At 44.3% G+C, this 57,671-nt stretch carries 51 protein-coding genes and 1 tRNA gene (1 of these 52 running past the window's edge); 27 read left to right on the top strand and 25 right to left on the bottom strand.

Annotated features, from left to right (window positions below; all coding sequences use genetic code 11):
• From FY557_RS15215 to FY557_RS15200, 4 genes are all read left to right on the top strand, one after another.
• Positions 1-516: the 3' portion of a DUF2911 domain-containing protein gene (locus FY557_RS15215; RefSeq protein ID WP_149248093.1), read on the top strand. Its footprint begins 90 nt before the window's first position; the window shows 516 of its 606 coding nt (coding positions 91-606); the start codon falls outside the window, past its left edge; it ends in the stop codon at positions 514-516.
• Positions 517-519: 3 nt separating this feature from the next.
• Positions 520-1,035, top strand: a complete 516-nt coding sequence (locus tag FY557_RS15210; RefSeq protein ID WP_149248092.1) for a GNAT family N-acetyltransferase — start codon at positions 520-522, stop codon at positions 1,033-1,035.
• A 5-nt stretch (positions 1,036-1,040) separates the two neighbouring features.
• Positions 1,041-1,412 (top strand): cupin domain-containing protein, encoded by a 372-nt coding sequence (locus tag FY557_RS15205; protein WP_149248091.1) that lies wholly within the window; start codon positions 1,041-1,043, stop codon positions 1,410-1,412.
• Between the two features lie 222 nt (positions 1,413-1,634).
• Entirely contained in the window at positions 1,635-2,012 is a 378-nt protein-coding gene (locus FY557_RS15200; RefSeq protein ID WP_149248090.1) for a PEGA domain-containing protein, read from the top strand.
• A 98-nt stretch (positions 2,013-2,110) separates the two neighbouring features.
• Here FY557_RS15200 and FY557_RS15195 read toward each other — a convergent pair whose 3' ends face one another.
• Positions 2,111-2,854, bottom strand: coding sequence for a dienelactone hydrolase family protein (locus FY557_RS15195; RefSeq protein WP_149248089.1), 744 nt, complete (start codon positions 2,852-2,854; stop codon positions 2,111-2,113).
• Between the two features lie 270 nt (positions 2,855-3,124).
• Positions 3,125-3,553, bottom strand: a complete 429-nt coding sequence (locus FY557_RS15190; protein WP_149248088.1) for a type I restriction enzyme HsdR N-terminal domain-containing protein — start codon at positions 3,551-3,553, stop codon at positions 3,125-3,127.
• 7 nt (positions 3,554-3,560) lie between these two features.
• Between FY557_RS15190 and holA the strand changes: the two genes are divergently transcribed.
• The 4 genes from holA to FY557_RS15170 all read left to right on the top strand — a co-directional run bounded on the left by holA (position 3,561) and on the right by FY557_RS15170 (position 7,129).
• Positions 3,561-4,598 carry a DNA polymerase III subunit delta gene (gene holA, locus FY557_RS15185; RefSeq protein ID WP_149248087.1) on the top strand — a complete coding sequence of 346 codons (1,038 nt, stop codon included), beginning with the start codon at positions 3,561-3,563 and terminating at the stop codon, positions 4,596-4,598.
• Between the two features lie 381 nt (positions 4,599-4,979).
• Entirely contained in the window at positions 4,980-5,921 is a 942-nt protein-coding gene (gene trxB, locus FY557_RS15180) for a thioredoxin-disulfide reductase (RefSeq protein ID WP_149248086.1), read from the top strand.
• Positions 5,922-6,140: 219 nt separating this feature from the next.
• Positions 6,141-6,228: transfer RNA gene (locus FY557_RS15175), tRNA-Ser, on the top strand.
• Positions 6,229-6,463: 235 nt separating this feature from the next.
• Positions 6,464-7,129: a suppressor of fused domain protein gene (locus FY557_RS15170; RefSeq protein WP_149248085.1), complete on the top strand. Its 666-nt coding sequence runs from the start codon at positions 6,464-6,466 to the stop codon at positions 7,127-7,129.
• Positions 7,130-7,481: 352 nt separating this feature from the next.
• Here FY557_RS15170 and FY557_RS15165 read toward each other — a convergent pair whose 3' ends face one another.
• Entirely contained in the window at positions 7,482-7,799 is a 318-nt protein-coding gene (locus FY557_RS15165; protein WP_149248084.1) for a nuclear transport factor 2 family protein, read from the bottom strand.
• Positions 7,800-8,145: 346 nt separating this feature from the next.
• Positions 8,146-8,940, bottom strand: a complete 795-nt coding sequence (locus FY557_RS15160; protein WP_149248083.1) for an SDR family oxidoreductase — start codon at positions 8,938-8,940, stop codon at positions 8,146-8,148.
• Between the two features lie 123 nt (positions 8,941-9,063).
• Between FY557_RS15160 and FY557_RS15155 the strand changes: the two genes are divergently transcribed.
• Positions 9,064-9,429, top strand: a complete 366-nt coding sequence (locus tag FY557_RS15155; protein ID WP_149248082.1) for a winged helix-turn-helix transcriptional regulator — start codon at positions 9,064-9,066, stop codon at positions 9,427-9,429.
• Positions 9,430-9,729: 300 nt separating this feature from the next.
• On the opposite strand, the gene FY557_RS15150 is transcribed toward FY557_RS15155, so the two are convergent.
• On the bottom strand, positions 9,730-10,674 hold the full coding sequence (locus tag FY557_RS15150) for a YihY/virulence factor BrkB family protein (RefSeq protein WP_228451804.1): 945 nt from the start codon (positions 10,672-10,674) through the stop codon (positions 9,730-9,732).
• A 339-nt stretch (positions 10,675-11,013) separates the two neighbouring features.
• Here FY557_RS15150 and FY557_RS15145 point away from each other — a divergent pair, with 339 nt between their 5' ends.
• The 3 genes from FY557_RS15145 (at position 11,014) to FY557_RS15135 (ending at position 13,647) form a co-directional block, all read left to right on the top strand.
• The gene (locus FY557_RS15145; RefSeq protein ID WP_149248080.1) at positions 11,014-11,919 is read left to right on the top strand and encodes an NAD(P)H-binding protein; all 906 of its coding nucleotides are present in this window, start codon (positions 11,014-11,016) and stop codon (positions 11,917-11,919) included.
• An 11-nt stretch (positions 11,920-11,930) separates the two neighbouring features.
• Positions 11,931-12,668 (top strand): SDR family oxidoreductase, encoded by a 738-nt coding sequence (locus FY557_RS15140; RefSeq protein ID WP_149248079.1) that lies wholly within the window; start codon positions 11,931-11,933, stop codon positions 12,666-12,668.
• A 67-nt stretch (positions 12,669-12,735) separates the two neighbouring features.
• Entirely contained in the window at positions 12,736-13,647 is a 912-nt protein-coding gene (locus FY557_RS15135; RefSeq protein WP_149248078.1) for a helix-turn-helix domain-containing protein, read from the top strand.
• Between the two features lie 251 nt (positions 13,648-13,898).
• Here FY557_RS15135 and FY557_RS15130 read toward each other — a convergent pair whose 3' ends face one another.
• Positions 13,899-16,481, bottom strand: a complete 2,583-nt coding sequence (locus FY557_RS15130) for a TonB-dependent receptor (RefSeq protein WP_185151740.1) — start codon at positions 16,479-16,481, stop codon at positions 13,899-13,901.
• Between the two features lie 283 nt (positions 16,482-16,764).
• On the opposite strand from FY557_RS15130, the gene FY557_RS15125 reads away from it, so the two are divergent.
• The 4 genes from FY557_RS15125 (at position 16,765) to FY557_RS15110 (ending at position 20,677) form a co-directional block, all read left to right on the top strand.
• Positions 16,765-17,895, top strand: coding sequence for an alpha/beta hydrolase-fold protein (locus FY557_RS15125; protein ID WP_149248077.1), 1,131 nt, complete (start codon positions 16,765-16,767; stop codon positions 17,893-17,895).
• 418 nt (positions 17,896-18,313) lie between these two features.
• Complete coding sequence (locus FY557_RS15120) at positions 18,314-19,153, top strand: SDR family oxidoreductase (protein WP_149248076.1); 840 nt, start codon at positions 18,314-18,316, stop codon at positions 19,151-19,153.
• A 74-nt stretch (positions 19,154-19,227) separates the two neighbouring features.
• A complete protein-coding gene (locus FY557_RS15115; RefSeq protein WP_149248075.1) occupies positions 19,228-20,130 on the top strand; it encodes a helix-turn-helix domain-containing protein in 903 nt (300 codons plus the stop codon).
• 118 nt (positions 20,131-20,248) lie between these two features.
• On the top strand, positions 20,249-20,677 hold the full coding sequence (locus tag FY557_RS15110; RefSeq protein WP_149248074.1) for a hypothetical protein: 429 nt from the start codon (positions 20,249-20,251) through the stop codon (positions 20,675-20,677).
• A gap of 179 nt (positions 20,678-20,856) precedes the next feature.
• On the opposite strand, the gene FY557_RS15105 is transcribed toward FY557_RS15110, so the two are convergent.
• The 5 genes from FY557_RS15105 to FY557_RS15085 all read right to left on the bottom strand — a co-directional run bounded on the left by FY557_RS15105 (position 20,857) and on the right by FY557_RS15085 (position 23,321).
• Entirely contained in the window at positions 20,857-21,225 is a 369-nt protein-coding gene (locus tag FY557_RS15105) for a rhodanese-like domain-containing protein (RefSeq protein WP_149248073.1), read from the bottom strand.
• Positions 21,222-21,524 carry a DUF3817 domain-containing protein gene (locus FY557_RS15100; protein ID WP_149248072.1) on the bottom strand — a complete coding sequence of 101 codons (303 nt, stop codon included), beginning with the start codon at positions 21,522-21,524 and terminating at the stop codon, positions 21,222-21,224. Before FY557_RS15100 ends, FY557_RS15105 begins: the two co-directional genes overlap by 4 nt.
• A 1-nt stretch (position 21,525) precedes the next feature.
• Positions 21,526-21,987 (bottom strand): hypothetical protein, encoded by a 462-nt coding sequence (locus FY557_RS15095; RefSeq protein ID WP_228451803.1) that lies wholly within the window; start codon positions 21,985-21,987, stop codon positions 21,526-21,528.
• Between the two features lie 65 nt (positions 21,988-22,052).
• The gene (locus FY557_RS15090; protein ID WP_149248071.1) at positions 22,053-22,643 is read right to left on the bottom strand and encodes a TetR/AcrR family transcriptional regulator; all 591 of its coding nucleotides are present in this window, start codon (positions 22,641-22,643) and stop codon (positions 22,053-22,055) included.
• 240 nt (positions 22,644-22,883) lie between these two features.
• Positions 22,884-23,321, bottom strand: coding sequence for a hypothetical protein (locus FY557_RS15085; protein ID WP_149248070.1), 438 nt, complete (start codon positions 23,319-23,321; stop codon positions 22,884-22,886).
• A gap of 294 nt (positions 23,322-23,615) precedes the next feature.
• Between FY557_RS15085 and FY557_RS15080 the strand changes: the two genes are divergently transcribed.
• From FY557_RS15080 to pelA, 5 genes are all read left to right on the top strand, one after another.
• Positions 23,616-25,757 (top strand): catalase, encoded by a 2,142-nt coding sequence (locus FY557_RS15080; protein ID WP_149248069.1) that lies wholly within the window; start codon positions 23,616-23,618, stop codon positions 25,755-25,757.
• Positions 25,758-26,718: 961 nt separating this feature from the next.
• Positions 26,719-27,297, top strand: coding sequence for a Crp/Fnr family transcriptional regulator (locus FY557_RS15075; protein WP_149248068.1), 579 nt, complete (start codon positions 26,719-26,721; stop codon positions 27,295-27,297).
• A gap of 101 nt (positions 27,298-27,398) precedes the next feature.
• The gene (locus tag FY557_RS15070; RefSeq protein WP_149248067.1) at positions 27,399-28,466 is read left to right on the top strand and encodes an SDR family oxidoreductase; all 1,068 of its coding nucleotides are present in this window, start codon (positions 27,399-27,401) and stop codon (positions 28,464-28,466) included.
• A 311-nt stretch (positions 28,467-28,777) separates the two neighbouring features.
• Positions 28,778-29,956: a DUF4861 family protein gene (locus FY557_RS15065; RefSeq protein ID WP_149248066.1), complete on the top strand. Its 1,179-nt coding sequence runs from the start codon at positions 28,778-28,780 to the stop codon at positions 29,954-29,956.
• Positions 29,957-29,963: 7 nt separating this feature from the next.
• Complete coding sequence (gene pelA, locus FY557_RS15060) at positions 29,964-30,986, top strand: pectate lyase (protein ID WP_149248065.1); 1,023 nt, start codon at positions 29,964-29,966, stop codon at positions 30,984-30,986.
• A 236-nt stretch (positions 30,987-31,222) separates the two neighbouring features.
• Here the strand turns inward: pelA and FY557_RS15055 are convergent, their stop codons facing one another.
• The 14 genes from FY557_RS15055 to FY557_RS14990 all read right to left on the bottom strand — a co-directional run bounded on the left by FY557_RS15055 (position 31,223) and on the right by FY557_RS14990 (position 50,452).
• Positions 31,223-32,323, bottom strand: coding sequence for a polysaccharide lyase family 1 protein (locus FY557_RS15055; RefSeq protein WP_149248064.1), 1,101 nt, complete (start codon positions 32,321-32,323; stop codon positions 31,223-31,225).
• Positions 32,324-32,965: 642 nt separating this feature from the next.
• A complete protein-coding gene (locus FY557_RS15050) occupies positions 32,966-33,310 on the bottom strand; it encodes a cupin domain-containing protein (RefSeq protein ID WP_149248063.1) in 345 nt (114 codons plus the stop codon).
• 186 nt (positions 33,311-33,496) lie between these two features.
• The gene (locus tag FY557_RS15045; protein ID WP_149248062.1) at positions 33,497-34,234 is read right to left on the bottom strand and encodes a rhamnogalacturonan acetylesterase; all 738 of its coding nucleotides are present in this window, start codon (positions 34,232-34,234) and stop codon (positions 33,497-33,499) included.
• Positions 34,235-34,336: 102 nt separating this feature from the next.
• Positions 34,337-35,314, bottom strand: a complete 978-nt coding sequence (locus tag FY557_RS15040) for a pectinesterase family protein (RefSeq protein ID WP_149248061.1) — start codon at positions 35,312-35,314, stop codon at positions 34,337-34,339.
• A 72-nt stretch (positions 35,315-35,386) separates the two neighbouring features.
• Positions 35,387-36,295: an alpha/beta hydrolase gene (locus FY557_RS15035; protein WP_149248060.1), complete on the bottom strand. Its 909-nt coding sequence runs from the start codon at positions 36,293-36,295 to the stop codon at positions 35,387-35,389.
• A 14-nt stretch (positions 36,296-36,309) separates the two neighbouring features.
• The gene (locus tag FY557_RS15030; RefSeq protein ID WP_149248059.1) at positions 36,310-37,977 is read right to left on the bottom strand and encodes a glycoside hydrolase family 28 protein; all 1,668 of its coding nucleotides are present in this window, start codon (positions 37,975-37,977) and stop codon (positions 36,310-36,312) included.
• A gap of 1 nt (position 37,978) precedes the next feature.
• Positions 37,979-38,824, bottom strand: coding sequence for a rhamnogalacturonan acetylesterase (locus FY557_RS15025; protein WP_149248058.1), 846 nt, complete (start codon positions 38,822-38,824; stop codon positions 37,979-37,981).
• 24 nt (positions 38,825-38,848) lie between these two features.
• On the bottom strand, positions 38,849-40,462 hold the full coding sequence (locus tag FY557_RS15020) for a glycoside hydrolase 43 family protein (RefSeq protein WP_228451802.1): 1,614 nt from the start codon (positions 40,460-40,462) through the stop codon (positions 38,849-38,851).
• Positions 40,463-40,573: 111 nt separating this feature from the next.
• Entirely contained in the window at positions 40,574-41,833 is a 1,260-nt protein-coding gene (locus tag FY557_RS15015; protein WP_149248056.1) for a glycoside hydrolase family 105 protein, read from the bottom strand.
• Between the two features lie 11 nt (positions 41,834-41,844).
• On the bottom strand, positions 41,845-42,855 hold the full coding sequence (locus tag FY557_RS15010) for a DUF4861 family protein (protein ID WP_228451801.1): 1,011 nt from the start codon (positions 42,853-42,855) through the stop codon (positions 41,845-41,847).
• Between the two features lie 38 nt (positions 42,856-42,893).
• Positions 42,894-44,306 carry a polysaccharide lyase family 1 protein gene (locus FY557_RS15005; protein WP_149248055.1) on the bottom strand — a complete coding sequence of 471 codons (1,413 nt, stop codon included), beginning with the start codon at positions 44,304-44,306 and terminating at the stop codon, positions 42,894-42,896.
• A 198-nt stretch (positions 44,307-44,504) separates the two neighbouring features.
• The gene (locus FY557_RS15000) at positions 44,505-45,527 is read right to left on the bottom strand and encodes a pectinesterase family protein (protein WP_149248054.1); all 1,023 of its coding nucleotides are present in this window, start codon (positions 45,525-45,527) and stop codon (positions 44,505-44,507) included.
• A gap of 76 nt (positions 45,528-45,603) precedes the next feature.
• Positions 45,604-47,427: a RagB/SusD family nutrient uptake outer membrane protein gene (locus FY557_RS14995; protein ID WP_149248053.1), complete on the bottom strand. Its 1,824-nt coding sequence runs from the start codon at positions 47,425-47,427 to the stop codon at positions 45,604-45,606.
• Positions 47,428-47,437: 10 nt separating this feature from the next.
• Positions 47,438-50,452, bottom strand: a complete 3,015-nt coding sequence (locus FY557_RS14990; protein WP_149248052.1) for a SusC/RagA family TonB-linked outer membrane protein — start codon at positions 50,450-50,452, stop codon at positions 47,438-47,440.
• Between the two features lie 869 nt (positions 50,453-51,321).
• On the opposite strand from FY557_RS14990, the gene kduI reads away from it, so the two are divergent.
• The 6 genes from kduI to FY557_RS14960 all read left to right on the top strand — a co-directional run.
• Positions 51,322-52,158, top strand: a complete 837-nt coding sequence (gene kduI, locus FY557_RS14985; RefSeq protein ID WP_149248051.1) for a 5-dehydro-4-deoxy-D-glucuronate isomerase — start codon at positions 51,322-51,324, stop codon at positions 52,156-52,158.
• A gap of 7 nt (positions 52,159-52,165) precedes the next feature.
• Positions 52,166-52,948 (top strand): gluconate 5-dehydrogenase, encoded by a 783-nt coding sequence (locus FY557_RS14980; protein WP_149248050.1) that lies wholly within the window; start codon positions 52,166-52,168, stop codon positions 52,946-52,948.
• A 16-nt stretch (positions 52,949-52,964) separates the two neighbouring features.
• Positions 52,965-54,362 carry a glucuronate isomerase gene (gene uxaC / locus FY557_RS14975; protein ID WP_149248049.1) on the top strand — a complete coding sequence of 466 codons (1,398 nt, stop codon included), beginning with the start codon at positions 52,965-52,967 and terminating at the stop codon, positions 54,360-54,362.
• Positions 54,363-54,702: 340 nt separating this feature from the next.
• Positions 54,703-55,710 carry a sugar kinase gene (locus FY557_RS14970; protein ID WP_149248048.1) on the top strand — a complete coding sequence of 336 codons (1,008 nt, stop codon included), beginning with the start codon at positions 54,703-54,705 and terminating at the stop codon, positions 55,708-55,710.
• Between the two features lie 318 nt (positions 55,711-56,028).
• A complete protein-coding gene (locus tag FY557_RS14965) occupies positions 56,029-56,688 on the top strand; it encodes a bifunctional 4-hydroxy-2-oxoglutarate aldolase/2-dehydro-3-deoxy-phosphogluconate aldolase (RefSeq protein ID WP_149248047.1) in 660 nt (219 codons plus the stop codon).
• A gap of 238 nt (positions 56,689-56,926) precedes the next feature.
• Positions 56,927-57,671, top strand: a 745-nt coding sequence (locus tag FY557_RS14960) for an MFS transporter (protein WP_149248046.1), incomplete at its 3' end; no start/stop codon positions are given.

The raw sequence follows: 57,671 nt of genomic DNA, 5'->3' as shown, positions 1-57,671 counted from the left end.
ACCGTGGAGCAGCAGTTTTCCATGTCTAAAATTACCGTAGACTACGGAAGACCCGGAGTGAAAGGAAGAAAAATATTTGGCGAACTGGTCCCTTACGGACAGGTTTGGAGAGCGGGCGCCAACTCCTCTACAAAAATTACCTTCGGACAGTCGGTGAACTTTGGCGGAAAGATCGTCCAGGCCGGAACTTACGGTTTATTCATTGTTCCTACGGAAAAAGAATGGAAGGTCATTTTAAACAAAGATTTCCAGCAGTGGGGGGCATATACCTACGACCCGAAGCAGGATGTCGTAGATGTTACCGTTCCGGTAAACAAGCTGGCCGACAAGCAGGAGTGGTTTGAAATCACTTTGAACCCGACCGACGAAAACTCGGCCAACCTGGTTCTGAAATGGGATTATGCACAGGCGGAAGTACCTTTGAAGCCATCAAAACCTGAAGCGGTAACGAAGATCGCAGAAAAACTCAGAGAGATCAAAAAGATTGAATCCGACGCAGCAAAAACAAAAAGCTAAACAATGAACTTTTCTGTTCAGGCGGTTTTAGAAAACGAACAATATCAGTTAATCCCCTTACAAAAAGGGGATTTTGAGTCTTTGTACCAGGTGGCTGCCGATCCGGAAGTATGGAAGCAGCATCCCAATAAAGACCGCTACAGAAGAGAAGTCTTCGAAAACTTTTTTCAGGGAGCCATCGAAAGCAGAGGGGCCTTTAAAATTGTAGAAAAAGCGACCGGGGATATTCTGGGCAGCACCCGTTTTTATGATTTTGATGACGACCAAAACAGCATTTTTATCGGCTATACCTTTTACGGCACCAAATCCTGGGGAAAAAAAGTCAATCCGCAGATCAAGAAGCTGATGCTGGATTACATCTTTCAGTTTGTCGATACCGTTTATTTCCATGTCGGGAAAGACAACATAAGGTCGCGGACTGCCATGGAAAGGCTGGGCGCGGAAAACCTCGGCGAGCACGAGGTGGCTTATTATGGAGAACCTTCAAGAACCAATATTTTATACCAAATCCAAAAATAAAATTTATGAAAAAATTTAAAATCCAACACAACCCGTTTATTGTCCCGACGACCGACGGAAAACTGATCGAAGAACATTGGGGAAATTCCACCGGAACCTCAGACGTTTCCATTGCCCACATGATTGCCCCTGCGGGATGGAGCGAACCGCACCAGACCCCTGAATTCGATGAATTCACCTACATAATTTCCGGGAAAAAACAATTTGAAATCGACGGTGAAACCGTAGTACTGGAAAAAGGCCAGAGCATCATGATCGAAAAAGGCGCGAGAATCCGTTACAGCAACCCGTTTCCGGAAGAATGCGAATACCTGTCGGTCTGCCTTCCCGCATTCTCCGTAGAATCGGTACACCGCGAAGTAGAAGGCGTAGACTGATACTGTAATTTATCAATTTAATAAATGTAACAGTGTAACAATTGACTTCTCCGGCTAGTTGCTGCACTGTTTTTTATTTCAATAAACGTTTCAATATTGATATATTGCTACGCTCTTATATTGTTACATTGTTATACTGATACATTGTTCCATTGTTTATTGTTCCATTGTCTTAAATTCCGTAAGTTCGCGGAAATTTTTAAGATCAGAAAAACTTAAACTATGAGAAACAAATTTTCAGCAGCCCTTTTATTGGGCGTTACCCTGTCCATGACTTCATGCGCGACCATCCTTACCGGAACAAAAGATAAAATCACATTTAATTCCACTCCGGAAGGAGCGAAAGTTTTCCATAAAGGAATCGAAAAATGCACCACGCCATGCACGGCTGAAATCCCAAGATCCCTGAGTAAACAGATGGTGACTTTCGAAAAAGAAGGTTTCAGCAACAAAGAAGTAAAGCTTACAAAAACATTCAATCCGGTAACATTGGTTAATATTCTGCTGGGCGGAGCTATCGGTGTAGGAATCGATGCCGCTACCGGTTCCCTTACCAAATATTCTCCACAAGCTTACAAAATAGAATTGGAAGCAAAATAATAGAAAAATATAACAATCTAATTAATGTAACAGTGTAACCATGAATCCATACCGATGATTCATCCATTGGTACACTGTTACATTTCCAAATCGGTACATTATTTAAGGATTTCCTTCAGAAACATCAGTGTATGGTTCCAGGCTCTTTTGGCCATCACGGGATTGTAATCCGGTGACTTAGGATCCGTAAACGTATGTTTGGAATGTGCATAGGTGATAATCTGCCAGTCGGCGTTGCCGTCATTCATTTCTTTGATCAGGTTGTTGTAATCTTCCGGCGTTACGCTTTGGTCGTCCGCAGGATTTTCTACCAGGATTTTTGTCGAAATAGGTCCGTTGGGTCTCGCCTGGTCCTTCCCGATACTCCCGTGGATGGAAACCACGCCTGCTACCGGCATTTTTCCCCTTGCCGATTCAAGGGCGCCGGTTCCTCCGAAGCAGTAACCGATCACGGCAATCCGGTCCGGAATCGCCCCGTTTTTCTTCAGCTGCTCCAAGGCAAGCATAATTCTTTTCTGGTAAGCTTCATAATTTTTCTTGTAGTAGCCTGCAGTTTTTGCTGCAGCGTTATTATCAGCAGGAATATTCCCTTCTCCGTAAATATCGGCTACAAAAGCGATATATCCCTGTTTCTCCAGGTCTGCCGCGGCGGTCTTCGCCTCGTCGTCGATTCCTTTCCAGGCCGGAAGAATCAGAACCCCGGGAAGTTTTTTTCCGGCGTTGGATGTTACGAGTCCGTTCAGTTTCTGGGTTCCGTCCTGATAGGTAACAGGTTTTAATTGTTGGCTGAATAGGGTAGCCGAGGCCAGCAAAGCCGCACCCACTAAGATAGATTTTGTCATACGTTTAATTTTTTAGGAGCTGTTTCCCGCTTTCCGCTGCAATCTTTTTTTTCAAAAAAGGATTTCCGCTGCAATCGGGGCTAGGGCAGTGGTCATCAGTACAAAAACCGTGCTCCGATACGCATTTCCGGAATATAAATTTCATAATGACGATCTGTCAATTTTGCCTCCTGAATTCAGACAGAAATTTCAGACACCTGCAAAATCAGACATACATTAAGCCCCAAAGGGGGCGAATCAAATCAGCATCGGATGTAAAGCTACGACTTATCATGGTTTGTAAAACAAATACTCGCCATTCTCAAAATACGCGTGAATATGCTGCAGCCCATTCGTTAAAACAATCTCTTTGGCACCGATAATCGAATTATAACGGGCGGTCTGCTCAAAGGTTTTTTCCGTTAATTTGATCTGCGGGGCTTTGCATTCGATTAAAATTTTAGGCCGGGTCTTTTCGGTAATCAGAAGATCGATCCTTTTCGTTAAACCGTTCAGGACAATCTTTTTTTCAGTAACCAGGGCAGAAACGGAGTAGGATTTTACCGTAAGATAATAATGGACCCAATGCTGCCGTACCCATTCCTCAGGCGTGAGCAAAAGATAGGTTTTGCGGATGGGATCATAAATAAAAAACTTATCTTTGTCTTTCCTGAATTTAAAATCAAAAGTTTCCTGAAAGTTCAGTTTTGGAAGTTCCATTTATAAGATGAAAGAATTAGATGTAATCCTCAAAAATATTAAAAATAAAGAAGTTTTACCGATTTATTTTTTCCACGGAGAAGAATCCTACTTTATCGATCTTGCAGTAAAAGCCCTTGAACACGACTTTTTAACGGAGGACGAAAAAGCCTTCAACCAAACCGTCGTTTACGGCAAAGATAGCTCGTATCACGAAATCCTTTCGCTGGCCCGGCAGTTTCCAATGATGGGGGATAAGCAGGTTATCATTATCAAGGAAGCCCAGGACCTGAGAATGGCCGAAAGTGAAAGCAATGCCCTGGAAACCTACGTTCAGAATCCGGTACTGTCCACCGTTCTGGTCTTTGCTCACAAGCACAAAAAACTGGACAGCCGGAAAAAGGTCACCAAATCCTTGGAGAAAGCCGGTATGCTGTTTTTAAGCGAATCCATCAGGGAAGCCCATCTCCCGAAATGGATCGCCGACGAATGCATCAGGTTAAGCATCAAAACGGCTCCGAATATTTCCCAGCTTCTGGCAGAATACTTAGGAAATGATCTTTCCCGGATCGCCAATGAGCTGAACAAGCTTAAAATTATTCTCAAGCCCGGCGAAGTGCTCGACGGGAAAATCGTGGAAGAGCATATCGGGATCAGCAAAGAGTACAATGTCTTTGAACTTCAGAAAGCATTGGGAACCAAAAATGCCAACGCAGCCTTTAAAATCGCGCATTTTATGGGCAAAAATCCTAAAAACAATCCGTTTGTGATGATGTTGTCGAGCCTGTACAATTACTTTTCCAATGTTATCATTTACCATACGATGGCAGGCCAGTCTCCGCAGTCGATTGCCTCCCAGATGGGGGTGAACCCTTATTTCATCAAGGATTACGCAGAATCGGCCAGATTATATCCTCTGAAACATGCCACCAGGGTCATCTCCATTCTCCGGGAGTTCGACATGAAAGGAAAAGGCCTTGGCGCTGTCAACATGAGCGAAGCGGAACTGATCAAAGAACTGGTGTACAAAATCATCAATGTCGATAAAATCAAGATGAAAGTGTAAGAAGGTGAATGGTGGAAGTAAATGGTGAATGGTCAATCAGCTTTGCTTGTCAATTTGGAAGGATTAAAATTCGCGGTTACTGACAAATCTTAATCGGAAATTCCCCTCCTCTGGAGGGGTGGTGAAAATTCCGAAAGAATTTTTGACGGGGTGGTTTTAGCAGTGAATGGTCAATGGTCAATCCGCTTCGCTTGCCAATTTTGGAAGTGTGAAAATTCACCATTCACTATTGACAATCTACCTTTAACTCATTTACTTATACGTTTCATCGACATTTAACATATCAGATATTGACAAGTATCATTAAAATAACTTTAAATACCTGTTAAAAATTACGAACTTAGCGGACGTAAATTTTAAAATCTTTTTGAAAAGCAGATTATGGAGCAAAACATTTTAGATTGTGTGATCGTTGGATCCGGACCTTCCGGCTTTACAGCAGCTATTTATGCGGCAAGAGCAGATTTGAAACCTGAATTGTATACAGGTTTGGAGCCGGGCGGGCAATTAACCACAACGACGGAAGTAGACAACTTCCCCGGATACCCGACGGGAATTACAGGTCCTGAAATGATGATGGATCTGCAAAAACAGGCGGAACGCTTCGAAACCAAGGTACATTACGAAATGATCACCAAAGTCGAATTTTCTACGGAAGTAGGAGGGATCCATAAATTATACGCCGGAAATAAGGAGATCTTCGCCAGAACCGTGATTATTTCTACCGGAGCTACTGCGAAATACCTGGGTCTGGATGACGAGAAAAAATACAACGGCGGAGGGGTTTCTGCCTGCGCAACCTGTGACGGATTTTTCTACAGAGGAAAAGATGTAGTGGTGGTAGGAGCCGGAGATACGGCAGCAGAAGAGGCAACTTACCTGGCCAAACTGGTGAACAAAGTAACCATGCTGGTAAGAAAGGATGAGTTCAGGGCTTCCAAAGCAATGATCCACCGCGTAAACAATACCCCGAATATCGAAGTGAAGTTTCACCATGAGCTGATCGGGATTGAAGGGGAGAACAACCTGGTTGAAAGGGCAGTGGTGATCAACAACCAGACACAGGAAACCTCAACAATCGATGTGCACGGGATTTTCATCGCCATCGGCCACAAGCCGAACACGGAAATTTTCGTTGGGCAGATCGACCTGGATGAAAACGGTTACATTGCCACTGAAAAAGGGACGGCAAAAACAAACCTTCCGGGCGTTTTCGCAGCAGGAGACGTGCAGGACCACATCTACAGACAGGCGATTACTGCAGCAGGAAGCGGCTGTATGGCGGCCATGGATGCAGAAAAATACCTGGCCGAACTGCGTTAAGCTGTAAAATAAAATGATATCATATCAGCGTGCTCCCTTATCGGAGCACGTTTTTTATTTTAATTTCCGGACAACTCCTGTCTTAAAAGAGAAAAATAATCAGGCTGATTTTTAGCCGATTATTACGATTTGTTAAAATTTATATTAAAATTGTTTTGCCAAAATAGAAAAACGTTTTATATTTGCACCACTGAAAACGACGGTATAACCGGAGTTCAAGGAGAGTTGGCAGAGTGGTCGATTGCGGCAGTCTTGAAAACTGTTGACTGTAACAGGTCCGGGGGTTCGAATCCCTCACTCTCCGCCAAAGCCTAAAAAGCCTGCAATTTAAAATTGCAGGCTTTTCTTTTTGATTATTGCTTACTATTTTTCTTGCCTCAATTCTAAGGCTTATTAGGGATCACGCACAAAAGTTGGGACTAAGAAAAATTTTAGTGAATCGAATAGAAACACGATTTGTCTTTTATCTTATCTACCCTACAATTGGAACGACTATTGCAGCTTTGGGAGAAAGCTATATTTTAATCACTTAAGCGATTCCAATGATGGATTTTTACGATAAATTCAGACACAGACATACTTTTGATGAACATGCGGAGGCGATTTCCATGCATTTGGATCAGCGGTTTTCATCCGATGAAATTACCGTTTACCACGAAATGTTTTCCCCTGATTTTCATCTTGATGTCTATTTTATACAATCCGAAAAATACAATTTCAATATTTTACTCACTGCCGGTATGAGTACGCTTGAAATGACGGTTCCTTCTAGCATAGAAAACGCGCAGGATTATAAGTTTGCAGAGCTCATGCTGCTGCTTCCGAAATCCGCGACTTTCGGTGAGGTAACCGGCGATAATCCCAATGACTGGCTCATCGATATGCTAAAAGAAAATGCCCGGTTTCCCCATCATTACGATACCTGGTTAACCATCGGCCATACATTACAGGCTACTGCAGATATGGAGCCGTATGAGGAAAATACGGATTACACGGGAGTCGTTATTCTGCCGTCTGTAAATTTTGATGAAGATTTTACTGTAGTACAGGCCGGAGAAAACCGGATCAATATCTATTCTGTTTTTCCACTATACGCTGATGAAATGAATTATAAAATAGAGAACGGATACAATGCGCTTCTGGATCGGCTGATTGAGAAAAATGCGAAGGAGGTTTTTGATGAGAGCAGAGAAAGCCTATTGAATTAAATCATCTGTTGATCATGCGATCCATGTAATCCAGCCGCATCAGATACCAAATAAACCGCTAACACAATCAACCCTGGTTCAAACAAAAAAAGCTGAGGGGTAAACCTCAGCTTTATTTAACGTGAACTCAACCGTATTCAGTTTATATTCAGTCGTTTATTTAATGGCGAAATAAAAATTAAGCTGTTTACTTGGGATTTTAAGTAGAATTTTATTTGATAGAATAACAAAAAGATATTGTTTAATCATAATACCTCTGACCCTATTTTTGACCATAGAAACATCCAGCTTCAAGCTTTTCTTTTCCAGCCTGCCAACCTGATTTCTGCTTCGGGTTCAGGGCATTTAAATATCAGCCGCTTATTTTCAGCGACTCAATAACCCCGTCACCCAATTGAAAATGGTATTTCAATACGATGGGGCTGCCCGGGAAGTTTCCTGAAGTTTTGGCAGACAGGATGTTTTCTTTTTCGTCATAATCTATGGGTTCCATGGTGGCCTGGTATTCTTTATTGGCTTTGTGGATCCAGTTTTCAATTTCGGTTTTGCCGTCGTGGGTTTTGCCTTCATCGAAGACCTGTGCATTTTCAGCAAAACAGTTGGCGTATGCGGCACTGTCAAATTCATTCTGGGCTTTTACTAATTCTGAGATGATGTTGGGTAAATTCATTGGATGGTATTTTAAATTAAATTCAGTCTTAGATACAGAAAACTTCATAAGAATAGTGGAAAGTTTTGTCTCCTGACCTGGCATGATGAATGGCTAATGTCAGTTCGAGTGTTTTTTGCAGCGCAGCGGAGAAAAATGTATCAAGAACCTGTGAAGTGCGACCTCTGGTTGATCGTTCAGCAACTTCCCGATACACTTTTTTCAAAATCTACTCGAAGTCAGGGAGTTAAAATATTAAAGATATTTTTGTTAATAGCAATTCTGTTTTAAATCCTGAGCCATTCGGTATTTTTTTAATAATTGATATTCAGTTAAATATAATTAAGTTTGTGTCATTTTAAAATCATTAAATAGTAGGTACGGTACCGCCGTCGATGACAAACTCAGTTCCTGTCAAATAACCGGCTCTCGGTGAAACCAGGAAGCCGACCAGTTCCGCCACTTCTTCGGGTTCGGAAGGCCTGCCGAAAGGGATTCCGCCCAAGGCATCCATTACGCCCTGTTGCGCTTCTGCTACCGTCGTGTTGGCGTTTCTTGCAATTTCTCCCAGCCAGGCTTCCGATGCGGTCGTATTGATCCATCCCGGGGAAACCGTCAGCACGCGGATCCCTTTTGGCGTCACTTCATTTGATAAACTTTTGCTGTAGTTTCTCAATGCTGCTTTGGCAGCGGCATACGGCAAAGTAGAATCGTAAAGGGGCAGCTTACCCTGGATGGAGGCGATGTGAATGATGACCCCGCTTTGCCGTTCGGTCATCTGGGGCAGGAATCCTCTGTCCAGCCGTACCGGAGCCAGAAGGTTGGCCTGCAGGGTAGATTCCCAGTCTTCATCGCTGAGTGCCGCAAACCCGCCTGCAGGTGTAGATGAACTGCCAAGGTTGTTCACCAAAATATCCAGCCTGCCATATGTCGACAGTACTTCACCGATCAGTTTTTGAGTTTCTTCCGCTTTACTTAGATCAGCTGAGATAAAATGCAGGTTGCCGTTTTCTTTTTCAGGGGCATTTCTTGCGGTAATGATCACCGTTGCGCCGGCCTGTACCAATCTTTCTGCTATGGCCTTGCCTGCCCCTTTGGTACCGCCGGTGACCAGGGCAATTTTACCCTGAAGTTCGTTGTTGTAATTGAATATATTTTCCATTGTCGAATTGTTTGATACAAATTTCCGAAGTATCCCTTTCCCGGGCAATAACGGAAAACCGAATCGCATAGGGATAATTTTTTCCCCTATTGTACGATCGGGTACATTGGGCTAAATTTGGGTATGCATGAAAGAAAAATACCTTTGAACTTAAACTGCGGCCTCGACCTGATCGGAGAGGTGCTTTACGGCAAGTGGAAAATCCGCCTGTTATGGTTTATCCATCAGGGGCATCTGCGCCCGAGTGAACTGCAGCGTAAGATTCCCGATGCTTCAAGGCGCGTTTTAAACCTCCAGCTGAAAGAACTTGAACACCATGAGCTGGTAACCAAGAAAATTTATGCCCAGGTTCCGCCGAAAGTCGAATATTATCTTACCGATTTCGGCAAGACCCTCATTCCCGTAATTTCTGCTTTGGGAAACTGGGGTGATCAGCATGAAGACCGGCTCAGGGACGTGATATTAAAGAGAATGGGGGAGAATGCGTAAATGTGGTTACATCATAAAAAGGATTTCACGGAAGGGATTTCATAATACGATAAATAAGAACAAAAAAATTGCGAGTCTGCTCAATCTGCGCGGGTCAATTAAAAAATGAAATTGAAACTGCCCTTAAGATTTAATACGAATCTTTAAAGCCTATAACCAAGTCAGGTACAGAGGCTGATCATAAAATAAAAATGCCATCATAACTGACGGCATTTATTTTTGACGAAAAGAACTTCCGGCATCAGCCTTCTCTCTTTGAGTTTATTACCTTGATTTCTGCTTCGCGTTAAGTTCAATAAACTATTTTTTATCTGAAGGTTCCGCACCGGCGACGACCTCATGCTTATCGTCCTGCGGAATGGTCTGCGGATTCCATTTGGCGTGCTTCGACGGTTTCAGCGTATATCCGTTTACTTTCGTATATACTTTGGTAAACTCTGCTCCGAAAAAGATAAGCTGACAGGTATAATTAATCCAAAGGAGGAGCAGAATGATGGTCCCTGCCGTACCGAAAGACGAACTAGGATTAAATTTATCAAAATAAAAAGTCAGGATGTATTTTCCTAAAGTAAAGAGGACCGCCGTTACTGCTGCACCGACCCAAACGGATTTCCACTGCAATTGGACATCCGGCAGGATTTTGAACATCGCCGCAAAAAGGAAGAGGGCAACCAGGAATCCTATAACAATATTCAGGATGTTTACCAAAACCAAAGTTTCGAGACCGAAGTGACGGACAACCCACTCACTGGCCAGACCGATAAATGAGCTTAAAAGCAGCGTAGCCAGCAAAAGGAAAGCGATGACGATGATTAATCCCAAGGAATTCGCCCGGTCAAGAAGATATTTTTCCCAGGCTTTTTTAGGTGCAGCCACCACATCCCAAAGCTTGTTCAGGGTTTTCTGAAACTGAAAAAATAAGGAAGTGGCTCCAAAAATAAGCGTCAAAATTCCCACAATCTTCATGACCACATTCTTTTTGTCGACCATTCCGCCGATAACCATTTCTTCAAGGCTTTTGCCCACGTCTTTGCCCATCATGCTGCCGACAAATTTGGTAATTTCACCCTGCACCGCTTCTGTGCCGAAGAAGATTCCGGCGATCCAGATAATGATAATCAGTAACCCGGGAATTGAAAAAATGGCACTGTAAGCCAGGCTGGCAGCTTCGGTCCCCAGATCACGGGCACTCCAGTCTTTATAAGTTGCTTTAAGTATTTCCCAAAAGTTGTTTAGTATCTTCATAATTTAATTTTTTTAATGACATAGTCTGCAAGAACTCAATACTGAAACTCTCTGTAAGTGATTTTATGACCTTCAAATTCCGTACCCAGTTAAATAAAAATAAAAAGCTTACTGATTCATTAGGAATTTTTAACCTGAAATACTGAAATAAAAAACTGAAGACTTTTAATTTAATCAGAGGTGGAGTAGATGGGCAAAATAATGTTGAATAAATCTCCTGAATGAAATAAGCCTGCATCTGTAAGCCGTCAGGTTTTCCATTTCGGTTAAATACTTCCCCGATTCTGTTTATTCAGTTACCGGCAGTTGATGCAACTTTGTACTTATAAAATCGAAACAATGAAAATCGTATTAACAGGTTCTTTAGGGAACATCGGAAAACCGCTTACAGAATTATTGGTTGCTGCCGGACATCAGGTCACGGTGATCAGCAGCAAAAGAGAAAGAATTCCTGACATAGAGCGGCTGGGTGCATTTGCAGCTATCGGAAGCATTCAGGATGCAGAATTTTTAACGGAAACATTTACCGGTGCTGATGCCGTCTATCTGATGGAAGCCTGGGAAGGTATCGGAAGCCTTTTCGATCAGGGGATTGATTTTTTATATGAGTTCAGGAAAATTGCCCGTCAGTATGTAAAAGCTGTTCAGGATTCAGGGATCAAAAAAGTCATTCATTTAAGCAGCATCGGGGCGCATTCAGCGGCAGGAACCGGCAGCCTCCTGGTTCACCATCATGTTGAACAGATTTTACAGACGCTTCCGGAAGAGATCTCTATTAAATTTATGCGCCCGGTCGGATTTTTCAGCAATATTTACCGTTGGCTTCCAACGATACAATCGCAGGGTAAAATCATCCAAAGCTACGGAGGCGAACGGAAAGAGCCGTGGGTATCACCTCATGATATCGCATGGACCATTGCAGACGAAATGGAAAAGCCTTTCAGCGGAAGAACGGTTCACTATATCGCCAGCGATGAGGTTTCCCCTGATGAAATTGCCGCCGTATTAGGACAATCCATTGGTCATCAGGATTTGAAATGGGAAGTCATTCCGGGTGAGAAATTATTGGACCAGATGCTTTCTGCCGGCATCAATGAATGGGTTGCCAAAGGGCTGGTGGCTATGCAGCAGGCCCAGGAAGACGGCAGCTTATATGAAGATTTTTATGCAAACCGGCCGGAATTAGGCCGGGTAAAATTAACGGATTTCGCAAAAGAATTCGCACAGGTATTTAACACAAAATAAAATAATTAATTATGAAAACAGCATTGATTACAGGCGCTAATAAGGGCATCGGATTCGAAACGGCCAGACAGCTTTTGAAGAACGGGTATTTTGTCTTCATTGGGAGCCGGAATATTGAAAACGGGGAATCTGCGGTACGGCAGCTTGAAAAAGAGGGGCTCGGAAATACAAAAGCAGTCCTGCTGGATGTAACGGATATTGATTCCGTGAAAAATGCAAGAGCGGAGATCGGAATGCAGACGGATATCCTGGATGTGCTCATCAACAATGCAGGAATCAACGGCGGAATGCCACAGGCTGCCCTGGAAGCACCGGTAGAATCTTTCGATAAAGTAATGGATACCAATTTATACGGTGTCATCAGGGTAACCCAGGCATTTATGGACCTGCTCAGGAAATCAGCGGCACCCAGGATCGTCAATGTGTCCTCCAGCGGTTGTTCCCTGACATTGCATTCTGATCCAAGCTGGATGTATTACAGTCACAAAGCGGCTGTTTATACCGCTTCAAAGGCGGCCATGAACATGTATACCATTAATCTTGCGTATGAACTGAAGGATACCGCATTCAGGGTGAATGCCGTCTGCCCGGGTTTTGTGGCAACGGATTTCAATAACCACCGTGGTACCGGTACGGCAGAGCAGGGGGGAGCTCGAATTGCCAGATATGCGCTGATCGGAGAAGAGGGACCTACCGGAAAATTCATCAGTGAAGAATATAATCCTGAAAATGGGGAGACACCCTGGTAATTAATTCGTTATTTTTGACACACCAACACCCGGATACTATCCGGGTGACGGTTTTAAATTTTAAGAGATGAAAAACAAACCGAATAATCTGCATAAATTCCGTTCATTATCCGAGTTCCATACGATGTTCGGATTACCGAAGCCCGAACATCCGCTGGTGAGTTTTATCCGCCTGGAAGACATGAGCATGCCTGATGTGGTTTTACCGGATTACCTGGTACTGGACTTTTATAAAATCGCCTATAAAGACACCATGGGAAAGGCCAGGTACGGCCAGCACCATTACGATTTCGGTGAAGGCGGATTGGTTTTCACCGCTCCCGGCCAGCTTTTTGAAAAGCCTGCGGCCAATAAAGGAAAGGGATGCCTCATTTTACTCCATCCTGATTTTTTCCTTTCCTATCCGCTGGGAAATAAAATAAAGCATTACGGATTTTTCTCCTACGCGGCAGATGAAGCGCTGCACATTTCGGAAAAGGAAAAAGAAACCTTGTTTTCGGTGTTTGGTATTATTGATGAGGAACTTAAAGGACGGACCGATGATTTTAGTCAGGATGTGGTCATCTCGCAGATCGAACTGCTCCTCAATTACAGCAGCCGCTATTACAGACGGCAGTTTATTACTGATAAGGCAGCCAATGACCACCTGATCGAAAAGTTTGAGAAGGTGCTGGATTTTTATTTCAATTCCGATGAGCCACTGCAGAATGGGTTGCCTTCCGTACAGAAGGTGGCCGAGCAGTTAAATGTTTCTGCCGGTTACCTGAGTGATATGCTGCGATCATTAACAGGGCTCAATACCCAACAGCACATCCACCACCGGTTTATCGAAACGGCAAAGGAAATACTGTCCACCACCGATCTTTCAATTTCTGAAATTGCCTACCGGATGGGGTTTGAATATCCGCAGTCTTTCACCAGATTGTTCAAGAGCAAAACCAGCCAGACGCCACTGGAATTCAGGCAATCCTTTAATTAGATGATATTCAGTATACTCTTTGGAAGCCACGGAAAGTAAATACTTAAAATCTCAAGTGCACCGGTTCAGAGGGCTAGAAGAGGGAAGCTGGAGGCTGGATGTTTTTCTTAGTTAATATTACAGCCGGCGGGCTTAAGCATTGAATTATTTTCTTGATTAATAATTAAAGTTTAAATGAAGATCATCGGGTTTATATCAAAATAAAACACCCTAAGAATTAAGTTTGAGTTTTTTGTTTAAACGCTTGCAGGTTACAGGCTATACGTAAATGTCGTATAATACAGGCCGCCTATACTTGGTCCTCCTAAAAAAGAATAATACGGCCTGTTCAGCAGATTGGTCGCTCCGACCTTTACCGTCAGTTTCTCTCTGAAAAAATCATAATTCACCTGGGCATCGACGGTTCCGTAGGCGGCAACTTCTCCGTTCACTAAAAATGAGCGCCAGTAGAAACCGCTTTGTCTCCTGTAAGTCATATTGAATCCCAGACGGTCAAAAACCTGAGTTCCGCCGAAGGAAAAATTAGCGATCCACTCCGGGGTGTTAAAGCCGTCTTCAAAGCCGTCATTATAATCGGTCCGGCTTAATTTGGCATACGATACGTTTCCGGCTATCTGGTAATGTTGGCCCAGGAAATAGCTGGCCCCGATGCTGCCGCCGAAATTATAAACCACACTCCGGGAATTGGTATACATCCGGTACCGGCTCTGCTGGCTCCTGTTGTTTAAAAAAGCAGGAATCTGCTCCTGCACGGTCGTATTGGGCACATTCATTTCTACCTGCGCTATAAAATCATTGTACCGGTTAAAATAGAAATCGGCATCCAGCTGTAGGGCTTTTTTCAGGAAAAAAGCTTTGTACCCCGCTTCAAAAGAGGTAATGTGTTCCGGTTTGAGATACGTATAATAATTTTTTACAAGCAGTACTTTTTCCTTCTCTATAGCTTCCGCCACGGTCATCCCATTGTTGAAGTCCGCCGTGACGGCCGCCTGGAAACGGTCGATGGAGCTTCGCAGGTAAGCATTTTCAAAAACACCGTCGGACATTATTTTTAAGCCGCCAATCCTTTTGACACCGCCGCTGTTGACATTGGAAAAAGCCTCAAAAATACTCGGGAACCGGGAGCCGCTCTGGAAAGACATCCTCAGACTCTGATTGATGAAGGGCGACAGTACAGCCGTGAGACGGGGATTGTACTTCATCTCAAAATAATCGTTCTTATCGATCCTGATCGTAGCGGAAACCTTTAAAAGTCCGTCAAACAGATCTTTACCGGCCTGCAGAAAGCCCCCTGTTTTGCCATAGCTGAATGTATCAGACGTTCTACCGGAAGCAGGATTGACGAAGTAATTACCGTCCGGCTGAATGATATAGGACTGGTAATCCAATCCGGCAAGCAGATCCACGCCTGTAACCTCTTTGAATCGACTTCCCAACAGCTTCGACAGGTCAGACTGCACTTCAGCGTGCACCAGTTTGTCCCTGACCCGCAGGGCTGCGCCCTGGTCCCAGTTGTTGATATCGGCGAGTTGTTTCAAAACATTTTTAAACTCAGCGGTTCCGGGTTGCAGCCTTCCCATATCGGCCAGGGTACGCGCCTGATTAAGTGCTTTGATTACATCTGATCCGGACGCAGCGAAAGCATTGTTAAAGGCCGTTGTGTAATCGGCATACCATTGGTCATCGCTTTTAAACCTGCGATCCAGATTTTCAGCGGCCGATCTCAGATTGTAGGATTGACCGGTATTTTCAGCCGTGACAAAAGCTTTGAACAGGAGAAAATCATTTTTAAAGTCTACTGCATGCTGCTGCAGAATATAGTCTTTCAGTGCAAAACGGTTGGCCCGTTGGTACACATTGTCCAGATCGGCAAAACGGTAGGTATACGTCATTGTTGTCTGGGGATTAAAACGATAAGATAATCCGAGGTCTGCTTTGAGATTCTGAATGTTATAATCGGTAAGCTCCGATTCATTATACCCGGTCCGGGCTACCACATAGCGTTTCCCGTTAAGGGTCAGTGTGCGTCGGTTGGACGATTCGTTGCCGTATCCGTTTACGGGATCATAAGCAGGATTGTTGATGCCGCCGGCAATGCCCAGGGCCAGGTTTGCGGTGGGGTTAAGGTCATCCATATTATTAGCTTTCCAGTCGGTTCCTTTGGTAAAAGTTCCGTTGAGTTTAAAAGCAAACCGGTCTGAAAGCTTTTTAGCAACCCGGAAACTGTACTCCGTGAACAGGGTGGCCTTACTTCCGGTTTCCCCGACATGATTGACCCCTGTTTTCTGCTGGAATAAAATGCCGGTTGCCGTAAACGGATTTTTTGTAATGAAATTAGCCAGGCCGTTGATGGCATTCAACCCATACAGGGCCGACGAAGTTCCGGGAATGATTTCAACCCGTTCGATATCCAGGTCACCCGGGCCTAAAGCATTGCCGATCGGCGCTCCGATATGCGGTGCCTGATTATCTGAACCATCCACCAGCTGGCTGAATCTTACATTGGTGGTATTGGCAAAGCCGCGGGTATTGATGATTTTAAAGCCTAAGCTTGGCGTCAGCATCTGTACACCTTTAGCGTTTTCCAGTCCGTCGAAAAAGGAGGGTGTGGCGGTATTCCGGAAAAAGGAAGGATTCAGGGACTCTATGGTTACCGGTGTTTTAAGAATACTTTCGGCGGTCCTTGAAGCGGAGACCACCACTTCTTCTACGTAGTGGATCCGTAAGCTGTCACTGATTTTCATTTTCCCGACTGCAGGCCTGTTTTGTGCATTCACGAGCATCGTTGCCGAAGCTGCCGAACAACATAAAAGGAGATATAAAGATTTAGCCATGATTTAAATGAAAAATAAAATACCTGAGTTGTCATGTTCATCCGATCTGAAAGCGTCCGATGATCTTTATGAAAGGGATAGAGGTATTCTGTTTATTTTTAAACAAGATACAAAATAAAATGCCGCTTAAAAAAATAAACCCCGTAGCAGAAAGATTCATCCAGGAAGAATGGCAGGGAAGTCGTTTACAGTGAAGAGATTATTAACTTGCCAATTTTGTTTTTCTTATACTAGCAAAAGAATTCTTAAATTACCCGTTATTTAAGCTTCCAAATTAAAATCAATGCAAAAAATTACCATATTATCAGCTGCTTTTATATTCTGTTCATCGATGATCTTTTCACAAAACTTTGAAACGTCGGTCACTGCAAAAGAAGGAAAGGGGTTTCCGAAAGTGGATGCTGAAAGAAAGGCGGAATTTAAAGTCTGTTTTCCGGATGCAAAATCCGTAATCCTTGAAGGCGGGGACGGGATGCAGAATATAAAATCGACAACCACTAAAGATAAAGAGGGCTTCTGGAAGGTTTCCACTTCACCGCTGGAGATCGGTTTTCACTATTATTGGTTCAACGTGGATGGTAAGCGGACCAATGATCCCAATACGGAACTGTATTTCGGCTATGGCCAGCCCACCAGCGGGATTGAAATAGATTCCGGCGAAGACTTCTTCTTTAAGAAAAAGGTAAACCATGGACGGATCATCAATGACAGTCTTTTTTCGGCTGTTACCAAAGGCCGGCGGAATTTTAAAATCTATCTTCCGCCAGGCTATGGAACCGGGAAATTCCCGGTCTTATATCTCTATCACGGAACCGGTGAGGATATTACCGGCTGGGAAAAGCAGGGACATCTGGCTGCGATCCTCGATAATCTTTTTGCGGAGAAAAAAGCCACGGAGATGATCGTGGTGATGGATTACGGCGTCGCCCTGGACCCGGAAGAGCAAAAACAGCCGGACGATTACCCGAGGACGGTGCGTTCCTCACAAAATATAGACCGGATCATGGTTCGGGAGCTGATTCCCTTTATCGAAAAGAAATATAAAACCAACGGCAAAAGAGCAGTTGCCGGACTTTCAAGAGGAAGCTACCAGGCCATGCTCATCGGTACGCAGCATCCGGAATTATTTTCAGCCGTCGGCGCTTTCAGTCCGGTGATCTACGAAGGAACGGCAACGCAGCCCTTCAAAGAACTTCCGGTAAGTAATCTGCTGAAAGCAGAACGGAAACCGTTTGTATTCATCGGCATCGGAACCAAAGAAAGCCGGCGGTTTCAGGATTTCAACAAGACCCTCACCACTTATCTTAACGAAAACCATTACCCTTATGTTCCTTATGAATCACCCGGAACCTATCACGAATGGCTCACCTGGAGACGCTGCCTGTACCAGTTTGCGCAGAAGATTTTCCGTTAAATTGTAAAACTTGAATTAACGTGAACCTGAAACAGAAATCCAGTAACAGGCGGAAAAAGGGAAGCTGATGCCGGAAGTTCCTTTGCCGATAGTAAGATGAAAGGATTGAATATCAAATGAAATCACTGGTCATTCTATCAACGAGTCATTTTATTTAATCCCACTTAAAAATTTGATTTTTACTTTTTTACCTGACTAACCAACTGAAGTTAGGTAAGTATGGTCGAATTCACGTTAAATTAATTCATGCGATAATACCATTCCACATTCGGTACTGAATTTTTGCAACGACAGGGTTTGCTGGAAGTTTAAAGCAGTCGGATTAAAAAATGTTTGTTTTTTGTAAGCTATTGTTTCTATTTCGTTAGAAGCAGGACCGGGTATCATAGTAGCTTTGTATTCTAATAAATTTAAAAATATGAATACAAAAAAAGTATGGCTGGTAACGGGTGCTTCCAAAGGATTGGGGCTTTCGTTGGTGAAAAAACTCATCGCTAGCGGATATCATGTCGCAGCAACCAGCAGAAAGTCTCAGACTCTGGCAGATGCAGCAGGAATTTTTGATGAAAAGGTGTTCCTGCCTTTAGAAGTTGATTTAACGAGTGAAAAATCCATTAACGAAGCGGTGGGCAAAACGGTTGCCCACTTTGGGAAAATCGATGTCCTGGTAAACAATGCGGGCTATGGAATCGGTGGTGCGGTGGAAGAACTGAGCCAGCAGGAAATAAAAGACAGTTTTGATATTAATGTATTTGCCGTAATCAGAACCATGCAGTCCGTAATGCCTTATTTCAGGGCGCAAAAATCGGGAAACATTATTAATATTTCCTCAATAGCAGGATTTGCTGCGGCCACCGGCTGGGCCATGTATGCATCTACAAAGTATGCGGTGACCGGGCTTTCCGAAGTTATGGCAGAAGATGTAAAAGAGCTGGGAATCAAAGTAACGGTGGTAGCTCCGGGAGCTTTCCGCACTGAGTTCCTGGAAGACAGCTCCCTTGTTTTTGCAGAAAATAAAATCGACGGGTACCAGGCCATCCGTGCCTCGCATGGGAAATATGCAACGATGAACGGAACGCAGCTTGGCAATCCTGAGAAGCTGGCTCAGGTTTTTATCGATCTGGCAGAACATCAGGATCCTCCGGTCCGTCTGTACCTCGGTAGCGATGCCTATTATCGGGCTACGGAAAAAATCAGGGTGCTTTCAGAAGAACTGGAAAGCAATAAAGATATTTCCTTTTCTACTGATTTTAATTAAAATGTAAACAAAAGAAGGTGTTGCCTAATTTAATCCCAACACCTTCTTTTGTTTGATTTTTGTAAATTTACCAGATGGAAAAAATGCAGTCACTGGAAGAATTTTATCAGTCAAAATTTAACCGGGTTCCGGAAAATATCCGGAACGGAGTTGGGCATTTCAATGTTTTTACGGTGGATGAATACATGGGCAAAAAACATCAGCCTGTGGTTTACAGCCGGAAAGATTATTTTAAGATTACCCTGATTATCGGGAGAAACCGGATTCATTATGCAGATAAGGTTATTGAGATCCAAAAGCAGGCATTATTTTTTACCAATCCCCAGATTCCATATAAATTTGAATGGATTGACGATTATAAATCCGGGATTTTCTGTGTATTCACGCCTGCATTTTTTCATCATTTCGGCAATCTCAACGAATATGAAGTATTTCAGCCTGATGTGATCCCTGTTTTTGAACTGACCGATGAACAGCTGGAAGAAGTAACCGCTGTTTTCAGGAAAATGCAGGCTGAAATGGTTTCCGATTATGCGCACAAATATGACCTGCTCCGAAACCTGGTATTCGAACTGCTGCACTATACGCTGAAAATGCATCCGGCTTCAAAAGCCGAAAAACAAAAAGCAAATGCTTCCCAGCGGATTACCTATCTGTTTTTAGAGCTCCTGGAACGCCAGTTTCCGGTTGAGGATGCAGAACAGCGGGTCAACTTCCGTTCGCCTTCGGAATTTGCCGGTCAGCTTTCCGTTCATGTTAACCATCTCAACAGGGCGGTAAAAGAGATTACGGGAAAAACAACTTCCGAAATTATTGCCGGCCGCCTGTTGCAGGAAGCAAAAATTTTACTGAAACATACGGGATGGAACGTTTCAGAAATTGCATATTCACTGCGCTTCAGAGAAGCAACACATTTTAATAATTTCTTCAAAAAAAGGGTACAGCTTACCCCTGTTCAGTTCCGCGAAACGAATTAAATCAGCTCTGAAAAGAAGTTAAACAGAAAAAGTCCACCAGTTAAAAGCCTTTCCAGGGGCATTCTAAAATTATTTCACTATTTTTAGATTTTATATGCAAGTATAATAAATTCATTTTATGAAAAAACCACTTATTCTCATACTGGCAAGTGCACTCGCTGTCCAAAACTGCAAAGACGATTGTTATAAGGCGCCGGAACCCACCGTTTTTGAATTTGTAAACGCTTCGGGTGAAAATCTGATTCAGAACGGCATCCTTAGCAAAACAAAAATCATCGTACAACAGGATAACGGAAACGGAAATTTTGCAGGGATTGATGTAGAAATCCGTGATGATAAAAAAGCTGTATTAAAAAATGCAGGCTTATTTGACGGTACACGGAATTATAATGTTTATTTGAATACGGATCCCGTCAGGACGTTTAATTTTAAAATATCATCCAGTCCATTGACCGGCGATTGCACGGGTTATAAAATTGACAACCTGACTATAGAAAACATAACCTGGTCTTCTGATGAGGGATATTACAAAATAGTTGTTGATTAAAAAATGATACCTAAATCAGATTGATGTTCAGCAACTATATAATTCTGGTTGGTAAGGAATGACGAGACGTAAAGAAATGCCTTTTTAATTCAGCCAGGCTACTGTACAATAAAATATCCCCAGCTTTACGCCGGGGATTCATTTTAAAGTATTAAATAAACCGGTATGGGATTTTGCTTTCAACGCAGTCCATTCAGATCAAGGCTGTTTTGCAGGTCGATCCAGGCACCGCCGTTATAAACATTCTTAAATCCTCTCTCCTTTAAAATATGTTCTGCCTTTACACTTCTCAACCCGTGGGAACATACCGTGATGTAGGTTTTGGATTTGTCAAGTTCGGTATATCTTTCCCTGATGGTACCCAGCGAAATATTTTTTGATCCGGGAATATGGCCGGTTTTATACTCACTTTCGGTTCTGACGTCAAGGATGATCGCTCCGTTTTGAACCAGATGTTCGAGTCCGTCATCCAGCGTTTGGTATTTATAGATTCTGTACGCCATATACACAGCGAGAATAAATCCGAAGAACAGGATCAGGTTTTTCATAGCTTCCGTAGGATTTTGTAGTCAATATAAAAGGTACCGAACGGAATCATACAGGCCAGCAGTACTTTCCAGGTTATTTCTTTAAACTTCCATCCCTGTTCGATACCTACGCTCAGGGTATTGAATAAAAACAGCAGGAATAATGAACCATGTACCGGGCCCATCATTTTTACCAAGGAAGGATCATGGAATGCGTATTTCAACGGGACTGCAATAAAAACCAGAATGAGCAGGGAAATGCCTTCAAGAATGGCTATTATTCTCAGCCTTCCGGTTTTGGTTCTTAATAATTGGATCATATTATCTAAAATAAGGTCGGTTGGCAAGCGGGGAAAACGGCCAGGGAATGGCCAGGAATATAATGACCAGGGCGATGCTGTAATATACCAGCATCATTCTGAACTTTTCCCCGTCATTCTTTTTTCGTTTGGTTATTGAGGATCCGATGGTAATCAGGACAATGGCCGTCAGCATGAGGCCGATATGGATCAATCCGAAAAAGATAAGCTCGAAAGATGCTTTAGCCTGGTTAAAATTTTTCCAGAAATATTTTATCAGCGGACTTTGGGAATATAAGGTAATTCCCAATACCAGCTGGATATGGGCAATGGTTGCGGTCCAGTGCCGCAGGGAATTATCCCTGTCAGAAAATTCCTTACCGGCAGAATAGCCTTTCCATGCACTGAAAATAGAGTAGACAAGGCTGAAAAGGACCAGCCATCGGAAAACGGAATGTAAAAAGGTCAGCGTCTGATACATCATTAAGTTTTAACAATGCAGCAAAGGTAAAATAAAAAACATACTAATCGGTATGTTTTTGTAAAAAATTAGCTGAGGTTGTCAAAATAAGACCTTAGCCCTTTCAGGAAAACCTTGTATACCTCCTTCGAATTTTCCAGTTTTCCCAGGTTCCTGACGCCCCAGTAGCCTGACAATACGAAGACGGCAATTTCTTTAGCCTCTGCTTCGGTTCTGATCAGCCCTTTCTCCCTGCTTTTTTCAATGGCATCGACCATAGCCTGTTCCCAATCTTTCGAGAGTTCGTTCAGTGTTCTGGTGAATTCTATGTTCCAGGGGGCCATTTCCTGGGTAAAGTTGGAGGCCGGACAGCCGTTTTCCACCGTCATAAAGGAATCCTCCATCAAAATTGCATAGAGCAGATTATAAATACTTTCCAGCGCATTTCCCGAACTTTCCAGAGGTTTAATAAAATGAGCGGTAAAGGTAGGTTTCAGCAGTTCATTAAGAATGGCAAGGCCCATTTCATCCTTTGTTTTGAAATGATAATAGAAAGCCCCTTTGGTGACTTTGGTTCCGGCAATGATTTCATCCACACTGGTGGTCTGGTAGCCTTTGCCGTAAATCAGCTGAAAGGCGGTCTGAAGAATATGGAGGCGGGTTTCCTGTGATTTTTTCATAACGTATGATCGGTCTCCTTGCAAAGTAACAAATTATCGGAGAATTCCTGTCTAAAATCGGCTGTTAAGGACAATATTTATCATACAGAAATAAACTGTTTTATTTATGCGGGGTGGGCTGGTTTAAAAAGAATATGGCTCATCATATGATAAAACAAATCCACAACCTGAAGCTGTGGATTTTATTTTTTAAAAAATATTGATGTGAGTGGTAATAAGCAGGACACAATTGATGTGCCATCACTCCACATTCCCCTTATACTTCTCAACCCCATTTACATAAAGAATAGACTTCTCCGGATCATACTTGTATTCGTCGTTTTCATACATCCCTTTGCCATCCTTGTTCAGAATAGCCGTTTCATGATCGTCTTCATCCGGGAGAAATAGCTCCAGTTTTTTCTGGTCATCACTCATCAGAACAAATGCACTGATGACGGCGGCGTTTTTCGGAGGGTTTACGGGATTGAGGCGGAACCCTTCATTAAAAACCTGGATGCAGTTCTGTTTCAGTTCGCTCCAGGTCTGCCCTGCGGAAGCCATGCATCCGTGATCGTCCTTATCGGCTCCTGTTGCTTTTTGTTCAGGGTTGACGGCGTTTCCGGTAGTGGTTGGGCCCGTTTTATTACAGGCCGAAAGCGAAATCATACATACAGCGGTTAAAATCAGTTTTTTCATAGGAATTCAATTAAATATACCAATCAGCTGCAATAGAAATGCCATAAGAAAGCCGGGCAGCATCAACTGATTAATAATTCATGATTTATGCATGAATCCGTGTCGTTTACCGACAAATCAGAGCTGTGTTTTTTAACCGTAAAAACCGTAAATTAACAACAATAAAAACCGTACGCAACCGCATTTTCGCGGGATAATTATTTATAATGGTTATTAATTACAGTGCCGTGCGGTAAAGGGGTATAATTGTTGTTCCATCATCGCCGACCTCTAATCACAACAAATTATTATATTATGGAAAATAAAAATTTTTCAGACGAAAAATTAAATCAGCTTCAGGATCATACTACCGATAATTCCGGAGCGGCACTGACTACGAACCAAGGATTAAAAATCAACAACAACCAGGATTCCCTGAAAGCGGGCGAAAGAGGACCCAGCCTGCTGGAGGATTTTATTCTGAGAGAAAAAATTACCCATTTTGACCACGAAAGAATCCCTGAAAGAATCGTTCACGCGCGGGGCTCAGGTGCACACGGAACTTTTAAGCTGACTAAAAGCTTAGCGAAATATACCAAAGCCAAATTTTTATCCGAAGAAGGAAAGGAAACCCCGGTTTTCGTACGGTTCTCTACCGTAGCAGGAAGCGCGGGCAGTACAGACCTGGCCCGGGACGTCAGAGGATTTGCCGTCAAGTTTTATACCGAAGAAGGCAACTATGACCTCGTAGGAAACAATATTCCGGTATTCTTTATCCAGGATGCCATCAAGTTTCCGGATCTGGTTCATGCCGTAAAGCCCGAGCCGGATAACCAGATTCCGCAGGCGGCTTCTGCACACGATACCTTCTGGGATTTCATTTCCCTGATGCCGGAGAGCATGCACATGATCATGTGGGCGATGAGCGACCGGGCCATCCCGAGAAGTTACCGGATGATGGAGGGATTCGGGGTGCATACCTTTAAATTCGTTAATGATGAAGGAAAGATGCATTTCGTGAAATTCCACTTCAAGCCGAAACTGGGAGTCCATTCGGTTGCCTGGGATGAGGCGACCAAGATCTCCGGTAAAGATTCGGATTTTCACAGGAGGGACCTTTGGGAAGCCATTGAAAACGGAGCATTTCCGGAATGGGACTTCGGCGTACAGATTATTCCCGAAGAAGATGAACATAAATTTGATTTCGATCTGCTCGACCCTACAAAACTGATTCCAGAGGAGGAAGTACCTGTAGAACTGGTGGGAACACTCACCCTTAACCGTAATCCTGATAATTTCTTTGCGGAAACGGAGCAGATCGCGTTCCACCCGGGGCATCTGGTACCGGGCATCGATTTCTCCAACGATCCGCTGTTGCAGGGAAGATTGTTTTCCTATACCGATACCCAATTATCAAGACTGGGATCGCCTAATTTCCACGAAATCCCGATCAACCGGTCCATCAATACCGTTCACAACAACCAGCGGGACGGCCACATGCGTCAGCAGATCGTAAAAGGCAAAGTGAGCTACGAACCGAATTCCATGGGCGGCGGCTGTCCGTTCCAGGCAATGATGAAAGACGGAGGTTTTGCCACCCAGGAAGAACGCATCGACGGGAAAAAGATCCGGGCGAGAAGCAAAAGTTTCGTCGATCATTACTCACAGGCCAAACTGTTCTACAACAGCCAGTCGGTTCCGGAGCAGAAGCATTTGCAGAACGCACTGATCTTTGAACTTTCTAAAGTAACAATCCCTGCCATCCGGGAAAGGGTAGTGGGCCAGCTGGCATTTATCGATAAAGACCTGGCAAATAAAGTAGCTAAAAAAGTCGGGGTTCAGGTAACTAAACTGGAACAGCCGAACGGAAGTATCCCTGCGGATGCAGATCCGAAAACGCTTCAAAGCGAAGAAAGGGAGCCAAATACAAAAAGCTCCGAAGCTTTAAGCATGAAAAATACCGTAAAGGATTCCATTGAAAGCAGGATCATCGGTTTCATCATGGAAGACGGCGTAAATGCCGCTGAGGTGAATGCCTTAAAGTCGAAACTGGAAGGAAAAGGAGCTATGGTCCAGGTGATTGCCGGAAGCCTTTCGCCGGTTACTGCCGATGACGGGACTACTTTCACACCGAAGCACTCGCTGACCAGCACGGCCAGTGTATGTTTTGATGCATTATATATCGCTGCAGGGAAGAAATCGGCTGAGAACCTGTTGGATGAAGAAAACAGGCCGGGAACTCTTCTGTTTGTAAATGAAGCTTACAAGCACTGCAAGGCCATCTGTTTCGGAAGCGGAACCGAGGAAATCCTGAAGCAGAGCAACGTGGGCAGTAAAAAGCATGAAGATCCTGCGATCATCAGTCCGGACCAGCAGAATGCCGACGATGCTTTCATAAAAGCGGTTGCCAACCACAGGGTATGGGAACTGGAAGCGGAACGGAACAATCCTGCATAGAGTTTTCTATCATTCAAACTATCTAATACTTCATAGAAAAAGACCGTTACGACGGTCTTTTTCTATGAAGGACAGGGTGAAAACATAAGATGAAATGGATGGGTCAGTAAACAATTGATGCCTGTCATGATAGAATCGCTTCCGTCTCGTGGATTATTAATTCCCCGATAAACAATTGTTATGCTTACCTCTAAAAACAGCCTTTCGGAATTTATTAAAGCTGAAATAGAAGCGTTTTACAACATTAAGCTGCCGATTAGCAGTATATGGTAGTTGTATATAGTATGTTAATATTTAAATTTATTTTAATCTGTTTGATAAAGTAATATCCGACTGATCAACATTTAGGTCTTTCTTACTAAATAATATTTCTTAAATTCTTCTCAAGCTTATCGCGTGCTTTTGTAGTGAGCACTTCATTTTATCAGAAGTGATAAAGTGTCTAGATTCCTGAACAAATTCAATGAGGACCTAATAAATTTTACTTGAAATCATTGGTGAGTTTTTTATATATACAAATATGAAATTCCTACAGGGTAACAAAAGAGTGTTGGAATTTCTGCGGTTATTCTTTTTCACTTCATGCTTAAGGAACGACAATCCGATGGCTGAGCGGATTTAAAGCCAAACCATCATCTGTGAAAATCTGCGTAACCTGTGGGATCTTTTAATCCCGATTTAGGATTCAGCATCAAAACGTTCCTGCAATTTCGGAAAACGACAACATCTGGTTTTGAATTTGATCATTCCCAATAACTTATAATTCAAAAAAATGGGAGTTATTATTTCGAGTTCCTGATGACATCGTAATATCGTACTGATATAGCAGAATAATCGGTTCAGGATTATGGATCGGATTTCAATTTAACGTAACTTTGCTGTGATTAATGCATAAGTTGGTCGTACGGTAATTGCCGTATAGCAATACTTAAATTCGATTATTGATTATAGATAACACAGTATGTTCAGGATCCTAATAAAACATATCCGGCAGAAAGTAGATCTGAGCGAGCAGGATGCTGCATTGCTGAAAACCTTTTTCGTTTATAAAAAGCTTGAAAAAAAACAGTTTTTGTTACGGGAGGGGGAAGTCTGCAATTACTTCGCCTTTGTGAGCCGCGGTATTCTGAAGTCCTTTATGAGCGACGAAAAAGGGCAGGACCGGATCAGCTTTTTTGCTTTTGAAGGCTGGTGGATCTCGGATTTCAACAGTTTCATCAATCGGGAAAAAGCCCTGCTGAATATTGACGCCATTGAAGATTCCGAGCTGCTTCTGATCAGTTTTGAGAATTATGAACGGTTAATGCTTAAGATCCCTCTGATGGACCGGTACTTCAGGATTTTGTACCAGAACAGCCTGGTGACGAAAGACCGGCGGCTGATGAATTCCAACAAATCGACCGCTGAGGAAAAGTATCTGTCCCTGGTCCAAAGCAATCCTGAGATTGCGAAAAGAATACCGCATACCCTTATCGCCTCGTATTTGGGACTGAGCCCGGAGACGGTGAGCAGGATCCGGAAGAAACTCTTATTTCAGTAGTCCTTACGTCTTTTTAAACTCTTGATCTCCGTCAAGTTTTTTACGGTTATCCGGTGCTTATTTTTGTTATATCAACAGGTTGTTTAACAAAAAACAGTATTATGAAAAATATAGCATTGGTTGTTGGTTCAACCGGAATTACGGGCAGCAATCTCGCGGATGAACTGATTGCGCAGAACTGGATAACATATGGGCTGGCAAGAAACCACCCTGCGTCCGTGGCAGGATTACAGCCGGTAAAGGCGGATCTGCTGGACCCGGAAAGTTTATCGGAAGCCCTGAAAGATATTGCGCCGACCCACGTTTTCTTTACCACGTGGATGCGGAAAGATACCGAAGAAGAAAACATCCGCACGAACAGGGCCATGGTGAGGAACCTTCTACATGCCCTGTCTCCAAAAAAATCGGTTCGGCATGTAGCGTTGGTTACCGGGCTGAAACATTATCTGGGGCCATTTGAAGCGTATGTCAAAGCAGGAATCTTACCCGAAACTCCGGTAAGGGAAGAGCACCCTAGGCTGGAATATCCCAATTTCTACTATGCTCAGGAAGATGAGGTCTACGCAGCAGCGGACAGGGACGGCTTCTCCTGGAGCATCCACCGGCCTCATACTGTGATAGGATATGCCATTGGCAACCTGATGAATATGGGAATCACTCTGGCAGTGTATGCCAGCATTTGTAAGGAAACGGGAGCCAAATTTACCTGGCCGGGTTCTGAAGCCCAATGGAACGGACTGTCGGATGTCACGGATGCAAAAATCCTGGCCAGACAGCTGATCTGGGCGTCTTCCACGGATGAAGCAAAAAACCAGGCGTTTAATGTAACGAATGGTGATGTATTCCGATGGAAATGGCTATGGCAAAGAATAGCCGGCTATTTCGGAATTGAAGCCGACGGTTACAACGGTTCGGCCAGGCCGCTGGAAAAAGAAATGGAAAACAAGCAGGAAATATGGACTGTGATTTCGCAAAAATATAACTTGAAGGAAGAGAACCTGAACCGCCTCAGTTCGGCCTGGCATACGGATCTGGACCTGGGAAGGCCGCTGGAAGTTATGACCGATATGTCGAAAAGCAGAATGTATGGCTTTACGGCTTTTGAGAGCACGGAAAATTCTTTCATCAGTTTATTTGAGAAATTGAAAGCGGAAAAAATCATCCCTTAAAAGGCAGAGACTTGCCGGATTATGCTGGATACCATCCCATATTTTGGTATGATTGATATCCTTACTCATTCAATAGAGGTATTGATACAAAAATTCCTGCAGCATCATACTGCAGGAATTTTTCAGATATATTGGATGATAAGAAATATTATCTGAACAGTCTGAATTTCCCGGCCTCACCAAATATATCTCCGGGAAGGTGATATTCCAATGTATTCTTCGGAAAAAATGCTAAAAAAAAGAAGAACAAATAATAATGCGCGGTTGTTTTATTTTTATTACTTTTGAAGACGAACCCAGCTGATACAATTATGATTACAGTTAAAAATTCTTTTTTGGGCATTACTTGTGCAATCGGTTGCATAAAGTTCATCAGTGCGCAGAAAATGGTCCAGGTAAATAATCCTTTACATTTTTCCAGAAAGGAAGTGGTGGGTATTCCAATTTCTCAGTTGAAATCATTTTTAATGGAGAATAAGGAAGCCGATTTAAGGATGAAGGATATGAAAGGAAATCCTCTCATCATACAGTGGGTAGATAACAATGGCGACGGTAAAAGTGATGAACTGCTTTTCCAGGCAACGGTAGATGCAGGGAAGACAGCTGTTTATAACATTCTTGCAGACCCTAAGACCGGGATTCCGAATTCTGAAGTTTCTGCTTATTCCAGGCTTGTTCCGGAAAGGGCAGATGATTATGCCTGGGAAAATGACCGGGTAGCCTTCCGGGTGTACGGCCCGAAAGGCCAGCAGGAAGCCTTGCAGGGAATAAAAAGCAGCACGCTCTCCAGCGGTGTCGATATATGGCTGAAGAGAACCGAACTGCCGGTCATCAACAAATGGTACAAAGGTTATCTTACGGACCCGATGTATTACCATAGAGACTCAAGAGGCGAGGGGTATGATCCTTACCATGTCGGAAACAGCCGAGGAACAGGCGGTATCGGAATATGGGTAAACAGGAAGCTTCAGGTCTCCCGGAATTTCGTTTCCTCCAAAACCATTGCCGAAGGCCCTTTGCGGACCGTTTTTGAACTGATTTACCAACCGTGGAGTGATTTTGGGGTGAAAGAGACCAAAAGAATTTCATTAGATCTCGGATCAGATTTTTCAAGATTTGAATCGGATTTTGAATCTGACAGGCCGGTCCCGAACTATGCGGTAGGAATTACCCTGCACAAGAACGAGGGCGAAGCTCTGTTAAATGATAAGAACGGATATTATCTCCACTGGGAAAAAATCGATGATGCTTTTGTAGGCGAAGGGCTGGTTATGGATCCAGATATCGTTGAAAAATCAATCGTTTTCAGGTCGGACGTTCCGGACGAAAGCAACCTTCTGGTCATCACCGGACCTCATAAAAAATTAGTGTATTACGCCGGATTTGCCTGGCAGAAAAGCGGCCGGGTCCGGACGAAGCAGGATTGGGAAAACCTACTGAAAAAGCAGGCTGAGATCATCCGCCATCCTCTCATTGTTAAAGTTAAATAATAAACTCATGAAACTGAATATCTCTGCCCTTGTCCTGGGATTGTGGACGATACCTATGTCCGCCCAGGAAAAGAAAGATTCGCTGGCCGAAAAAATCCTGCTGTATCAGCTGCCTAATGGCGGATGGGGCAAACAGCTGGATGATAAATCGGTGGTTAATTACAGCTTACCGGTTGATAAAAGCCTCCTGCGAAAAATAAAATCGACCGGCGATGACCATGCGACCATCGATAACAATGCGACTTCCCGTGAGATCAACGCTCTGATAAAGGCTTATTCCGCAACAGAAAATCCCGATTATCTGAAAGCGGCTGAAAAAGGAATCCGTTACCTTCTGTCCATGCAGTATGATAACGGGGGATTTCCCCAATATTATCCGAATACAAGTCTCTACAGGAAACAGGTGACCTTTAATGACAATGCCATGGTGAATGCTTTAACGGTTCTATACAATGTCGCCGAAGGAAAAAGTGATTTTGCTGCCGTTGATGAGAAATTAAAGCAGAAGTCTAAGAATGCCGTGAAAAAAGGAATTGCATGTATCCTAAAAACACAGGTTCTGCAGAATGGAAAGCCTTCCATCTGGGCAGATCAGTATAACGAAATTACCCTGCAGCCGGAGAAGGCCCGGGCATTTGAACCGGTTTCTCTCGCCACCGCTGAATCTGTGGGGATTGTACGATTCCTGATGATGCAGCCCGTAAATCAGGAAATTGAAAAGTCGGTGAAAGCTGCCGTTCAGTGGTTTCAGGAACATGATATTGAAGGCTACAGCTACGAGATTGCCAAGCAGAATGGAAAAACGGTCAGGATTCTGGCAGAAAACAAAAACTCCGTGATCTGGGCAAGGTTTTACGACATTCACGATAACCGACCGCTGTTCGGAGACCGTGACGGAAGCGTCAAATACAATTACAACGAAGTTTCCGAAGAGCGCAGAAACGGCTACAGCTGGTTCGGCGATTTTGCCCAGAAGCTGATCAGCAAAGAATACCCGAAATGGCTGGAGAAAAATAAAATTTCTGATTAATGTGTTTTTTACGGTAAGAATCTTCCGCGGACTGCACGGATTTTTCACGGATAACAACGTGGCTTCGAGGGTCTCAGCCACCGGATGTACATTCAATAAATCAGACAGTATAAAAAATCAAAGATTTTTAAAAAAAATTTCGTGCTTTCCGTCGCACGGCAGTCAGCTTCTTTATCCGGCATGTATATGTTGATGGACAGAACAAGAAACCGGGAATTCCCGGTTTCTTGTTTATTTTATAATGAAGGGCAGACATTACCGCTCAGGGTAGCCCCGGCATTGGCGGTGACATCCGATTTTACGTCGGCAACGTTCAACTTGCTGATGCTGTAGGGCGGTGTAAATGCCGTTCCGTTTCCCGAAGTATTGCCGGTAACATTCACGAAGCTGTTTCCGGTCTGGGTAACGGCTGTAAGACCAGCTTCCAGGCTGATCGGGTTCTTTACATTTTCAAAAACATTCCTTTCCACCAGGATATCGGCCTTCATCCCGGCAGCGATGCATTTGTTGCTTACGGAACTGTTGAAGTAGCTGTTCAGGACATGGATTTTCCCATAGCGTACCCTCGGCATCCGTTCCCTGCATCCGGGAGCCCACCAGCAGCGTACAAAGGTAACGTTCAGTTTTCCGGCATCGGCAGTGGCACCGTCGCCGGAACCGATGAGGTTGGAGAACCGATGGTCATCTGTTCCGCCGGGACCGCCTGCTTTCGGGGTTTTCAGGTAGTGGAACTTGGTGTAGGAAACCGTGATATAATCCGATTTGTTTTTGATGTCGAAATTACCGTCCACGCCGTCCCTGAATTCGCAATGGTCGATCCAGACGTTCCGGCAGTCATCGAGGATGGCATTGTCCCAGCCGTCGGTATCGTAAGCACCGGGCCCTTCAAAAATAAGATTCCGGATCACGATGTTGTTGCATCTTTTGATGTTGATGATGCCGGATCCGTCTTTGGTCTGATTGGTAGATACCAGCCGGGCACCGCTGGCCCCGTAAATGGTTTTTCCGGTCTGGTCCTGGAAAGATAAGCGTGTGGTAATGCTAATCGTACCAGATACCCTGATGACTTTTACCGAAGTATTTTCGATGGCCGCTTTCAATTGGGCATAGGTGGTTACCGTAGTTTCCGCCGCCGTTCCGCCGCCGGTGGTTCCGCCGTTCCGGGAAGCCCATCCGGGAGCCGTACAATCGCCCAATGCCGCCGTTTCTCTTTTAAAATTCTGTTCACTAAGATCCCCTGATAACCCGGTTTGGATGTCTTCCTGTCCACAGGAGGCCATGAAAAAAGCGGCACTGAGTGCAACTGTTAAGAATGAGACTTTGAAATTTTCCTTCATAATACTATTGTTATTTGATTAGAGTTTAAATTTATTAATTTGACACTTAAAATATTTATTTAATTATATATGGTTATATTTTAATTATAAAATTATTAAATTGGTTAAAATTTATAAGATGATTAAAATGTAAGGTTTTTTTAGCAAGAAAGTCAATCATCTAATAAATTCCGGATGTATTTAATCTGCGTTTTGCACGACTGCAATTTTTAATATAGAGTTTCCGATTTAAAACTTCTTAGAACAAAGCACAAGAGACCTGCCATCTAAATGATCTGATGATACGGTACGATAACTATACGGTCGGTTTCGTGCAGCAATTCATTTGCTTTGCTTCCTAAAATAGGGCATAACCCTATATATCTACGTTGAAATTACTGCTGTATTTTTATCGGAAAAATTCTCTAATTTGTTTTTAAATTTAACAAGGCTGTAATTTTAACGCAAAGCTTAGTATAAATGTTTCCTATGCTAAGGGAGCGAAGAGTGGATCAGCAAGCTGATCTCATGAAAGTGCGGGCTTAAATTCGAGTGGCAACTTGTTGTCCTGAACCCTTAATAGATCTTAGCCAACATATCTGGCGCTGAAATTACTATTGCTTTACGGAAAAAACTTCCAGCCTCCAGCACCTCTCTTCCAGCCTATTTGTCTTTTACAAAATCTTCCCTGAACGGAGCAAACGAGTCGATCAGCTGTCCCGATTCCAGGCATTTTACCCCATGGAAAATGTTGGGTTGTGCGAAAAATCCGTCGCCTTTCCGAAGGATCTTTGTTTCACCGTCAACCGTCACCTCAAATATTCCTTCCGCCACATAGGTAATCTGCGAATGGAAGTGCTGGTGCAGCGCACCGACCGCCTCTTTTTCAAATTTTACAATCACCATCATGATCTGGGAATTGTAGCCGACAAATTGCCGTGAAACACCACCGCCCAGTTCTTCCCAACCGGAATTGCCGTTGAAGAAAGGTTGTTTTTTGAAATTCATATTTTACTAATTAAATGTTTTAAACACATAAGGCCCATCAGATTAATCGGAAGCTTTGAAACATTTTAGGGCATATCAGAAGAAAAATCAAGATTTTCATGGGCATTACACTTAAATGCTGCCCCGACGGCTGAGCGGAGCCGAAGCCACGCCGTCATCTTAAAAACCTGCAGAATCTCTGGGACATTATCTAATGTATTTCTCCAGTCCTGTTTTCATTGTTTTCAGGTTTTTTACCGCCAGTTTGGCTACTGCTTCTGCTCCTGGCTTTGACAGATGCGTATCATCCTCTTTACCTTTTGGGTAGTACGGATTTTCGCCTTCTTTATAATGCAGGTGGAGCTTTTTCGAATTTTCAGGACCATAGGAAATTTCCATCTGTTCGGTCAGCAACTGCATATCCACAAACGGAACTTTCAGGTCATTGGCCACCATTCTTACAACCAAAGGGTATTCTTTGTGGGTGTCGATCAGGACCCCGTTTTCGTTGAAGTTTCTCCTCACAATCGATGTCATCAGAATTGGAATAGCTCCTTTAGCTCTGGTCTCATTCACATATCTTTCCAGATTTGCCCTGTATTGGGTGTACGGATTCGTAAATTTGGTAGAATCTTTCAGTTTCTGGTCGTTGTGTCCGAATTCAATGATCACAAAATCACCTTTTTTCAGTTGCTTCTCTACAGCAGCCCACCGTCCTTCAGTCCTGAAGCTTTTGGAGCTTCTGCCGTTCACGGCATGGTTCCGAATATCGATACCGGCGGTTAAAAACTGAGGCAACACCTGTCCCCAGCCGTGTTCCGGGTTTTTATCCGGGTTTTCTTTATTGGCCATTGTCGAATCGCCGATCAGGAATAACACCGGTTTCTGCTGTGCAAAAGCAAACCAGTAAAGAAAGAGTAGAAGAACACTTAATTGTTTATTCATTGTTTGTATACTTGATGTTCATTAATTTAAATGCGGCCGGTCGTTAACTGCCTGTTTTCTAGCATTATTAAAATACGTTGTAAACGGAGATCATTTTAGCAATTATTTATCATTCAATTCAGGGATCCAACCGTTCAGGACTTTCTTAAGGGTATAGTTTTTCAGTTCTTTTCCCGTGAGCTGATGAGACCAGCTTGCCCTTTTCCTATTGTTTGCGCCTTCGCCTTTGCTTCCGTATTCTGCATAATAGGCGGTTTTTTCTTTATCAGGAAACATTTTGTCGCCTTTCCACGGATTCCAGCCTTCAGGCAGGATGTGTTTTTGCATTTCGGTATTGATAAAGACTGTTTTCGCATACGGTCTCCAGGGTCTTCCCAGATAGACTTTAGTTATACCCTCTTTGGCAATCAGCTGACAGTCGAAAAAGACAAATCCGTAAGGCCGGTCGGATTCCGTTGCCGCAGCGGTAATGTATGAATCGGCCAGGCTTTTAATCGTACAGTTTTTAAAAACAGCAGTCGCCTGTCCGAAAATAAAATCTGTTGTCCCTTCGATGTAGCAGTTTTCAAAGTACTGCCGGCTGTGGTTGGTGGCAGCATATAGAGTATCCTGACAGCCCAGAATTTTTGAATTTTTCATTATGAAGCGATCGCCTTCCACATGCAGGGAAACGGCCTGTCCCTCATTACAAGAAGTATTCCGGACCGTCAGGTTCCGGATCGTAATATCATCGCCCATTACCAGCAGCGTATAGGAATTGAAGGTTGTCATTTTTTCATTAAACGCATCCGGTTTTCCGGAAAAATCATTGTTGGTAATAATGGTCGTTTCTTTATTTTCGCCTTCGAGGGTAATCTTATGTTTTGAAGACGGTATCACGACTTTCTCTTTATAGGTTCCGGATCTGATGAAAACCAATGCTTCTGCAGGACCCAAATCGCGGATGGAATTGACGGCTTTCTGAATGGAAGTGAAATCCCCGCTTCCGTCCTGGGCGACCGTTATTTTTACATAGGGATCATTTCCTGCGAAGAGGAAATTGATGATTGAAACGAAAAATATGACCAATAGTTTTTTCATGAGCTGAGGGGTTGTTTTACCATATTCATCTTATATTTCATGACTAAATCTTTTCATTTAAAAATAAATTAATTATTTTAAAACCTTATTTAAAAAATGTACGGTGATATTCAGAGTTTCCGTAAACCAGGGTTCTGCCGACCAGAATGAATGCGGCGTGTCTTTGATTTCATGAACTTCCGTGTAGGTATTTAAACTTTTCAGCTTTTTCATCATATCGTCCCGGCCGGCATGGAAGCGTGGCAGCGAACTGTTAATGAACAGGGTAGGTGCTGTATTTTTATCTACGTATTCCAGTGGTGATGCTTCGGTCCAGTTTTTTAGATTGACCGTCCGGTCCCCGCCCAGCCAGTAAGCGGCATAGGTACTTTCTTCCGCTTCCGGGTGAATGAAGGAAACAATTCCGTCTACATTCACAATGGCGCGGATCTTATTCCCGGATCTCACCCCGACCAGCGTGGCGATCTGTGCGCCTGCTGATTCTCCCAAAACGGCTATTTTCCTTTTGTTCAGACCATATTTCCGGTGATTTTTCTTCAGCCATTCAATGCCGGTTTCGATATCTTTCACTCCGGCAGGATACGGCGCCACATCTGCCAGCCGGTAACCGACCGCGATGACCACATAGCCTTTTGATGCCAGCTCCATCGCCATGAATTTTTCGTTTTCCTTACTTCCCGAAATCCATCCGCCGCCATGGACCATCGCTATGCCGGGATCTTTTCCGGAACGGCCCTTAGGATAATAGACATCGGCTTTTAAGGAGAGCCCGTTGATACTGGCATATTCCACATCCTGATCGATGCTGATGTTTTGCGGCACCGGCCGGTCGATGGGAGTGACAAAAGGATATTTCTTTTTGAACTTTTCAAACGTGGCTTCGTTGGTATAGGGAGTGGCATTCGGACGTTGTATCTGCCCGAATGCCAGTGTTCCCATAAAAAAAACAGAAATATAAGTAAGTCTTGCGTTAAAAATCATCCGTTCTGGAGTTTTTATTGAACTGCATTTTTAGTAACATCGGTCCCGATCGAAAATGAACTTTTATCAGCAATTACTTCTTTTGGAAGCAATACGGCTGTTGTTTTATTTCCTAAAACTTTAACATACGGTTTGTTGGCGGATTCAAATTTCACGGTGGAAAGATCGATGTTCTTGCTGTTGTAAACCGTAGCTCCTGTTCCTTCGGAATATTTCAGCTTCACATTTTTCAGCCGGATTCCGTCTGCATCCACAATGGTTAAGGCTTTTTTCGTGTCAAACTGCGAATCTTCAATCACTATATTCTTAAGGTTCATTTCCGCCAGTCCGAATAAGGTAATCGCTTCATCGGAATTCACGGCAGTGATGTTTTTAAAGAAGATATTCCTGAATACCGGAGTTTCTGCGGTTACCGGATAAGTCTTTTCGGGCGCTTTATTGCCTTCTTTCTTCTGACCGTCTTCCAGTACCGGGGAAGCGCCTTCGTAAAACATATTGAAGCCGATAACCTGGGTCGGAATGTTGATCATGTCGATATTTTTAATATAAATATTTTCTACAATGCCACCTCTTCCGCGGGTGGTTTTGAATCTTAATCCGATATCCGTCCCGATGAATGTACAGTCGGAAACGTGGATGTTCCGGGCACCTCCGGACATTTCGCTGCCTACGACAAACCCTCCGTGGCCGTGATAGACCACGTTGTTTTTAATAATCACATTTTCCGTAGGCATCCCTCTTTTTCTTCCGTCCTCATCTTTCCCGGATTTAATGCAGATGGCATCGTCGCCCACATCAAAGCTGTTGTCATAGATCAGCACGTTTTTGCAGGATTCAAGATCGACCCCGTCGCCGTTCTGCGAATACCATGGGTTTCTTACCGTCAGATTTCTCAGAATAACATTCGAGCACATCAGCGGGTGGAGGTTCCAGGCCGGTGAGTTTTGAAAGGTAGGGCCGTCGAGCAGGACTTTGTCGCAGCCTACCAGGCTCACCATCACCGGACGGAGGAAATCTTTCACCGTTACCAGCTGGTCTTTGGAAATCTTATCGGGAACATTGAAATTGGAACTGCTTTCCAATCCTTTTTTATAACTTTCAGAAGGATACCAGTTTTTACCATCAGAAGAAAGGATTCCGCCGGATGCGGTGATCTCCTTCCACTGTGATTCCGAGACCTTACTTTTTTTTACGGCCCTCCAGGCATCACCGCTGCCATCGATCACTCCTTTTCCCGTAATGGCAATATTGGTTGCATTTTTCGCAGAAATCGGCGACTGGCAACGGATGGTATTCAGGCCTTCAAAACTTACGTCCACCAAAGGATAATCTTCTTTATCCTTGCTGAATATAATAAAAGCCCCTTCTTCCACATGAAGGTTGATGTTGCTTTTCAGCTCGATCGGCCCCGTGAGCCACATGCCGCGGGGCACCACCAGCTTCCCGCCGCCTTTTTTGCTCAGGGCGTCAATCGCTTTTCTGAAAGCTTCGGTGTTCTTTACAATGCCGCCGGCCACACCGCCGAACTGGATAATGGAGACCCTGTTGGCAGGAAAAGAAGTTTCCGCTACCTTCGACATTTTAAATTCAATATTTTTATAAAGATCTATATTCTGGGCGAATACCTGTGTTGAAAATAGCAGGGCTGTTGCCAATCCTATCACTTTAAAAGACTTCTTCATTTTATTTTTTTTGGGTGCTGAGTATTTTTTTTAATTCACGGTAAACGATAGCTGCGACGGCTTTTGCGCCTTCCGGCTGGAAGTGGGTATTGTCTTTCTGGCCTTCCGGATAGGCTTCGTAAGTATGGGCCGGGAGGTTCATGAAATAATGACTGGTGGTAAAATCCTGTCCTTTTTCAGTAAAGTATTCCATGGAAAGCCTGTTCAGATCAATGCAGGGAACATTCATTTCCACGGCTACTTCGGCAGGTGCCTTCCAGTAGTCGCCGTGTACATTTTCCAGCCTGCCGTCTTTCCACGGGTAATTTCGGGCAACGGGTGTCAGGATCACGGGATTTCCTCCTTTCTGCCGTGTCTGGCTGACGAACAGGCGCAAAAATTCTTTGTACCCCTGAATGTTGACGTAACGGTCCGGATGTTTTTCGGAACTGTCGTTGTGCCCGAACTGCATGATGACATAATCTCCGGGCTGCAGCTGCTCATATACCTGCCGCCATCTTCCTTCCTGGAAAAAAGTACGGGTGCTCCTGCCGCCATGTGCTTTGTCGATCACTTGTACGGAATCGGTTTCGATAGCAGGTTTCAGGGAAGCCAGGCTGTCTTTTACAAAGAACGGCTGAAATACCTGGCCCCATCCGGTAATCGGATACCGGACCTTCAAATAATCCTTTCCCGGCTCGTAATCCCCGGTATAATCTGCCATTGTGGAATCGCCGATCAGGAAAACATGAGTGATCTTTTTGTCACGTTTCTCTATTGTTTTCTGAACACTGTTTTGTGACCGGCATGCCGACAGCAGCAGAACAACAGACAAAAATGGAACGATATAGTATATTTTTTTAGTCATAAAGGTATTCATGCCTTGTTTTAATCAATCATTATTTTTTGTAATCCTGAACCACTCGAAATCCGCATAGCCACCGCGCGGGGCTTTTGCCATGCTGATGCTGTAAAGGCCCACTTTAGCGCCGATCCATTTCCCGGGTCTGGCCTGGAAAACATCGCCGGTCTTTATAAAATCTTTTCCGTTTTCGCTGTAGCTGAACCGGCATCTGCCGTTCGGTTCGTTTACATTGACTTTTAAATAGACTTCATTGCCTTTCAGCCGGGTTTCAAACAGGATTTTTTCCTCGCCGCCTCTGTCCGCTTTTTCGGCCCGTCTTACCTGAAGATAGAATCCGTCGGGCTTATTGGTAATCACAATGGACTGATGATCCATGCCCATCACCAGCAATCCGGCGGTTTTTCCTTCTTTGGCCTCTTCCGGGATCAGCTTCACTTTGGTAGAGGCTGCAAAATCCGGAGCCGGGAATTTCTGGGTTAAAAGGTTCGGGACATTCCAGAGGTTCCTTTCCCCTTCAGGCACTTTCATTGAAAATAACCGTAAAAATTGCTGCCTGGGAAGCTTGGAAGACCAGACGATATTTTCATTGGCGCTCCATTGCCATTGCAGTCCCGGTTTTTTGCCGTCGAATTCATCGGTTTCCGCCGGTGTAACGGTCGGATAGGTTTTACCGACATCGGGTTTTTTATAGGCAAGTACCGGTTCGCCGATACCGTTTTTATTGTTATCGGTCCCTATGACCGGCCAGTCTTTTTCCCATTTCATCGGCTGCAGGTGAACCACTCGTCCGCCGGCATCCACATCCTGGAAATGATAGAACCAGTTTTCCCCCGAAGGCGTATCGACCCACGCGCCCTGGTGCGGCCCATTGATTTTTGTCGAACCCTGTTCAAGGACGATTTTTTCTTCGTAAGGGCCGTAAATATTTTTTGATCGTAATACCAGCTGCCATCCCGTGGCTACGCCGCCGGCCGGGGCAAAAATATAATAGTAGCCGTTTCTTTTGTACATTTTCGGGCCCTCCACCGTTGGATGTGCGTCGTGACCGTCAAAGACATGAATTCCCTTATCGAGTACTTTTGTGCCTTCCGGATTCATCCGGTTGAGCGTCAGCAGACTTTTTACGCCGGCCCGGCTTCCGGCCCAACCGTGGACCAGATAAGCATTCCCGTCTTCGTCCCAGAACGGACAGGCATCGATCAGTCCTTTGCCTTCCATGACGAGTACCGGCTTGTCCCATTGGCCAAGCGGGTCTTTGGTTTTCACCATATACACCCCAAAATCGGGATCGCCCCAGTAAATATAAAATTCCCCTTTGTGAAAACGGATGCTGGGTGCCCAGATGCCGTCGCCTCGTTTCGGAACAGAAAAATAATCGTTGGGCAGGACATCCGTAACGGCATAATTCACCAGTTTCCAGTTCACCATATCTTTGGAATGGAGAATCGGAAGTCCCGGTGCCTCATTGAAGCTGGAAGCGGTCATGTAATAATCTTCCCCCACGCGGATCGCATCCGGATCGGAGTAGTCTGCATACAGGACCGGGTTTTTATAGGTTTTTCCCTGGTCGGCCGTCCATACTTCAGAAACATACGGTTGTTCCTGTGCGTTCAGGGATACTGAAGCTGCTGAGACCAGCATGAAGGCTGTTATATTTAAAATTTTTCTCTTCATAAAAAATCAATGCGTTGATTTTAATTAATTGTCATGAACCTTCTTTAATTGATTACCCTATAAAATAATCGATCAACATTATTTCTCAAACTCCAGGCTGGCGAGAATGAACGGTCCTGTTCCTTTCGCATCGTTGGAGCGTATTTCTTCATTGACGTAATATTCATACGATCCGTCGCGGTATGGTTTTCCGCCCAGGCCGGCAACCGCACAGCATTTATTTAAGTTCACCACGCCATTGTGATCTACCGTAATCAGGTTTTCAATGATTCCGTCGTATCCTTTTTTGGCATAGGCTTTATAGGATTTCGGCAGATAACCTTTGTTCACCGATTTGATCATGGTATAAACGAACATCGCAGAAGCTGTTGCTTCAGTATAATTTCCTTTTTCCAAAGGCTTATCCAGCACCTGGTACCAAAGCCCGTTGTCTTTATCCTGAACTTTGATGATGGCATCCGCATAGGACCGGAGATAGGAAATCAGCCTTGCCCTGCCCGGATGGTTCTGCGGCAGGTAATCCAGCACGTCCACCATGGCCATGCCGTACCAGCCCATTGCCCGTCCCCAGAAATTCGGGGAAAGCCCGGTCTGTTTGTCTGCCCAGGCTTCTTTTCTGCTTTCGTCCCAGGCGTGGTAGAGAAGTCCTGTTTTTTTGTCCAGAAGGTTTTTTTGTACCGAATCGAACTGGAACATGATGTCGTCATACGCTTTCGTGGCTTCGGTTCCTTTGCTGAAATCGTGGGTATAATGCGTGTAGAAGGGCATTCCCATATACAGTCCATCCAGCCACACCTGGTATGGGTATATTTTTTTGTGCCAGAAAGAACCTTCTTTTGTCCTCGGCTGCCCGTCGATCTGCCGGCGGAGGGTCTGAAGGGCTTTCAGGTATTTTTCTTTTTTCTCTTTTTCGTAGAGGTAAAGGAGAACATTTCCGCTGTTAAGAAGGTCGATGTTGTATTTTTCGAGTTCATAGGTCAGAATGGTTCCGTCTTCTTGCACCAGCTTTCCACCGAAATCGCTGATGTAATCGTAATATTCTTTTTTGCCTGTTTTGGCGTATAACTGCTCGGCTCCGTCCAGGACAATGGCTGAAGGATAGGTCCATTTCGGGCTTTTGCTGAAATCCAGCATCCATGATTCCGGAAAGCGGTGCATTTCAGAAAGCATCATTCTTTCGGACCATTTCAGGTTGGCCGGGACTATTTTTCCGGATTGCCGGCCGGAGGTTTCCGCTTGTGCCTGAAGCGCTATTTTCGATTGGGCACAGGACAGGAAGATTCCTGAACCTAAAGCAGCAAACGCCAGTAATTTGATGTGATGACTGATGAAATTCATATCGCCTGATTTTAAAGTTGGTTGTTGTTATCTAAAGCTTCCAGTTTCTGGTCGAGATCCCGGTAAAAAGATTCTTCTGTGGCCAGTCCGTTGGGTTCCATCGACCAGGCAGCTAAAAAATAATAGGATACCTCTTTCGTTTTCTTAAAAACGATGGTGTGGGTAGATTTGGTCTTTACATATTTATCGAAAGTGTCGATAGGGTAGAAGACCGCCATGCCCAGACTGTCATCTTTTTTGGTTTCGGTCTGGTTGCCGTAAGTGGCAAGGTATGCCCATTTTTTATTTTTGCTGATGGCCTGTTTTACCGGGATGTTTTTAAAAGCAACAATTCCGGTACATAATCCTGAAATGGAATTGCTAAGGTTTAAATCCACCTTTACGAAACGGTCTCGGTTAAAGATCGTCAGCCTCGAATCCAGATCGATGGCATCGCCCCAGGTTTTCCATCCCTTATAGTTAATGGTAGCATACGAAAGTTCCTTTTCGTTACCTACTCTGGCCGTCGTGTTTTTTACGGTTTTGAAAGTTTCTACATAATCGTTCTGCTCATCGTACCTTCCGTAAGAACCGATACCGATCGTCCGGCCGGATTTCAGGATGTCCTGTCCCCACGGCGCATCATGATGGTAGGATTCAAAACCGTCTTTGCCGACCTCCGGTAAAACCAGGGTATTGACTTTTTTACCAAAAATATCGGTAGCGTTTCGCCAGTCGAGATACAGCCGGTAGCCGATCCTGTTGTTTTCCAAGCCGATTCCTTCATAACGGATATAGGTAGAGTGGTCGGTGTGGGATTCAGGAAGAGTCAGTTCCTGAACATTCTTAAAATTTCCGCCGACGTATTTATCGCCTTCCCATTTTCCCCCTTCCTTTACCGAAAGTTCGGCATAAGAAAACGGAGCCTTCGGGTTCTTACTGATGTTTTCGATGACAGAGCTCTGAGCCGGCAATGGAGTTGTGCTCAGCAAGACCCCGGTACCGATGATTTTAAATACATTCCGCTTCATATTATTTTTCATTGGATCATTTATTTAAAAGTTTTCATGGTGATCAGCTTTTATTGACAGTCGGTAATTTTTTCAACAAGTTCATTAAAATAAACTTCAATATTGTCGTAATTTTTATTCAGCTTCCGCCCGTTGGCATCATCCTTATTGGCATCTAGTCCGTTTTTAATTTCCCATTCATCCGGCATTCCGTCGTTATCGGAATCGGGGAGCAGGCTTCCTTGTCTGAGTTCCGGAAATCCACCGGCATCCTTTTGGGAGTCGATGATTCCGTTGGTACTTCCGTTTGAACCTTTGTGCATATAGTTTCCGCTTTTTACGTCTTTCAGAACCTGAAGATCCACTGCATCTCTTACCAGGCTTGCCCCGCCGATCCGTAGGATTTTTTCATAAGCGTTTTCCGGGGAATCTGTGGTGACGTTGTTCCGCATATCATGCGGACGGGTCATCCTGATCGAATTTTTATCTTTTCCCGTCAGGTTATAGGAAGGTTTCATCTGGGCAAAGACCCCCTGTTCCCAGTTGTCTTCTGAAATTTCCGGGTTTCCTTCGATGACGTTTCCATGGATATAATATTTTCCCCACCGGTTATAGACCTCGGCTTGCGGGTTTTCATTTTTATCGATGGCAACGATCCGCTGTTTTGTTTTGGTTGCGGGCCCGGGCTTGTAATAATTGCCGACAATGTTTACGTTCATGCCTTCGCCGCCGTAGAGGCTGTTGTGTCCCCAGTTGTAGATCACATTGTTCCTGAAATCGGTGAGGTCGGTCAGGGCAAATTGGCTGCCTGCATATTCTCCCAATCTCGGATTCCTGCTGTCGTGATGCGCATAAAGGTTATGATGAAAAGAAGCATTTTTTCCTCCTGCAATTCCGCCGTAGCCGTGACTGCCTTTCTGATGTACCGAGTTTCTCAGGCTCTCCGAAATGATACACCATTGCAGTGTTGTATTTTCGTTGGCATAAATGGAAACAGTTTCATCGGTAGCCCAGCTCATCGAGCAGTGATCGACCATCAGGTTTTTAATGAAGCGTGCGCCCAGCGCATCTCCCTCGAATTTTTTCAGGTCGCCCATCCTGAACCGGAGATAACGGATAATGACATTATCTGCAGCGATAAAAGTTTCATAATTGGCAACGGTAATCCCATCCCCCGGAGCGGTTTGTCCGGCGATTGTTACATGGCCATCCCTTATTTTCAGCGGGGATTCCAGGTAAATGGTTCCGCCGGTCTTAAATACAATATACCTTGGGCCTTTCTGATTCAGAGCATATCTCAACGTTCCTTCCGAGCCATCATCCGATAATTTGGTTACCGTATAAACCTTTCCGCCGCGTCCTCCCGAAGTATATTTCCCAAACCCTTCGGCACCCGGAAAACCGGGTACTTCCTGCGCCGCAACAACATTTGAAATGCTGTACAGAATTCCGGCAGTTAAAAGTTGGGTTAAATTTTTCTTCATGACTGAAAAATGCTCATTTATATTTAATCATAACTGAAGTTCAGGGTGGCTTCGGGTGCCTCAACCGCCGAATTTCCCAAAATATGGCGCTCATTAAAAAATCAAAGATTTTTTAATCTTATGTGCTCTGAAATATGCAGGCTTCGGCTACGCCCAGCTACCTAAAAAATCTTATGTGACTCATGTGTTAAAGTATTTTTATTTTAAATGTGGTCTAAAGTTCCAGTTGTCCTTTCCTTTCAGGACGTTTTCTGCGGTATATTTTTTTCTTTTCGCTTTATTCAGTTGATGGGACCAGGAGATCCGTTTTGAAACGTCCGCTCCGGCACCTCTTGAACCCAGCTCAGCATAGAAGGTGGTCTTTTCAGCTTCCGGCTTGCTCCAGTTGTGCCAGCCTTCCGGTTTTATGGATGCATTCATTTCACAATCTATAAAAACCGTTTTTGCAAAAGGCCTCCAGGGCCTGCCCAGGTACACCGAACTTTCCTTTGCATTCCCGATGATTTTAGAACTAATGAACACAAAACCGAATTCGTTTTCCTGTGGGGTAGAAGCAGCAGTTACATAGCTTGCCGTTTCTTTTGAGTAGATGGTGCAGTTTTCAAAAACTGCAGTCCCGGCCCCGAAAATATAATCGGTGGTGCCTTCGATGTAGCAGTTTCTAAAATAGTTTCTGGAAGGCCGGGTTTTGTCCAGGGAATCCTGAACACCTTTCAGATAAAGGGTATCCTGGTTTCCCAGGAACCGGCAGTTTTCAAAAATCATCCGGTCTCCCGCCGTGAGTACGGCAACCGCCTGGCCGACGCGACCCGAACTGTTTTGAAAGGAAATATTCTTCGCCGTAAAATGATTGGAATAAATAAAAACGGTGGCAGAATTGGTGGTTCCGATTTCTTTTCCTTCCGCATTCTTTTTAGACGCAAAATCATCATAGGTGATTATTGTTGCCTCGGAGTTTTCCCCTTCCAGTATTAGAGGTCCTTTTTCTGCAGGAATGGTGATTTTTTCTTTGTAAATTCCGGCTTTTATAAAAATTTTTGTTCTGGTGAGAACATTGTTTTCAACAGCATTGATAGCTTGCTGTACCGTTGTAAAATTGCCTTTTCCGTCTTTTGAAACCACGATGGTCTTATCATTGGTTTTAAAAGAAAGCAGGCTCAGCCACACCATCAAGAATATTGAAAAAAAGTTTACCTTTTTAAGAAAAACGGAAGTTTTCATTGAAATTTTTTTAGTTAAAATACAGACTTCTCTTGTTGGGAGGAAGCCTGTATTTCTGATATGAATGTAAATGGATCTAGTATCCGTAGTCCTGGGTTAAGTTATAATTGGAGTTAATGACATCCAATGCAATCGGCAGCAGTTCCTTTCTGTTGGCCTGGAAATAATACGCGTAGCTCTTCACCGGATCGCCGCTGATGTAAGGCTGCGTCATGGCCAGCCTCCAGTTGACTTTCGTATAGCCGGAAGGGGTAGCGACACTCTGGTTCGGGCTGTAGAAGATATCTGCTTTCGCTGTTCCGGTTGTGGTAAAGAAATCGATATCCGAAACATTCTGCTGGGCGGTTTTATCTTTGTTGTATGCTACTTTTTTATAGAAAATATATTCCGGAACATTGGCATAGGCACCGGTACCGTTCATAAACTGGGTAAGCTTTGTCCTCGTTTCATTGATCTTCGTTTCCAGAAGGTTCCATCTAATGAGATCGTATTTCCTGAGTCCTTCGCCACCGAATTCCAGTTGTCTTTCTTTTACGATATAATTAAAGAATCCGGGTTTATCGGTCGGGATGGTTCCCACCTGTCCCAGGTTTCCGGCGTAGGCTCTTTGTCTTACGGCCATTACGGCATTAACCGCTTCCTGCGACGGCCCGTTATGGATTTCATTGTCTGCCTCGGCAAACATCAGCAGAATATCGGAATACCTCAGCAAAGGCCAGTCGATCCCTAAATTCTGGGAAGTTCCCGTGATGGAAGTCCATGATTTCCTGAATTTTCCGTCATTCCAGTTGATAGAAGTCTGAAGTTCTTCCTGTTTTGATGTATTCACCCTGAAGATCGCAATGTTGACATCCCTTCGCAGGTCATATTTGGTAAATTCATAGAAGTATACCGGAATGGCACTGATCCCTCCGGAAGATTTCCAGTCGGTATCATCATGTCTCAGTCCGTTGTAATATCCTATTTTACTGTCGGTTCTCGAGTTTCCTCCGAATGCGCCGATCGAGTAGATGATTTCATTGGTGGCGTCCGGCGTGTTGGTATGCAGAGACCTGAATAAACCTTCATAGCTCGGATTCAGCTGGTGCTGCCCGGAATTGATGATGTCTTTACATTCCTGGTAAGCGATCTGATAATATTTCTGCGGATTGGAACCCTGCATCATCATCTGTGGGCTTCTTCTCAGCGAGTAGCCGGCTCTTGCCAGTGCGATTCTTGCACGAAGGCCTTTTACGGCAGCTTTGGAAATTCTCTGGGCCGTTGTGCTTCCTTCCGATCTCCATGGCACGAGACTTTCCGCTTTCAGCAAATCATCCAGGATTTTATCGTAAATCACATCACGGTCCGTTTTGGCAAGATAGACACTCGGAAGATCTGAAGACGGAATATCCTGAAAGGGTACGTCGCCCCAGTTTTTGATCAGATCGTGGTAGAAGTGCGCTCTTAATGTCAGCGCTTCGCCCAGATACCGGTCCATTAATTTTTTGTCGGCATCCGACCCTGTTTTGTAAACCGGGGAGATGGGAATGTTTTTAATCACCAGGTTGGCTCTTTCGATTCCTGCGTAGGTATCCAGAAAGGGCCTCAGCAGTTCGGTATTTGTAGGGATGGCCCCAAAACAGCTGATCCCTCTACGGTCGTTGGCATTATAGTCTCCCGAAGTTCTCAAGTCGTCTCCCGACTGAGAAAGGATCAGGTTCATTCGCTGGCCGTAGGTATTGTCCCCCATCGTCGCATTATAAACACCCACCAGAGCGGAGAACGTATCAGAGGCCGAGTCGAACTGCTGTGCTTCCGAAGTATTGGATAAGCTTTCTACATCCAGGTAATCACCGCAGGAGCTTACGGAAAGCAGTCCTGCAACTGAGAAAAGAATGGCTAAAAATTTATTTTTTTTCATAGGATTAGGTTTAAAAAGTAATATCAACACCCGATAAAATGAATCTGCTTCGCGGATAAGCGGCATAATCCACGCCCGGGGTCAAAGGATTTCTTCTGGTATTGGCTTCCGGGTCATATCCCGAATATCCGGTAAGGGTAAATACATTGTTCATTGTAAAATACAGCCTGAAATTGGAAAGTCCCAGCTGTTTGGTAAAATCTTTTCCGAGAGAGTATCCGATGGTCAGATTATTCAGCCTTAAAAAAGATCCGTCTTCAATGGCGTAGGAATGCAGGAAATAGGCTCCGGCAGACGGCGTCCACATCGTCGTGTTGGCATTCAGCGCGGCCAGTGCCGTCGGGTCATTCACCTTATTTCCGGCATCGTCAAACCATCGCCATCGGTCGGCCACTTCAGCCAGCATGTTGTTGTCCCGGTACAGGTACTGGGTAGAATATTCGATCTTATTGGCATTATATACTTTGTTGCCTACGGAGAAATTGAACAGCAGGCTCATGTCCCAGTTTTTGTATCGGAATGTCTGGTTGAAGCCTCCGTAGAACTTAGGCTGGGCATTCCCGAGATCCGTCATGTCTTTATTGTCGATCACACCGTCACCGTTCAGGTCCTGAAGCTTCAGGTCACCCGGCTGTACGGCTTTCGCTCCGTTGGCTGCGGCTGCGGAGCTCGGCACTCCCGATTTTAGGGTATAGGTCTGCGTGGTTACGTTATAATCAAAATCGCTGATCTCATATCTTCCTGCCGTTACATATCCCCAGTACGTTCCTACGGGTTTGCCTACCTGTACGAGGAAATCGTTCAGGTTGTTCTGCCAGCCGGAAGGATAGTAGTAAAAGTTGGCACTTGCAGAAGCACTGTTTCCTAAGCTTTTAATTGTATTCTTATTGGAAGAAATGTTGGCATCAATGTTCCATTTGAAGTTTTCCTTATTGATGACGGATGCTCCTACAGAAAATTCGATCCCTCTGTTGGTAGTGCTTCCCGAATTCTGGTACTGGTATTCGTATCCTGAGGTCTGCGGGATTTTGGCCAGGAGCAAAAGGTCTTTGGTATCGGTCTGGTAAACATCAAGCGTTCCGTATATTCTTCCCTTGAAGAAACCGAAATCCAGTCCTGCATTTTTAGAAGCCGAAGATTCCCATTTCACACCGGGGTTCGACATGATGTTTCCTGTTGTAGCTCCCGGTGTTACATTGCTCCCAAAGGCATAGCCGTAATCCGATGAAGTCGTGAAAAACGTATTGTATAAAAACGCCCCGATCCTGTTGTTTCCGGACATCCCGTAGCCGGCACGCAGCTTCAGCTCGCTGATGGTTCTACTGTCTTTCAGGAAGTTCTCTTCATTGATCTTCCATGCAACGGAGGCGGCAGGGAAGTACCCCCACTGGTTTCCGGGTCCGAATACACTGGAACCGTCGGCCCTCATGGAAGCTGTTACGATATATTTGTTCCTGAAGATATAATTGGCCCTTCCGAAGAATGAAGCCAGACGGTCCGGCAATACATTGGTCCTCGGAATATCCTGTACCTGTCCCGATGGAGGGGAAGCTGCCTGGATATTGGCAAATGCTTCTTCAGCACTGATGGATTTCGGGAACCATTTGATATTCATCGTCAGCGATTCAGCATCCGTTTTTACGATTTCCTGTCCGGCCAGTAAGTCCAGCTTGTGGTTTCCGAATGTTTTTCTATAGTTTAACGTGTTGGTGTTGGTGATTCTTCTGGATTGCGTTTTGCTCAGGAAAACCACCGGCTGGTCGTTGTTCTGCCGGGCAAGGCTGGTAATCGGGCCGGAGAATTGATTGACGAATTCGTCCCGCTGAACATATCCGATGACACTTCTGAAAGTAAAGTCTTTGGTAATCTTGTATTCAAGCGTTCCGTTGAGGAGAAGGTCGTTCCTTCCGTTTTCTCTTACTTCATTGTTGGCCAGCAGCACCGGGTTTACCAGGTTGGTCTCATTGGCGAACAAAGGATCGAAGTCATCTACATTCACGGTAGATCCGCCCTCAAACGGTTGGTACCTTACGGCATTTCTCAACCGGTTGGTGCTCTGCGAACCGGTGGAGGAAGTCCCCGCTCCGAAAATGGTCTGCCGGCTGTAGCGGGCATTCAGGGTCATGCTTACTTTCTTGGATAACTCATAGTCATACTTGAAGTTGGCCATATTCCTTTTGAACCCGGAGCCGATCATGATCCCGTCTTCCTGTACGTTGTTAAGGGAAAGCGAGAAAGAAGAATTGTCCGAACCTCCGGTCACCGAAAGGTTATGGGTGAAGTTGAAGGCCTCCCTTCCGAAAACTTCATCCTGCCAATCCCTTCTCTTAATGGTTTTGTACTTTTCCAGATCGGCATAGGTACCGTATCTGTTTTTGAACATATCGATATCCGTCTGTACACCGCCTCTGTTGTAGAGCTCATATTGATAGAGGACGTATTGATACGGATCCAGCACATCAATGGTATTCTGTATGCTTCTTACACCTAAAAACCCGTTGTAGTTGATGGAAGTCTTGGCTCTTTTACGGCCTCCTTTTGTCGTAATCAGCACCACGCCGTTAGCCCCTCTGGCTCCGTAGATGCTGGTGGAGGAGGCGTCTTTTAAAACTTCGATGGACTGAATTTCTTTCGGCGACAGGATCGTCAGTGCATTGTCCATCTGAACGCCGTCTACGATGTATAGCGGGGCATTGCTGCCCGTAATGGAGTTTCCTCCTCTTACCACGATGTCCACATCGGCCCCCGGCGCCCCTTCACTCAGCGAAACCTGCACTCCGGCCATTCTTCCCTGGATGGCTTCTGCAGCGTTGTTGGATGGCATATCCTTTATGGCTTCTCCTTTTACCGAAGATACGGCGTTGGTAACGTCTTTTTTGGAAACCCGGGTGTAGCCCACCAATACCACTTCATCGATATTGGTCTCTTTCTCTTTTTTGTTTTCTTTTTCCTGAGCCATAGCCAGGACAGGAAGCAGAAAGAAAGTTAAATATAACCACTTTACGGATTGTACTCTTTTATCCATTTTGTATCCTTATAGTTTTAGTTTGGGTTGAAAAATTTTCAATCTTTGTTTTTGTTGGATCTGGAAGTATTCTACTGGGTTTTCAGTGGCAAAATATTTGTAAAAACAGTACGCTTTCCGGAGTGCAATCGATTGCGTAACTTTTCATATCAAATATCCTGGCTTCTAAACTAATATTATTTTTTAATACGCAAAGAAAAAAATATTATTTTTTCATTAATTCGAGGTCCGTTAATATTAATTTAATTAAAATATAAATTCGAAATTAATAATTAATTAATTGATTATTAATTGTATAAAGGATTTAATTCTTAACTGATTAATGATTCGGATTAGTAGAAGTTTTTCTTTGGCAACTTATATGAAAGCTTAAAAATTCCTTAAAACGCCTAGGTTTTTCGGGTGAAAAAATCCCCTAAATCACCACTTAAAATTGAAAATATGGTCCTTTTCCTGATTTTTGTCAGCTTTTTTATTGAAATTTCTTTCTATTTCTTAATTCATGTATTTCATGATCTTTTATTGTTGGTTATAGAGAAATCCGGTGTTATTTTTAGTAAATACCTATTTAAAATCAAATATTACATTTTCCTGCTGTTCATTCATAATTTTGGAATTGCATACTGTTTTCGTTAAAAAAATAACGGCTAAACTTATGCTTTACTTTAATTTTAAATCTTATTTTTGTATTTAAATATTTATATTTCAATGTTTTAAAAATTTAAATTAAATTATTGTTAACAGATTAAATAATAATTCTATATTTATCCCAAGAGTATTTCTACGTCATTTTAGTGTAATTTAATGCAATCGATTACGCAATGTTAAACAGGGTTTATTAAAGACCATAAAAAAGAAAGTAAAGGAGTATGACAAAATCAGAGTTTCGCTACGCCCATCATCCGGAAGATGTAAAAAAATATACGACCGAAGACCTGAGAAGGGAATTCCTGATCGATGATTTATTTAATGAAGATCAGATCAAGGTAACCTATTCCATGTACGACAGAATGATTGTCGGAGGAGCCATGCCTGTAAATACAGCATTAAAGCTTGAACCGACGGATGATCTGAAAGCAGAACACTTTCTCGACCGGAGAGAGTTGGGAATCATCAATGTAGGAGCAGCCGGAAAAATTACGGTAGACGGTGAAATTTTCGAACTGAATCACAAAGAAGCTTTGTATATAGGTAAAGGAGCAAAAGACGTTGTTTTCGAAAATGGATCCGAAGGGCAGACGCTTTTCTATTTCAATTCGGCACCGGCACACCATCCCTATCCGACAAAAAAGATTACAAAAAATGAGGCCGAAATTGTAGAATTGGGTGAAAACAAATATGCCAACCGACGTACCATCAACAAACTGATCGTCAACAGCGTACTGGAAACCTGCCAGCTGCAGATGGGCATGACCGAACTGCACGAAGGAAGTGTATGGAATACCATGCCGTCGCACACCCATACGAGAAGAATGGAAGCTTATTTCTATTTCGGCCTGGAAGAAGGGCAGACGGTAAGCCATTTTATGGGCCAGCCTCAGGAAACCCGTCATGTCTTTATCAAAAACAATGAAGCGGTCCTTTCTCCCGAATGGTCGATCCATTCAGGGGTAGGCACGTCCAATTACACCTTCATCTGGGGAATGGCAGGGGAAAATATGGATTACGGCGATATGGATGCCGTAAAAACAAACGAACTAAAGTAATTTTCACATGAATTTATTCGATTTATCCGGGAAAACAGCCGTTGTTACCGGCGGAACCCACGGATTGGGAATGGCTATGGCAGAAGGCCTTGCTGCTGCAGGAGCCGAACTGGCAATCACCAGCACAACGCCGTCAAAATTAGAGGAAGCACTGGAATATTATCATTCTAAAGGATATCAGGCAACCGGTTATATTTTTGATGTAACCGACGAACGGGAAGCGGCTCAGAAAGTTGCCCTGATGGAAGCGGCCCACGGGAAAATAGATATCCTGGTCAACAATGCTGGAATCATCAAAAGAGTTCCTGCCATCGATATGGAAATTGAAGACTTCAGAAAAGTAATCGACGTTGATCTTACCGGTCCTTTTATTATGTCCAAACTCGTAGGGAAGTACATGATCAGAAGGAAATCCGGAAAGATCATCAACATCTGCTCCATGATGAGTGAACTGGGCCGCGACAATGTGGTAGCTTATGCTTCGGCAAAAGGCGGACTGAAAATGCTGACCAAAAACCTGGCGACCGAATGGGCGAAACACAACATCCAGGTGAACGGAATCGGCCCTGGCTATTTTGCCACTTCACAGACCGAGCCGATCCGGGTAGACGGAAACCCTTTTAACGAATTTATCATCAGCAGGACTCCGGAAGGAAGATGGGGCAATCCCGAAGACCTGGCAGGAACCGCTATTTTCCTCGCTTCTGATGCCAGCCGCTTCATCAACGGGCAAATTATCTACGTTGACGGCGGAATTCTGGCAACCATCGGGAAACCAGCTAATGAATAACCTTAGACCCTTACCAATGAAATCATTTATTACCGATAGTTTTTTATTACAGAATTCCTTTGCGGAGGAGCTGTATTTTAATTATGCTGAGAAGCAGCCGATCATCGATTACCACAACCATTTGATTCCGAAGGATATGGCCGAGAATACGGTTTTCGAAAATATCTCGAAGGTCTGGATCGCGGGCGACCATTACAAATGGCGGGCGATGCGGACCCTGGGCATTGGCGAAAAATTCATCACCGGAGATTCTTCCGACAAGGAAAAATTCGAAGCCTGGGCCAGGACGGTGCCTTATACGTTAAGAAACCCGCTTTACCACTGGACGCACCTGGAGCTGAAAAGATATTTCGGGATCGATGATCTCTTAAGTGAAAGCAACGCTTCGGAGATCTACGAAAACATCACCGCTCAGCTACAGACCCCGGAAAAATCCACCAGGGGCCTTCTGGAGCTGATGAATGTGAAATCCCTCTGCACGACGGAAGATCCTCTGGATACCTTAAATTACCACCGGGAGCTTTCAGAGAGCGGCTGGAAGGTGAAAGTGACCACAGCTTTCCGTCCGGACAAAGCGATTCTGATTGAGAACCACAACTTTGCGGACTATATTTCGAAACTGGGGGAATCGGCCGGTGTTGAGGTTAACACTTACCAATCGCTTTGCGATGCCCTATTAAAAAGGATTGAATACTTCCATGAAAACGGCTGCAGGCTCTGTGACCACGGACTGAACAATATCTCTTTCGAGGAAGCTTCAGAAGCTGAGGTAAATGCCATCTTCAACGATAAGCTGGCCGGGAAAGTCATTGCTGAGAAGCAGGTAAACCAGTTCAAGACGGCGATCTTACTGTTCCTGGGCGAAACGTATCACCGGTTCGGCTGGGTGCAGCAGTTCCATTTGGGAGCCCTTCGGAACAACAACGAGCGGATGCACCGGATTTTAGGCCCTGATACCGGCTGGGATTCCATCGGGGACTTCGTTCAGGCGGAAACCCTGTCCAAATTATTGAATGCCTTAGACGGAAAAGATAAACTTACCAAAACGATTCTGTATAACCTGAACCCTGCCGACAATGAGATCTTTGCCACCATGATCGGGAATTTCAACGACGGAAGCATTAAGGGAAAAGTACAGTTCGGATCCGGGTGGTGGTTTCTGGACCAGAAAGATGGAATGATCAAACAGATGAACGCCCTTTCCAACATGGGACTGATCAGCTGCTTTGTCGGGATGCTGACGGATTCCAGAAGCTTTCTTTCCTTCCCGAGACACGAATATTTCAGAAGGGTCTTATGCAACCTTTTCGGGGAAGAGATCAAAAAAGGAGAGCTGCCCGAAGACATGGAACACATCGGGAAAATCATTTCCGATATCTGCTATAACAACGCGAAGAATTATTTTGATTTTTAAAATTAATTAAATAGAAAAGGTCTGAGAAAGAGAAATTGAACCATTAAGAAGAATGAAGGTATTAAGATTTGATTAAAGGAAAAATCAGAGATTTTATGTAGCAGTATGCTTACGTAAAGCAAAGCTCTTCTTAATTTTTCTAAACTTCTTATTAGTTTCTTAATGGTTTAAATAAAATATTCTGAGTAAAAGCTTTCGCGGTCTTAGCTGAGTGAAACAGTTTATGCTGAGCCTGTCGAAGCAGCTTTGCGAACTTAAAAACAGTTAGCAGTCATAAAAACTTTGCGGGCTTTGCGTTAGATAAAAGCAGCCGTTATTAAAAACAGCCATTATAAAAATTATGGGTAACAAAATACTTACTTTCGGAGAAATCATCATGCGTCTTTCACCGCCCGGGCACCGGACGATGAAGCAGAGCCATGAGATGGAGTTTTTCTTCGGCGGCACGGAGCTTAACGTGGCGGCCTCCCTGGCAACAATGGGTTGCGAGGTAAAGCACGTCAGCTGCGTTTCGGATGACTTTGTGGGGGAATCGGCTTTGGCTTTTGTGAAAAGCTTCGGGATTGATCCTTCTTTCATCACTAAGAACGAGCATCCTTTGGGACTGTATTTTCTGGAAGTCGGTTCCTCGGTCCGCGCGAGCCGTATTGCTTACAACCGGCTGAACGGCTCTTTTGCCAACATCGAAGCCGGTAATACCGACTGGGAAAAAGCGGTGGAAGACTGCTGTTATTTCCACTGGACAGGCATCAGCCCCGGCATCTCCGAATCTGCTTACAAGACCTTAAAAGAAGGTTTACTTAAGGCCCGCGAAATGGGAATCGAGGTGACGGCTGACCCGGCGTACCGTTCCAACCTCTGGAAATACGGCAAAAGCGGGAAGGAAGTGTTGAAGGAGCTGGTCGGTTATTCCACGGTTTTCATCGGCGGGGTGAATGAGATCAATGAAATTCTGGGAACTCAGTTTTCACCTGACAAAGAAGGCTTCCTTAAGGCCTGCCGGGAATTAACACAGCAGGTTCCTTCCATCCATAAAATCTTCGATAAAATAAGGATCGGGGTAACGGCAAGCTCGCAGCAGACCCGGGGCAGGGCTTTAATTGACGGAGATTATTTTGAAACGGAACTTCTGGAAGTTAGTCCTGTGGTGGACCGGATCGGGACGGGGGATGCCTTCGTCGCGGGGCTGATCTACGGTTTGCAGCATTTTGATGATGAAAAAGCGCTTCATTTTGCCAATGCGGCCTGCGCGATCAAGCATACGATTCTGGGCGATATCAATTACAGCAGCGCCGAAGATATCCTGGAAGTGATGGCCGGAGATTCCGGGGGAAGAATAAAAAGATAACGGCTGGATATTGGTTTCTGGCAGCTGGCTTCTGGCGGCTGGCAATCTGTGGATGGTTATTGGCTTTTAGCTTAATAAACCTGACTTTTTTAGAGAAAGGATATTTATAATGAAAGCTTAGTGGCTTTTATAAGCATAAGTTTATGCTGAGCCTGTCGAAGCAGCTTTGTGAACCTTAAAGACAGTTAGTAGTAAATGAAAAACTTGGTGTGTCTTCGTGTTCAAGAAAGCCCTGGAAATTTTTAAAGTCCCGAAAGGACGGCTTTTCAAAAGATAGGATGCAATCCTATTAAAACGTGATTTAAAAATGAGTTTAAAATGACAACAATTCAATCAACAACCGACACCATTATCAGCCAGGGCGTTTTGCCTTTGTATTATCATGCGGAGGAGTCGGTTACTTTAGATATCTTAAGATCGCTGTACCGTGCCGGGATCCGCGCAGTGGAATACACCAGCCGGGGCGAGGCAGCTTTGGGGAATTTTACCAGGATGGTGGAAATCCGCAATTCGGAGATGCCCGGGATGCTTTTAGGCATCGGGACGATCAAAAACCTTCAGCAGGCCGAAGCATATGACAGGGCCGGGGCCGACTTTTTCATCAGCCCGGGTTTTGTACCGGAAGTGGCTGAATATTTAATCCCGAAAGATATATTGTACAGCCCGGGCTGCATGACGTCGACAGAGATCATCGCCGCTGAAAAGGCGGGCGTGACTTTCATCAAATTATTTCCCGGGAATGTCCTGGGAACTGGGTTTATGGGCGCCATTAAAGACGTATTCCCAAACCTTAAATTTATGCCGACCGGTGGCGTAGACACCACTGTAGAAAGCATCGAAAGCTGGTTCAGAGCCGGGGTATCCGCCGTCGGGATGGGCAGCAAGCTCGTCAGCAAAGACCTGATGCAGGCCAAAGATTACGGGACCATTGAAAAAGAAACCCGGAAAGTCCTGAAAATCATTCAGGAGCTGAAATAACGTGAAGTCATATCAACAGAAGTTGGCTAAAGCAGAATCCTGAACGCAGGACATCGGGCTAAAGCCCGGCGCTGCTGCTCGTTTTAAAATCCCGAAGGGAGCGCCTTTCTACAGAATAGGATGAGATCTTATCAGACATGTCATTTAAAAAACACTCAGCAGTAGAAGAAATCTTCGCAGCCTTTGTGTTAAGAAAAAATATAAAAAAACAAAAATTAACTAAATTGTAAAATGAAGTATGAGTTCAGTTACCTCTCTTAAACCGAGTAACTTCCGGTGGACGATCTGCGTGCTGCTGTTTATGGCCACTACGATCAATTACCTGGATCGCCAGGTGTTATCCCTGACCTGGAAGGATTTCATCGCCCCGGAATTCCACTGGAACAACAGCGATTACGGAAACATTACCGCTTTGTTTTCCATTTTCTATGCCGTGGGAATGCTTTTCGCCGGGAAATTCGTCGACTGGATGGATACCAAAAAAGGATTTCTATGGGCCATCGCGATCTGGTCGGTGGGGGCGGTTCTGCACGCCTTCTGCGGGATTGCCACCTCGGGGATCCTCACCGGAAACTGGCTGGCCGGCTTTCACGGATCGAAGGAGCTGATTGCAAAGGTGTCCGATACCTCAGCCATCATCAGCACCAGCGTTACCTTATTTGTCTTTGCCCGTTTTGTACTGGCCATCGGGGAAGCGGGGAACTTTCCGGCAGCCATCAAGACCACGGCGGAATATTTCCCTAAAAAAGACCGCGCTTTTTCCACCAGCATCTGGAATGCAGGCGCCACGGTAGGTGCTCTGGCAGCTCCCGTTACCATTCCGTTTATTGCCAAAGCGATGGGCTGGGAGTGGGCCTTTATCATCATCGGAGCTTTAGGTTTCTTATGGATGGGGCTTTGGGTATTTTACTACAAGAAACCGCATAAGCACCATAAAGTCAATGAACACGAGCTTTCTTACATCAACCAGGACCACGAAGAAC

The organism is Chryseobacterium sp. SN22, assembly GCF_008329705.1.
Lineage (GTDB): Bacteria > Bacteroidota > Bacteroidia > Flavobacteriales > Weeksellaceae > Chryseobacterium.
This window is presented reverse-complemented; position numbering and strand designations above follow the sequence as displayed.

Excerpts from the sequence above, each read along its gene's own strand:
- pelA (WP_149248065.1), top strand. The coding sequence starts at position 29,964 with ATGAAACTGAATATCTCTGCCCTTGTCCTGGGATTGTGGACGATACCT.
- FY557_RS14980 (WP_149248050.1), top strand. The coding sequence starts at position 52,166 with ATGAATTTATTCGATTTATCCGGGAAAACAGCCGTTGTTACCGGCGGA.
- FY557_RS15210 (WP_149248092.1), top strand. The coding sequence starts at position 520 with ATGAACTTTTCTGTTCAGGCGGTTTTAGAAAACGAACAATATCAGTTA.
- FY557_RS15075 (WP_149248068.1), top strand. The coding sequence starts at position 26,719 with ATGTTCAGGATCCTAATAAAACATATCCGGCAGAAAGTAGATCTGAGC.
- FY557_RS15160 (WP_149248083.1), bottom strand. The coding sequence starts at position 8,940 with ATGGAAAATATATTCAATTACAACAACGAACTTCAGGGTAAAATTGCC.
- FY557_RS15085 (WP_149248070.1), bottom strand. The coding sequence starts at position 23,321 with ATGAAAAAACTGATTTTAACCGCTGTATGTATGATTTCGCTTTCGGCC.
- FY557_RS15030 (WP_149248059.1), bottom strand. The coding sequence starts at position 37,977 with ATGAAGAAGTCTTTTAAAGTGATAGGATTGGCAACAGCCCTGCTATTT.
- FY557_RS15140 (WP_149248079.1), top strand. The coding sequence starts at position 11,931 with ATGAAAACAGCATTGATTACAGGCGCTAATAAGGGCATCGGATTCGAA.
- FY557_RS15010 (WP_228451801.1), bottom strand. The coding sequence starts at position 42,855 with ATGAAAAATAATATGAAGCGGAATGTATTTAAAATCATCGGTACCGGG.
- FY557_RS15130 (WP_185151740.1), bottom strand. The coding sequence starts at position 16,481 with ATGGCTAAATCTTTATATCTCCTTTTATGTTGTTCGGCAGCTTCGGCA.
- trxB (WP_149248086.1), top strand. The coding sequence starts at position 4,980 with ATGGAGCAAAACATTTTAGATTGTGTGATCGTTGGATCCGGACCTTCC.
- FY557_RS15195 (WP_149248089.1), bottom strand. The coding sequence starts at position 2,854 with ATGACAAAATCTATCTTAGTGGGTGCGGCTTTGCTGGCCTCGGCTACC.
- FY557_RS15190 (WP_149248088.1), bottom strand. The coding sequence starts at position 3,553 with ATGGAACTTCCAAAACTGAACTTTCAGGAAACTTTTGATTTTAAATTC.
- FY557_RS15120 (WP_149248076.1), top strand. The coding sequence starts at position 18,314 with ATGAATACAAAAAAAGTATGGCTGGTAACGGGTGCTTCCAAAGGATTG.
- FY557_RS15095 (WP_228451803.1), bottom strand. The coding sequence starts at position 21,987 with ATGATGTATCAGACGCTGACCTTTTTACATTCCGTTTTCCGATGGCTG.
- FY557_RS15015 (WP_149248056.1), bottom strand. The coding sequence starts at position 41,833 with ATGAATTTCATCAGTCATCACATCAAATTACTGGCGTTTGCTGCTTTA.
- FY557_RS15020 (WP_228451802.1), bottom strand. The coding sequence starts at position 40,462 with ATGCTGGTCTCAGCAGCTTCAGTATCCCTGAACGCACAGGAACAACCG.
- FY557_RS15145 (WP_149248080.1), top strand. The coding sequence starts at position 11,014 with ATGAAAATCGTATTAACAGGTTCTTTAGGGAACATCGGAAAACCGCTT.
- FY557_RS15050 (WP_149248063.1), bottom strand. The coding sequence starts at position 33,310 with ATGAATTTCAAAAAACAACCTTTCTTCAACGGCAATTCCGGTTGGGAA.
- FY557_RS15005 (WP_149248055.1), bottom strand. The coding sequence starts at position 44,306 with ATGAAGAAAAATTTAACCCAACTTTTAACTGCCGGAATTCTGTACAGC.
- FY557_RS15155 (WP_149248082.1), top strand. The coding sequence starts at position 9,064 with ATGCATGAAAGAAAAATACCTTTGAACTTAAACTGCGGCCTCGACCTG.
- FY557_RS15025 (WP_149248058.1), bottom strand. The coding sequence starts at position 38,824 with ATGACTAAAAAAATATACTATATCGTTCCATTTTTGTCTGTTGTTCTG.
- FY557_RS15100 (WP_149248072.1), bottom strand. The coding sequence starts at position 21,524 with ATGATCCAATTATTAAGAACCAAAACCGGAAGGCTGAGAATAATAGCC.
- FY557_RS15090 (WP_149248071.1), bottom strand. The coding sequence starts at position 22,643 with ATGAAAAAATCACAGGAAACCCGCCTCCATATTCTTCAGACCGCCTTT.
- FY557_RS14995 (WP_149248053.1), bottom strand. The coding sequence starts at position 47,427 with ATGAAAAAAAATAAATTTTTAGCCATTCTTTTCTCAGTTGCAGGACTG.
- FY557_RS15000 (WP_149248054.1), bottom strand. The coding sequence starts at position 45,527 with ATGAAAACTTCCGTTTTTCTTAAAAAGGTAAACTTTTTTTCAATATTC.
- FY557_RS15065 (WP_149248066.1), top strand. The coding sequence starts at position 28,778 with ATGATTACAGTTAAAAATTCTTTTTTGGGCATTACTTGTGCAATCGGT.
- FY557_RS15115 (WP_149248075.1), top strand. The coding sequence starts at position 19,228 with ATGGAAAAAATGCAGTCACTGGAAGAATTTTATCAGTCAAAATTTAAC.
- FY557_RS15040 (WP_149248061.1), bottom strand. The coding sequence starts at position 35,314 with ATGAAAAAACTATTGGTCATATTTTTCGTTTCAATCATCAATTTCCTC.
- FY557_RS15045 (WP_149248062.1), bottom strand. The coding sequence starts at position 34,234 with ATGAATAAACAATTAAGTGTTCTTCTACTCTTTCTTTACTGGTTTGCT.
- FY557_RS15205 (WP_149248091.1), top strand. The coding sequence starts at position 1,041 with ATGAAAAAATTTAAAATCCAACACAACCCGTTTATTGTCCCGACGACC.
- FY557_RS15055 (WP_149248064.1), bottom strand. The coding sequence starts at position 32,323 with ATGAAGGAAAATTTCAAAGTCTCATTCTTAACAGTTGCACTCAGTGCC.
- FY557_RS14990 (WP_149248052.1), bottom strand. The coding sequence starts at position 50,452 with ATGGATAAAAGAGTACAATCCGTAAAGTGGTTATATTTAACTTTCTTT.
- FY557_RS15070 (WP_149248067.1), top strand. The coding sequence starts at position 27,399 with ATGAAAAATATAGCATTGGTTGTTGGTTCAACCGGAATTACGGGCAGC.
- FY557_RS15165 (WP_149248084.1), bottom strand. The coding sequence starts at position 7,799 with ATGAATTTACCCAACATCATCTCAGAATTAGTAAAAGCCCAGAATGAA.
- FY557_RS14965 (WP_149248047.1), top strand. The coding sequence starts at position 56,029 with ATGACAACAATTCAATCAACAACCGACACCATTATCAGCCAGGGCGTT.
- FY557_RS15150 (WP_228451804.1), bottom strand. The coding sequence starts at position 10,674 with ATGAAGATACTAAACAACTTTTGGGAAATACTTAAAGCAACTTATAAA.
- FY557_RS15105 (WP_149248073.1), bottom strand. The coding sequence starts at position 21,225 with ATGAAAAACCTGATCCTGTTCTTCGGATTTATTCTCGCTGTGTATATG.
- FY557_RS15035 (WP_149248060.1), bottom strand. The coding sequence starts at position 36,295 with ATGATTTTTAACGCAAGACTTACTTATATTTCTGTTTTTTTTATGGGA.
- FY557_RS15110 (WP_149248074.1), top strand. The coding sequence starts at position 20,249 with ATGAAAAAACCACTTATTCTCATACTGGCAAGTGCACTCGCTGTCCAA.
- FY557_RS15135 (WP_149248078.1), top strand. The coding sequence starts at position 12,736 with ATGAAAAACAAACCGAATAATCTGCATAAATTCCGTTCATTATCCGAG.
- FY557_RS15170 (WP_149248085.1), top strand. The coding sequence starts at position 6,464 with ATGATGGATTTTTACGATAAATTCAGACACAGACATACTTTTGATGAA.
- holA (WP_149248087.1), top strand. The coding sequence starts at position 3,561 with ATGAAAGAATTAGATGTAATCCTCAAAAATATTAAAAATAAAGAAGTT.
- kduI (WP_149248051.1), top strand. The coding sequence starts at position 51,322 with ATGACAAAATCAGAGTTTCGCTACGCCCATCATCCGGAAGATGTAAAA.
- FY557_RS15080 (WP_149248069.1), top strand. The coding sequence starts at position 23,616 with ATGGAAAATAAAAATTTTTCAGACGAAAAATTAAATCAGCTTCAGGAT.
- FY557_RS15125 (WP_149248077.1), top strand. The coding sequence starts at position 16,765 with ATGCAAAAAATTACCATATTATCAGCTGCTTTTATATTCTGTTCATCG.
- uxaC (WP_149248049.1), top strand. The coding sequence starts at position 52,965 with ATGAAATCATTTATTACCGATAGTTTTTTATTACAGAATTCCTTTGCG.
- FY557_RS15200 (WP_149248090.1), top strand. The coding sequence starts at position 1,635 with ATGAGAAACAAATTTTCAGCAGCCCTTTTATTGGGCGTTACCCTGTCC.
- FY557_RS14970 (WP_149248048.1), top strand. The coding sequence starts at position 54,703 with ATGGGTAACAAAATACTTACTTTCGGAGAAATCATCATGCGTCTTTCA.